A 55,850-nucleotide genomic window follows, 5' to 3' on the forward strand; every position below is an offset into this window, starting at 1 on the left:
GGGACTCGGCGAGTTTCTCCACTCGGCGGGTGGAGACACCAAGGAGGTAGGCGGTGGCGACCACCGAGATCAGGGCCTGCTCGGCCCGGCGTTGGCGTTCCAGCAGCCAGTGCGGGAAGGAGCTGCCCTGCCTCAGCTTGGGGACGGCCAGTTCGACACCAGCTACGAGATCTGCTCAGCGCCGTCTCCTGCGTGGGCGGCTACCGGCGGGCTCATGGCCGTTGGCTGGTCGGGACCTTCGTCGACCTGTACTACGTCGGCCTGCGCCCCGAGGAGGCGGCCGTAGCGGCGCTGCCGGACTGCCGCATGCCCAGCGCAGAGCGAGCCCCGGCCACGGCGGCCGGGGTGTCGCGCAGGCCGAGGCGCAGGTGCTCGACGTGATAGAGGGCCTGCTCCAGGAGTTCGGCGACGTGGTTGTCGTAGAGGGCGTAGATGACCGAGCGGCCCCGGCGCTCCCCGGTGACCAGGCCGAGGTTGCGCAGCAGGCGCAGTTGGTGGGAGCAGGCGGACTGTTCCATGCCGACGGCGTCGGCGAGTTCGGTGGCGGCGCAGGGGCCCTCCTGGAGGCGGGCCAGGATCCGCAGCCGGGAGGGCGTGGCCAGAGCCTGGAGTGTGGCGGCCACGTCGGCGGCGCCTACGGTCTCGAGGCGCTCGCGCGCGGTGGCGGTGGTTTCGGCGTCAGCTCCATGGCCCATGGTTGTCATCCTACGGAGAGGAACCCATGAACGCATGAATGACTCTTCATGTGGTCCTGTAAGGTGGAGGGAGCGGTGCCGGCATTCCGGCTGGCCGCTGTTTCGTCATGCCGTCGTGAAGGAGTTCCGCTCCGATGACCTCCACCGTCACCCCAGCCCCACCCGGCCGGGCCACGTCTCCGCGCGACGGCGGCGCGCCCCGGCGCCGTACCCGTGTCCTCGCCCTGCCTGAGGCGCGCTGGGCCGCCGCAGCTGCCGTCTTCTTCCTGCTCGCGCTGCCGCTGCAGCTGGCTGGTGCTCCGGCGTGGACATGGGGGCCGCTGTACGCGGTGACGTATGTGGCCGGCGGTTGGGAGCCGGGGTGGGCGGGCCTGCAGGCGCTGCGGGAGAAGACGCTCGATGTCGACCTGCTGATGGTCGTCGCCGCTCTCGGGGCGGCGTCGATCGGGCAGGTGATGGACGGCGCGCTGCTGATCGTCATCTTCGCCACGTCCGGTGCGCTGGAGGCGCTGGCCACGGCACGAACCGCTGACTCGGTGCGCGGCCTGCTCGATCTGGCACCGGCCACGGCCACCCGCGTTGACGCCGATGGCAGCGAGGCGACCGTCGCCGTGGAGAAACTGTCCGTCGGTGACACCGTCCTCGTGCGGCCCGGCGAGCGCATCGGTGCCGATGGCCGGGTGCTCGACGGGACGAGCGACGTCGACCAGGCGACCATCACGGGTGAGCCGTTGCCCGTTGCCAAGGGGCAGGGCGACGAGGTCTTCGCGGGCACCCTCAACGGCACCGGCGCCTTGCGCGTCCGTGTGGACCGTGATGCCTCCGACACGGTGGTCGCCCGGATCGTGCGGATGGTGGAGGAGGCGTCCGAGACCAAGGCGCCGACCCAGTTGTTCATCGAGAAGGTCGAACAGCGCTACTCGCTGGGCATGGTGGTGGCGACGCTGGCCGTGTTCCTCGTCCCGCTGGCCTTCGGCACGGACCTCGCCGATGCGTTGCTACGGGCGATGACGTTCATGATCGTGGCCTCACCGTGCGCGGTCGTCCTGGCGACGATGCCGCCCCTGCTGTCGGCCATCGCGAATGCCGGACGGCATGGTGTTCTGGTCAAGTCGGCGGTGGTGATGGAGAGGCTGGGGCAGGTCGACGCGGTGGCGCTCGACAAGACCGGCACGCTGACCGAGGGCACGCCGCGGGTCACCGACGTCCGACCGCTCGCCGCATCCCGGCTGGACGAGCGTGAGTTGCTGGTCCTCGCGGCCGCCGCGGAGCACCCGAGCGAGCATCCGCTGGCCCGTTCCGTTGTGGACGCGGCACGTGAACGCGGGCTCGCCCTGCCGGTGGCAGAGGACTTCGACTCCACGCCCGGCGTCGGGGTGACAGCCACCGTGGACGGGCGCGTGGTCGTGGTCGGCGCCCCGGCGCGGCTCCTTGGCGGGGCGACGGACGCGGACTCCGCCCTCGCGGCGGTGCTTGTCGGTGGACTGGAGGACGGCGGACGGACCGCGGTCCTGGTCACGGTGGACGGTACGCCGGTGGGCGTGCTCGGCATTGCGGACCGGCTGCGGCCCGACGCCACCGCCACCGTCACCTCGCTGAGGTCCCTCACCGGAACCGCACCCGTACTGCTGACCGGCGACAATCCGCGCGCTGCCGCCCGCCTGGCCGCCGAGGTCGGCATCGAGGACGTACGGGCAGGACTGCTGCCCCAGCACAAGGTGAGTGCGGTGCGAAAGCTGGAGGACTCCGGCCGCAAGGTGATGGTCGTGGGCGACGGCGTCAACGACGCCCCGGCGCTGGCAGCTGCCCACACCGGTGTCGCGATGGGCCGGGCGGGTTCCGACCTCGCCCTGGAGACCGCCGACGCCGTCATCGTCCGCGACGAACTCGCCACAGTCCCCGCCGTGATCGCCCTGTCCCGGCGCGCCCGCAAACTCGTCGTGCAGAACCTGGTCATCGCCGGAGTCTTCATCACCGGCCTGGTGATCTGGGACCTGGCCGGCAACCTGCCGCTGCCGCTCGGCGTCGCGGGCCACGAGGGCTCCACCGTCATCGTCGGCCTCAACGGACTGCGGCTGCTGCGCGAAGCGGCCTGGAAGCGGGCCGCCGAGTGAGCCGCCGCAAGGCTCCCGCACAGGCGGCGCCCCGGTGCACGGTGACCGTGTGCCGGGGGTGCTGCTGCGGCACGGCCAAGGTACCCGGCACCGACCATGCCGCCCAACTCGCCGTACTCAAGGCCGAACTGGGGGCGATCGCCCAGGTCCGGGCGGTGAACTGTCTCGACGCGTGCGAGCAGGCCAACGTCATCGTCGTACAGCCGTCTTCGCCCGGGCGGGCCGCAGGCGGGCGGCCGGTCTGGCTGGGCCTGGTCAACGACCCTGACGCGACGGGCGACATCGTGGCGTGGGTGCGCTCCGGCGGACCGGGCCTCGCCGAACCGCCGGACATCCTCGGCCTGTACGAGTTCGGCCCGTCCCGGCGCGTACGACGGGCCGTCGAGGGCTGAGAAGCACACGGCGGCCGTTGTCAGTTGCGGCCGCATCGGCAACCAGGCCGGCAGCGACACCTCACCGATCCTCCTGGGCGACTACAGGACCGACCCCGAGGCCGAGCTGGAGCGGCCCACCCGCGTCTCCCTCATCGACACGAGAAGAAGAAGCTGCGCCTGGTGGACCTGGGCACCAGCTACTCCTTCCGCTCACTGGCCCGCGGCCCGCACGGCGAGGCCCTGGTCCTCGGCACCGACGGCGTCATCCACGTCATCGACCGGAACACCGGCAAGATCGGGAAGAAGATCCCCGCCGTGGGCGAGTGGCAGGAGCCGCTGGACTGGCAGCAGGCCCGGCCCACCCTGTTCGTCCGCGACCACACCGCGTACGTCTCCGACCCCGGCAAGAAGGCCCTGCACGCCATCGACCTGGACACGGGGAAGAAGATCACCTCCGTCACCCTGCCGGAGAGCACCAACGAACCGTCGGGCGTCGTCGCCGGACACTGACCCCGCAACGTGCCCTCGCCCAAGTGGCCTCGATGCTGCGGTGGCGGGGGCACACCGCCTGTCCCGCCGCGGGACCGGACCCGGTCCTCGGCCACGACGGGAGAAGCGGCGTACGGACGCACGTGTGGCGGGGTCCCGGGTGTCGCTCGTGTGGGCGGGCGGCTGTCGGGGACGCCTGGAACGCGTCGGCCCACACGATCCGTCACCGACCCACGGGATCACCGTCGGCACCGTCGTTCCGGACGCGCAGTGTCAGGTGGCCGCCGTGATGCAGCGGTGTGCTCAGCCGCGGACGCGCCGCCTCGTGGCCGGTCTCCGCGTCGACGATGTGCACCTCGCTGTGGCCGCCCCGGGTGACGGCGATCCAGTCGGAGCCCGGTGAGGCGGCCACCGCGCGGCGTTGGACGCCCTCCCAGGGGGTGCCGCCGCGACGTGGGGCACCGTCCATACCGGGCAGGGGGAAGCGGCGGGCGGCGCCGTCGGCGCCGAGCAGGATCAGCTCGTCGCCGTCGGGATGGACACGGGTGAAGGCGGTGTGGCGCCGGGCTAGGGCCAGCCGGAAGACGAGCCCGGGACCGAGGTCCGTGAGCAGCGTGCGGCCGGTTCCCAGCTCATGGTGCCATGCCTGGTTGGTCCACTCCGGCCAGCGCAGCGGGTCCGGGTCGCCGCCGCGCAGCGTGGTCCACAGTGCCTGACGCCGGGTGTCGAGCCGGAGGTACCAGCCCCGGGCGGGCGATCCCCACGGAATGACCGCCTCGGCAGCGAGGATGTCGCCCTTTCTGCGGGCCCGGTGCACCCCCCGGCTCGTGGCCGCGAACACCTGCTCCGAGTCGGGTGCCTGCGCGTCCCCGTGTCCGTCGTCCGGCAGCGGCAGGAGCGCGTGAGGGGTGACCAGGGGGCAGCCGGGCGGAGCCGCGAGGAGGTCCGCGAACCGGTGGACGGCCAGCGCACCGGGTTCCCGGTGCCGCAGTACGACCAGTGGGTCGGTCCCGCCCAGTACGGTCACGCCCGGTTCGCCGATGCGCGTCCGCACCCGTGCGGCCTCTCCGGTGGCCAGGTCGAGGACCGTCATCAGGTCCGACCACGGTTCGCTGTTCTTGCCGAGGCCGGTGGTGACGGCCAGTCGGCGGCCGGACGGGTCGCAGGCGAGGTGCTCGGCCGGCACGGCGACCGGAACCGCGCGTTCCACGAGCTCCTCGGCGTAGGGGTTGAGCACCAGCAGTTCCCCGCGGCGGTCGTCGACGCAGGCCACCCGCCCGCCCGGCAGCGCCAGGAACCCGGCGTGCTCCGAAAGGTGACGGCCGGTGAGGCGCCCTGCTACGGCACCGTCGGGCACGGTCAGCAGGTGTACGGCTCCGGCCACATGGTCGGAGACGAGCAGGACGGGTGTGGCAGCAGGCATGAGTCCTCCAGAAACCGGTCTGGTGAAAACGATTATCATGTATCTTCAGTGCGTTCCCGGTACCTGAAAAGAAGCGAGGGCATCGATGCTGCGCTCACCGTCGAGATTCGTTCGCAGTTGGCTCACCGCAGCGGCGGTGGGTTCGCTCCTGGTCGGCTGCGGCTCGTCCTCCGAAGAACCCGCGAACGACAAGGCCGAGCCCGCGGCGAAGACGGAGGTGACCGTCGAACCCATCAAGGCGTCGACGGAGTTGACCGACACCAACGGCGGCAGGATCTCCTTGAAGAAGGAGCCCGAGCGGATCGTCTGCCTGTTCGCCCTGTGCGACGACATCCTGACGGAACTGGGCATCGTGCCGGCGGCCACCAACAGCGCGTTGCTCGCCCACCCGGACTTCCTGGGAGAGGAGAAGGCCAAGGAGGTGGACGTCATCCCCGGCGGATTCATCGCCCCGGAGGTGGAGGCGATCCTCTCCCACAAGCCCGATCTCGTGATCGGCCTCGGGGACACCCACGGCAAGCTCGCCCCGGCACTCAAGGGAGCGACCACGTTCTGGGCCATGCAGCCCGAGACGTGGCAGGACAGCGTGGGCTATTTGCGCGACACCGCCGCGCTCACCGGCCGCACCGCCCAGGGGGAGAAGGCGGAGAGGACCTTCCGGACGAAGCTCGCCGAGGCCGAGAAGACCCCGAGCGACAAGACCGCGCTCATCATCTACGGCAGTGACGAGAACTTCGGCGTCGCGACGCCCGAAGGTGACGTGGCTGCCAGCCTGTTCCCCAAGATCGCCGACTACCCGTGGAAGTCCCGTGGTGTGGAGGGCAGTTACAGTCTCGAAGAGATCCTTGCCAAGGACGTCGACGTGCTGTTCGTCGAGACGCTGAGCTTCGGCGACGCGGAGGGCGAACTGTCCGAGAAGCTCGCCGGGAACCCGCTCTGGGGCAGGATTCCGGCAGTGAGGAACGGTGACGTCCACGAGGTGAACTCAGAGGTGTGGGCCAAGGGGCGTGGCACCCGTTCGCTGGGCATCGTGCTCGACGAGGCCACGGCCGCGCTGCGGTGAGGACGTCCCTTCCAGCGCCCGCCGTAGCCGATCACGCCGCGGCGGGCGGAGAGCGGCCGTCGCGCGGTGTGCGGAGGTGGCAACCGCTTCTGGTGGTCGTGTTGCTGGCGGTCTCCTCGGTCTGCGCGCTCGGCCTCGGCACCCCCTACGTCCCCCCGCACCGGCTGGTCGCCGCGGTACTGGACGGGGAGACCACCCTCGCCGGGATCGTCGTGACCGAACTTCGCGTGCCCCGCCTGCTGCTGGCGCTCGTCGCCGGAGCATGTCTGGGGGCGGCCGGACTGGTGCTCCAGGAGGCGCTGCGCAACCCCCTGGCGGTGCCGGAGATGCTGGGCGTGTCGTCCGGGGCCGCGCTCGGGGTGGCCGCGCCGCTGGTGCTGACCCTCTCGCTGCCCGCCGCCGTCCAGCCGCTGCTGGCCATCGGCGGCGCCGCACTCGGCGGCGGACTGACGCTGCTCGTCGCGGGGCTGGGCCGCAGCCCGTCCGCCGTGCTGCTGACCGGCGCCGCGGTGGCGGCCGCGCTGCAGGCCGCGCTGCTCGTCCTGATGGTCATGGCCGACCAGCTCGACCTCCAGCTGATCTACCGCTACCTGCTCGGCTCCCTCTCCGCCCGGACGTGGGAGGACGTGACGGGCCTGTGGCCGTGGCTGCTCGTCGCGGTGCCCGCACTCGTGCTGTGCGCGCCGGTGCTGTCCGTGCTGCGGCTGGGCGACGAGGACGCGGAGGCGCTCGGTGTGCGAGCTCAGCGCGCCCGGCTGGCAGCGCTGGCCATCGCCGTGGTGCTGATCGCTCCGGTGACGGCCGTGTGCGGGCCCGTCGCGTGGGTGGGGTTCCTCGCCCCGCACCTGAGCCGCTGGTTCGATCCAGCGGCGGGAGCGGTGCGCTGGCTCCCCTGGTCCGCGGCCTGGGGCGCTGTCGTCGTGGTGGTCGCCGATGTCCCGGCCCGGCTGGCGCTGGCGCCCGTGGAGACGCCTGCCGGCGCGTGGACGGCCCTGCTGGGGGTGCCGGCCGGCGTCGCGCTGATGCGGTCGGGTGGCCGTCGCCGGGCGGTGGCCCGGCGCGGACCGGCCGCTTCGTCCGGGGTGCGCGAGCAGCTGTCCGGGCCGCGGAAGACGGCTTCGGGTGGGGCGGACGAAGTACCTCCCGCCGGGGCATCGCATCACGCTCACCGGGGCGAACCCGGGCCCGGCGGTCCGACCTCGCCGCCTCTCGGGACGATCGGAACGGAGGACGTACGGTGACCCGGCGTTTCACGGCCCTCGCAGCACTGGCCGTCGTGTGCGCCGCAGTGGAGGTGGTGGCCGGGCGCGGCATGTCCCCGGGGGCGGTCTGGGACGTCCTCAACGGTGGCGGTGACCCGACGGAGCGCCACATCTTGTTCCAACTGCGTCTGCCGAGGCTGCTGGTGGCCCTCGGCGCGGGTGCCTGTCTGGCCGTGGCGGGACTGGTCCTGCAGTCCGCCCTGCGTAATCCCCTGGCCGGACCGGAGGTGACGGGCGTGACCCCGGGGGCGGTCCTCGGCGCCGTCACCGCGACCGCCCTGGGGCTCGCCGGGTGGGATTCGCCCCTGGCCGTGGTCCTCGCCGCCTGCGCGGGAGGGTGCGCCGGAGCAGCGCTGCTGTGGCTGCTCGCCGGCCGCGGGCGCGGTGATCCCGCGCAGACCGCCGTGCACGGGGTGCTGGTGTCGGCGGTGCTCGGCGGGCTCACCGCCATGGTGCTGCTCGTGGAACCGGGTGAGCTCGGCAGCGTCGTGCAGTGGCTGGTGGGCACCACGGAGGGCCGGGTGTGGGAGCACTGGCACCTGCTGTGGCCGTGGGCGCTCGTCTGGGGGGTTGCCGCCTGGCTGCTGGCGGGGCCGTTGACCCTGCTGCGCTGCGGGGACGACATCGCCCTCGCCGCCGGTCTCTCCGCTCGCCGGGCCCGGACCCTGGCCCTGATGTGCGCGGTGGCCCTGACCGCCGGCGCCGTGGCTGCCGTCGGCGCGCTGGGCTTCATCGGGTTGCTCGTCCCGCATCTGGCCGTGGCCGTCTTCGGTGCGGACCTGCGCCGGAGCCTTCCCGGCGCCGCCCTGACAGGCGCGGTCGTGGTGTGCGGGGCCGACGCGGCGGCGCAGTTGTCCTCGCGGCTGCTGGCGACGGCGCTGGACTCCGGGCGGCTCACGCTGCCGGTCGGGGCGCTCACCGCCTGCCTCGGTGCCGCGCTGCTGCTGCTCGTCGTGCGCCGCACGCCGAGCCGTACGTTCTGACGTCGAATTGAGGACAGAGCATGATCGAGTCCGTGGGGATCCACGTCGAGGGGGTTCACTTCGGCTACCCCGGACGGCCCGTGCTGCGGGGCGTCGACCTGACCGTCCGGCCGGGCGAACTGACCGCCCTGATCGGCCTGAACGGCTGCGGCAAGTCGACCCTGCTGCGGCTGGCCGCCGGGCTGCTGCACCCCGACGAAGGGCGCGTGCTGCTCGGCGAGGACGACGTCACGCGGCTTTCGAGACGCGCCACGGCCCGGAGGGTGGCCTTGCTGCACCAGTCGGCTCCGGCCGTGCCGGGCATGACGGTGCGTCACCTCGTCCGTCAGGGGCGGTATGCGGCACGTGGCCCGCTGGGCATGCTGCGCGAGGGCGACGACCCCGTCGTGCGCCGGGCGCTGCGTGATGTCGGGGTGGAGGACTGGGCCGACCGTGACGTCGACGCGCTGTCCGGCGGCGAGCGGCAACGTGTCCGGCTCGCGATGGCGCTCGCGCAGGACACCCGGGTCCTGCTGCTCGACGAGCCGACCACGTACCTGGATCTGCACCACCAGCTCGACGTACTGCAGACCGTGGTGCGTCTGCGGGAGGAACGCGGGCTCACGGTGGTGATGGTGCTGCACGACCTGGCCCACGCAGCCCGGTTCGCCGAGCGGGTCGTCGCCCTGCGGGAGGGCCGTGTGGTGGCCGACGGAGCGCCGAAGCAGGTCGTCACGCCGGGGTTGCTGGCGGAGGTGCTGCAGGTGGCGGGCCGGGTCGGTGAGGATCCGGAAGGGGGGTGGCCTGTGTGTTACCCAGATCACCCCATCGCAGCTCTAGAATATGAAAATCAGATTCATTAGATTGGGGTCACGGCGCTCATCCGAACGCCGTATCTCCCTGCTGATGAAGGAGAGTTCATGGAAAACGAGCAGGTCTTCGCACCGATCGCCGACCCGGGTCAGCTGGCTCACGACTCGGCCTCTCACTCCAACGCGCTCGTCGAGAACCCCTTCGAGGACACCGAGGAGTAAGCGAGGGCCTAGCCACCCTCGACCGTGGGCCCGCCCGATGCCTTCCGGGCGGGCCCACGCCCGTCCCCGCTCCCGTCGACAGGAGGAACACCGTGTCCCGTAGCCGACTCGTCCCCGGTGTCGAGGTCGTCGCCGTGCCCGGGCGAGGGCTTGCCGTCCGCACCCCCGCAGGGGAGTTCTTCAGTGTCAGGACGGGAGACGTCGACGAGGACGTCTTGCTCTCCCTGCTCACCGGGGGGACCACAGCCCCGGTGGACGAGGGGATGGATCGCGTGATCCGGGCGTTCGAAGAAGCCGGTTATCTGGCGGAAGGGCCGTTGGGCCCGGAGTGGCCCGCCGCTCGCCAGGATGTCAGGATCCTCGGCGACCCGGTCCTGACCGAACCGCTCACCGTACAACTGGCCGCCCTGGGCGCTCGGCCCCGTACGACTCCGGCCGTGACCGCCTCCGGCGGCTCGCCGGTGGGCATCGAGGACCTGCTCGACGGAAACCCCTCCGCGGTCGTGTGGTGCCTGGACGGACCCGTGCCGGACGGCTTGTGGGACGCCGCCGACCGGCTGCCGGAGCACGGTGTCGCGTGGCTGCGCTGCCACCGCGAGGGCTGGCAGGCGTACGTCGAGCCGGTGGCCGCCGCTCCCGGGGACGTCACCTCGGCGCACGTCCGGTCCCGCCGGCTCGCCGCCACACCCGCTCACCGCGAACTGGCCGCGTACTGGAGCGGACCGCGTACCTCCGGCGCGCCGGTCCGGCTCGCCGCGCCCGCCGCCACGCTGCTCGCGGCGCTGCTCGCGGACGATCTCGGCCGGTGGGCCACCGGAGCCTTTGACCCGGGGGGACTCCCGGTGCGGCGCCGACTGCGACGGGTGGACCTGCGCACGCTGACCGTCACCGAGCACCCCGTGTTGCCGGTGCCCGACGTCGCGCCGATGCCGAAGAGGGACGGATGACGGCGTTCAGCACGGCTGTGGGGGAACTCGCCACCGACGTCCTGCTCCCGGCCGGTCACGGCCCCTTCCCGACCGTCCTGGTGCGCACCCCCTACGACCGGACCCGGCACGAGGCCGAGGCGCGTGGCTGGGCCCGCCGCGGGTTCGCCGCCGTCGTCCAGGACGTGCGGGGGCGGTTCGCGTCGCCGGGGGAGTGGCACCCGTACGCGTACGAGACCGCGGACGGAACAGCGGCCGTCCGCTGGATCCGGCGGCAGCCGTGGAGCGACGGGCGGCTGGTGGCCGCCGGCGCCTCCTACGCCGCCCACTGCGCCCTCGTCCTCGCCCTCGACGCGCCCGGGGACGCCCGGCCGGATGCCGTCATCGCGGCCGTGCCCGCCCTCGGCTCGGCGGAGACGGCCCGCGAGGCGTCCGGCGTGGAACGGCTGTTCTCCCGCGCCGGATGGTGGGCCGCCCACGGCGACCGGCGCGACTCCGACGAAAGTGCGCTGAACAAGGCCCTCGCCGAGGACCCCGGCCTGCTCGCCCACCTGCCGTTGACCGCCCTGCCCGAGCGGCTGGGACGCGCCCTGCCCTCGTGGGCGGGGCTGTGGAACCAGCCCGACCGCGGGCACCTCGTGGCGCGGGCGGCGCACGCCGGGCCGCCCCTGCTCGCGGTGGGCGGCCACCACGACCACTTCACCGAGGAGACCGTCGCTCTGTGGCGTGCCTGGGGCGGATCCTCGGCGCGTCTGCTGCTCGGCCCCTGGGGGCACCCGCTGACCGCTGCTCCGGGGCCGGACGCGGGACCCGCCCACCGGCTGAACCTCGGCGAGCTGTACGTGCGCTGGGCCCGCCGCGCCCTGACCGGCGACCTCGCCCCCGGCCACCACGGCGCACTGGCGCTCGGCGGCGCCGACCTGTGGCTGCCCGCCGACGCCGAGGGAGAACCGCGTGCCCACCGCACGCGCCTGCTGCACGGCTCCGCCTTCACCGCCGACCCCGTCCGGCCCGTTCGCTCCGACGACCTGACCGTCCCCGCCGATGGCCCGCCCGACCGCTGCCTGCTGGTCACACCGCCGTCGCCGCGTCCGCTCGACCTCGTCGGCCCCGTCAGTGTGCGGCTGCGGGCCACCGCCCACACACCGTCCGCCGACTGGGCCGCCAGGCTCGTCGTGCTCCCACCGGACGGGATCGCCGAGCGGCTCGCCGTCGGTATCGTCCGGCGTGCCGAACCGACCGGCCGGGAAGCCGCGTTCACCGTCGGACTCGGCCGGCTCGCACGTCGGCTCCGGGCCGGCACCCGGCTGCGCCTGGAGATCGCCGGACACCACTTCCCGGCCCACGCCCGCAACCCCCACACCGGGGACGACCCGATGACGGCCGCACAGCTGCTCGCCTCCCGGCGGGAGGTCGACCCGGACAGCGTGGTGCTGAACCTGCCCGTCCTCCCGTCCCGTCCCGCCCCCACCGACCCCGCCGAGGAGATCCTGCGATGACGGCTCTGCCGCTGGAAGCGCTCGTCGACCCCGTCTGCGGAATCATCCGCAAGGTCAAGCCCGTCGAGCACCCCGCGGGCGCCCCGCCCCGCTACACCGCGCTCACGGCCGAGGTGTCCGACGCCCGCAGACACGGCCTGTGGCCCGCCGACCGGGTCTCCCTCGGCACCACCTTCGGCGACCCCGAGCAGGCCCGCGTCGCCGCGATAGCCGAGGGCATGGAGCGCTACTGCGGCAACCGTGTGCCGCCGCCCGGCCACCCGGACGCACCCCTGCGCGCCACCGCCGCCGAACTGGCGGACAAGGGCCTGCGCCTGTACGGCCCGGCCGATCTGCCCGCCTACGCACCCTGGCAGTACGCCCGCGCGAAGTTCCCCTACCGCCCGCTCACCGCCGACACCCCCGCGCTGTGGACACGGGGAACCGAACGACTGCCCGACGGGACCGCCGCCGAGGTCTGGGCACCCGTCTCGCTCACCCACCTCAACTGGCGCCAGGGCGGCCTGCGCGAGCTGCCTCGCACCCACCACCTCAACTACGCCGGGATCGCCACCGGACAGGGCCTCGACGACGCTGTCGAGCGCGGCCTGCTGGAGATCGTCGAACGCGACGCCCTGGAACTGTGGTGGCACCTGGACGGCCCGGCCCGGGGCATCGACCCGGCGAGCGTGCCCGGCCTCGCCGACGACCTCGCCGGCTCCGCGCTCGACGTCCACATCGTCGAGATGCACTCGGAGTTCGCCCCCTGCATGGCCGCGCTCGTCCACGACCCGCGCCTCGGCCTGTACGCCGCCGGGTTCGCCTGCAAGTACGATCCGGCCGAGGCCGCCCGCAAGGCCGTCCTGGAAGCCGTCCACACCTGGGTCTTCACCCAGGGCCTGACCGACCCCGACGGCTGGGTGTTCCAGGCCGTCGAGGCCGGGCTGCTCGCCCGCGGGCTGTACCTGGAGCACCGGGCCGACGGCCGCTACCTCGACGTGTGCGGCGAGCAGTTCGAGCACGTGCGGGACCTGGGAGCACACGTGCAGGTATGGCTGGACGAGCGGATGGCGGTCGAGGCCCGGAGGTTCACCGAGCCCGCGCTCGGGACGGTATCCGTCGCAGAGGTCGAACCGGGCAGTCGGGAGCGGCTGGAGAGCACGCTGCGCGGGGGCGGTCACCGTGTCATGACCTTCGACCTCACCACCGAGGACGTGGCGGAGACCGCGCTGCGCGTCGCCCGGGTCCTCGTCTCCGGACTGCTGCCCAACGCGCCCGCCGCCTTCGGCTACTTCGGCTGCCCGCGCCTTGCCGAGGCCGCCGTCGCGCGCGGATGGCGCGCGACCGCGCCGAGCGCGCCGGAGGATTTCACGCTGGCACCTCCGCCGCACATGTGAGGGCCGCTGTGGAAGACCACCGCGAGGACCCGCCGACGGGCCTCGTCGCCGCCCTCGCCCGGGCCCGCTCTCCGGAGCGCCCCGGCCCCGACACGCCCGCCGGAGCACCCGTCCGGGCCTGGGCGGGCCCGCCGCGCCCGATCCCGGAGGCCGGCCCCGCGGACCTCGACCTGCGGACTCTGCTGCATCTTTCCCTGGCGGCCTCGGACACCTCCGGACGCCTCAGGCCCACCCCCTCCGCCGGTGCGCTGCACCCGGTGGACACCGAACTGGTCGTGGGCACCGGCTGCTCCCTGCCGCCCGGCCGCTACGGCTACGACCCGCTGCGCCACCGCGTCCATCACGTCGGCCCGCCCGTCGACGGCACGCCGCCGGGCGTGACCGCCGCACTTTCCGTCACCGCACAGCGCACGGTGTCCCACTACGGCCACCGGGCCTGGCCCCTCCTGTTGCTGGACACCGGGCACGCCGCCGCGGCGTTGCTCCTGGCGGCCCGCGTCCTGGGCGCGGGCGGAGCCGACGTACGGATGGACGGACGCACCGAGAACCCCCTGGCCGTCGTACGCATCCCACCGCCCGACGGGCGGAGCCCGAGGCGCCCCGCAGAGACCGAGGCCCCGCCCACCCCGGCCGACCTGCTGGCGCGCCGCAGTACCCCGCCACCGTTGCCGGGCCTTCCACCCCGCGACGCACTGCGGGCAGTCCTGGCCACCGCCGAACGAGCCGGGGGCGGTGGCCCGTTGCGCTGGTGCGCCGCGGTCGGCCCGCCTCGGCCCGGCCTCATGGAACTGGCCCCCGAGGGCACGACCCTGCGGCGCTACGCGTCCGGCGAGGCCCGTCCGACGCTCGCGGCCTGGGCGGCGAGCCAGGCGTGGCTCGCGGACGCCGGCGCCGTACTGCTCGCCCACGGCTGCCCCACGGACGCCGACACCGCGCACATCCGCCGCGCCCACCTGCGAGCCGGCTTCGCCGTCCACCTGGCCCATGTCACAGCTCTGCGCCACGGGCTGGCGGCCCGGCCCGTCGGCTCCTGGCAGCAGGCGGATCTCGGCGCCGCCCTCGGCGCCGCGCCGGGCCGTGACTGGGTCGTGCACGCCCTGGCCCTCGGCACCCGCCACGCCGACGAGGAGAACTCCACATGATCGTCCACCCCGAGCTGCGCCGCGCCGCACGGCGCGCACGGCGCCCCCTGCTCGCGGCCACCCTCTTGCAGGGAGCCGTCACCCTCACGCACCTGGCGCAGGCCGCGCTGCTGGCCCTCGCGCTCGCCGGCCTGGCCCGCGGTGACACCGGCCGACTCCCGTGGCTGCTGGCCGCGGTGCTCGCCGTCGTCACCGCCCGCGCCGGGCTCGCCCTGTGGCAGCGGCGCACCGCCACCCGCGCCGGGGCCCGGGTCAGGGTGGCACTGCGCGACGAACTCCTCGCTCACCTGGGCCGGCTGGGGCCCGCGTATCTGACCACAGCGCGGGCGGGAGCCGTCCGCACCACCCTGGTCGAGGGGGTGGAGGGCGTCGACGCCTACGTCTCCCGCTACCTGCCCCAGCTCCTGGTCACCCTCGCGGTACCACCCCTGGTCCTCGCCGTCCTCGCCGTGGTCGAACCCCGGGCCCTCCTCGGCCTCGTCCCCGCCCTGCTCCTGGCCCTGCTGGGCCCGCGCGCCTGGGACCGGCTCCTCGCCACCCGCGGAAAGGAGCACTGGGACACCTACGAAGGACTGGGCGCCGACTACCTGGAGGCCCTCCAGGGCATGCCCGCCCTGCGCGCCGCGGGTGCCGTCGGCCGCACCCGCGCACGCCTGGAGGAGCGGTCCGCGGCCCTGCACCGCGCGACCGTCGCCAAACTGCGCGTGTCCCTGGTCGACACCGGCATCACCGACCTCGCCATCCAGGGCGGCACCACCGCCGCAGCGCTCCTGGCGTGCTGGTCGGCCGTCACCGGATCCACCACCGCGGCCGGCACCTATCTGGTGCTGCTGCTGGCCTCCGAGTGCTTCCGCCCGGTCCGCGACCTCGCCCGGGAATGGCACGCCGGCTACCTGGGGGTGTCGGCCGCCGACGGGCTGGCGGCCCTGCGCACGGCCGAGCCGGCGGTCCCCGACACCGCAACGGCGCCCGCGCACTGGCACACTCCGCCCGAACTCCGTTTTCACGACGTCCGGTTCACCTACGACGGTGCTCCCGCACCTGCCCTGGACGGTGTCTCCTTCACCGCGCGAGCGGGACGGACCACCGCGATCGTCGGGCCGTCCGGCGCGGGCAAGTCGACCCTGCTGGCCCTGCTCCTGCGCTATCATGACCCGCAGGAAGGGCGGATCACCCTCGACGGGCGCCCCACGACCGAGTGCGCGCTCGACTCGCTGCGGCAGGGCATCGCCGTGGTCTCGCAGGAGACGTACCTGTTCCACGCCACCATCGCCGACAACCTGCGTCTGGCCCGGCCCGGCGCCACGGACGACGAGCTCACCCGGGCGGCGCGCGCCGCCGGGATCCACGACGAGATCGCCGTCCTCCCGGACGGCTACGCCACCGTCCTCGGCGAACGGGGCGCCACGCTCTCCGGCGGCCAGCGACAGCGGCTCGCCCTCGCCCGGGCCCTGCTGTCCGACGCCCCGGTCCTCGTTCTCGACGAGGCCACCAGCGCGGTCGACGAGCGACGCGAGGCGGACATCGTCCGGGAGTTGCTGAAGGCGGCCGGCGGACGGACCGTCCTGGTGGTCGCCCACCGGCTCGCGGCCGTCCGGCACGCCGACCGGATCGTCGTCCTCGACGCGGGACGGGTGGACGCCGTCGGCGACCACACCGGCCTGGTCGAGGCCGGCGGCGTCTACACCCGGCTCGTCGAGGCCGGCCGCGCCCACCGAGGAGACCTCGCCGCATGAGCATTGTCACCGGTCCCGCCGCCACCGGGGCGGACGGTCCCGCGCGGGGCGCGCTGCGCGCCCTGCTGCCCGCCCTCGCGGCACACCGCGCCATGACGGCCCGCACCTGTGCCGCCGCGCTCCTCGAACAGGGCTCCCTCGTCGCGCTGGTGACCCTGGCCGCGCACACCGTGGGCACCGCCGTCATCGAAGGGCGCGCCCCCACGGCCGGCACCGTCTCCGCGCTCGTCGCCCTCGTTCTCGTACGGGCCCTGACGACCTGGCGGGAGATGGACCTCTCGCACGACCTGGCCTACCGGGTGCTGGCCGCACTGCGGGTCCGCGTTTTCGACGGACTGGCCCGCAGCGCGCCCGCCCGGGTCGCCGGCCGGCGCAGCGGCGACCTCGCCGCCACCGCCATGGCCGACGTGGAGGCGCTGGAGTTCTTCTACGCCCACACCACCGCCCAGCTGCTCGCGGCGGGAACGGTCTTCACCGGCGGATCGGTACTTCTGGCCCTGGTGGAGCCGTGGCTGCTGGTGGCCGTGCTGCCGGTCGCGGCCCTGCTTGCCGCGGCGCCCTTCGCCGACGCAGGCGGGCGCACGGTACGCGGCGGCCGCACCCGCACGGCCGTGGCCGCGCTGTCGGCCGACACGGTGGAGACCGTCGACGGGCTGCGCGAACTGCTTGCCTTCGGCGCTCTGGCCGGACGTCGCCGCAAGTTGGCGGAGCGGGGGCGGCAGGTGGGTGACGCCCAGCGCGCCGAGGCCCTATGGGAGGCCGTCGCCGCCGCCGTCCGCGACCTCCTCATCGTGGTCGCGGTCCTCGGCGTGGTCGCCGCGGCGGCACAGTCCGTGACCTCCGGACGGCTGCACGGTGCCTGGGCGCCGGCCGCGATGGCGCTGGCCCTGTCCGTCCTCGGCCCGGTCGCGGAGTCGGCCCGCGCCCTGAGTCAGGCCGTGGCCCTGCGCGCCGCCGCCGCCCGCGTCGACGCGGCCGTCAAGGCCCCCGCCCTCGCACCGCCGCCCACCGCACCACGCCCCCTGCCTCCCGGACCACTGGGCGTCCGGCTGCACCGGGTGAGGTTCGACTACGGCGGCGGGCCCGTGCTGGACGGCGTCGACCTCACCGTCCACCCCGGCCGGACACTCGCCCTCGTCGGCGCTTCCGGCGCCGGCAAGTCCACCTGTGCCCACCTGCTGGCCCGCTTCTGGGACCCGTCCGCCGGTGAGGTCCAGTTGCTGCCCGTCGACGGCGATCCCGTGGACGTGAGGGAGGTGAACGACGAGGAACTGCGGCGGGCGGTGGTGCTGGTGGGACAGGACACCCCCCTCTTCCACGGCACCCTCGCCGAGAACCTGCGGCTCGCCGCGCCCGAGGCCGACGACCGGGCGCTGGCCGAGGCGGCACGACTGTGCGGCGTCGACCGGATCGTCCCCCTGGACACCCTCGTCGGCGAGCGGGGCGCCACGCTCTCCGGCGGTCAGCGGGCCCGCATCGCCCTGGCCCGCGCGCTGCTGGCCGGACCGCGCGTCCTCGTGCTCGACGAGTCCACCGCCCACTTGGACAACACCGGCGACGCCGAACTCGCCACCGCGCTGCAGGAGGAGAGCCGCACGACGGTTTTTATCGCCCACCGCCCGGCCACCATCCGCCGCGCCGACCGCATCGCAGTCCTGGAGGACGGCCTCATCACGGAAGAGGGAACCTGGGAGGAACTCACGAGCAGCCCCGGCAGCGCGCTCAACCGCATCCTCGGCAGCACCACCCCCTCCTGAGCAAGGGACTCCGCCCCGGGAACCGGACCAGTGACGCTTAGGGGCGGGTGTACCTGGAAACGACTACTCCCGAACGATCGTCGCGTCGGCGGTCGGCCGGCACGGGGAGGGGTCTCACGTGGACGCACCCTTGTATCTGAGGCCCAGGGTGGAGCCGCCGCTCGCCGCACTGCTGACGGACCGGCCCTTCCTGCACTCGCTCGTCGACGCGCTGGGGTCGCCGCTCAACGTGCTGCTCCCCGAGGCCGTGGCCGAGAACGCCGCCCGCTTCCGTGCCGTCTACCGCCGCCACCATCTCACCGGGCGGGTGTACTTCGCGCACAAGGCGAACCGGTCCAGCGCCCTGCTGCGGCGACTGGCGGCGGAGGACCCGGCCACCGTCGGCGTCGACGTCGCCTCCACGGAGGAGCTGAGGCACGCACTGGGTTGTGGGTTCACCGGCGACCGCATCATGGCCACCGGACCCAAGGACGCCGCGTTCCTCTGGCTGGCCGCGCGCGTCGGAGCCACGGTCAACCTGGACTCGCCCGGGGAACTGGAACGTCTCTCCGGACTGGTGCGCGCGCACGGGCTCGGCCGCGTCGCCGTGCTGGTACGCCTGTCGGGGTTCGAGCACGCCACCGGCCACGGGGGAGCGGGCACCCGGCTGCTCTCCCGGCGCAGCCGCTTCGGCACCCAGGTACGTGACACGGAGGAGCTGCTGTCGGCGCTCGAACGCAACGCCGACACCGTGGAGTTCGCCGGCGCCGCCTACCACCTCGACACCACCGGCGTGGAGGAGAAGGCGCGGGCGCTGGAGCAGTGCGTGCTGTTCATGGACGAATGCCGGGCGCGGGGACTCGCGCCGCGCGCCCTCGACATCGGGGGCGGATTCGGTGTCGGCTATGTCGCCGAGGCGGAGGAATGGGAGCGGTGGACCACCGCGCTGACCGAGGCGGTGCTCGGTGTCCGCCCCCCGTTGACCTGGCGCGGTCACGGATACGGGCTGCGCAACGAGGGCGGCACGGTGCGTGGCGCCGCCGCGCTGTACCCCGCGTACCGCCCCACCGCCGGCCCCGGTTACCTCGACGAGCTTCTCTCCCTGCCTGCGCCGGTGCTGGGCCGCCCGCCCGCCACCCTCCTGCTGGAGCACCTCCACGACCTGTACATCGAACCCGGTCGCTCCCTGGTCGACCAGTGCGGGCTGTCGCTCGCCCGCGTGCTGGACGTACGGCCCGCGGACATGGACGCCGGGCAGTACCTGGTGCATCTCGCCATGAACGCCGGTGACATGAGCCTGGAGGAGCACGGGGTCCTGGTGGACCCCGTCCTGCTGCCGCGTGGCGAAGCGGCGTCGGGTGACGGGGAGCCGGTCGGCGTCTACCTCACCGGCAATCTGTGCCTGGAAGGTGATCTCATCACCCGCCGCCTGGTCTTCCTGCCCCGGCTGCCGCGGGCGGGAGATCTGCTGGCCTTCGCCAACACCGCCGGATACGCCATGGACTTCCACGCCCACCACGCGCAGCGCCAGCCCGTCGCGCGGACGGTGGCGGTGGAGCGGCGGGGCGACTCCTGGCACTGGTGCCCGGACGAGGACTACTGGCCGATCACACCCATGGGGGGAACAGCCGGATGAGGTACGACAGCATCACCGAGGCCATAGGCAACACGCCTCTGGTGCGCATCGATCCCGCCGTACACGGTCTGCGCAACATCGACCTCTATGCCAAGCTGGAGATGCTCAATCCGTTCGGGTCCGTCAAGGACCGGCCCGCCTGGCACATGGTCCGGCCCCGCCTGGAGGCCGACACCGACCGTGACGGGACGGTCGTGGAGCTCTCCAGCGGCAACACGGCCAAGGCACTGGCCCTGCTGGCCGGTATGCACGGAGCGAGGTTCAAGAGCGTCACCAACCGCATGCGCGTACCCGAGATCAAGGAGCTGCTGCTGCTCATCGGTGCCGAGATCGAGGAACTTCCCGGGCGTAGCGAGTGCCTCGATCCGACCGACACGGACGACCCGCTGACGCACTTCCACCGGGCGCTCTCCGACCCGGGGAGTACGTACCTGCACACCGACCAGTACTTCAACCCGCGCAACGTCGAGGCCCACGCGGAGGGTACCGGTCCCGAGATAGTGAAGGACCTGGACGGCCGGGTGCCGGACTGGTTCATCGCCTGCGTGGGCACGGCGGGTTCGTCGACCGGTGTCGCCAGGGTCCTGCGCGAGCACGACCCGCGCGTGAGGGTCCTCGGCCTGGTCGCCCACAAGTCGGACTTCATACCGGGCATCCGCACCATTGACGAGGTCCACCAGGTCGGCCTGTTCGACCCGGCGACGTACGACACCATCGAGTCGGTGACCTCGGACGAGGCCATCGACGGGATGATCACCCTGATCCGCCGCTGCGGAATGCTGAGCGGACCGACCGGCGGCGCCGCCTATCAGGGGGCGGTGCGGCAGCTGCGGTACGCCGACGCCGAGCTGGACGGGACGGGGCAGCGCCGGACGGCGGTGTTCATCGTGTGCGACCGGGCCGAGAGCTACCTCAGCTACGTGCGTCAGCGACGCCCCCAGCTCCTGGGCCGGACCGATCGCGGGCACTCCGCGGCGGCCGTCACCGACGCCGAGGCCCGCGCGGAGGCCCGCGCCATCGATGTGGACGACGCCCGGCGCTGGTCTGCCGAGGGTGACCCCCGGCCCCTCGTCGTCGACCTGCGCAGCCCGCACGCCTACGCCGCCCTGCACATCGAGGGCTCGGTGAACATCGTCGACGAGGTGTTCGAGGACCTGCTCCGCGGCGGGCTCCCCTTCAGCAAACGCACACCCGTGCTGCTGGCCTGTCCCGTCGGCGAGAAGTCACTGCGCTACGCTGCCGCGCTGTCCCGGATGGGCCACCCGGACGTCCGCAGTCTGGCCGGCGGGATCGTCGCCTGGCGGGACGCGGGCGCACCGCTGGTACGCGAATGAGCCCGGCGCGCCCGCTTCCCGCCGTGGAGCCCGAAAACCCGCTCTGGCAGCAGGAGGTGAGGGAACAGTTCCCCATCGTCACCGCGCATCCGGAGCTGGCGTACCTCGACAGCGCGGCCACGTCACAGAAGCCACGTGCCGTACTGGAGGCCGTCCAGACGTACCTCACGACGTCGAACGCCAACGCCGGCCGCGGCACCTACCCCTGGGCCAACCGGACCACGGAACTCGTGGAATCGACTCGGGAGCGGGTCAAGGAGTTCCTCCACGACCCCGAACCGGGCCGCTCCGGCGTCCACTTCACCAGCGGCACCACCGAGGGTCTGCGTACCGTCGCCCGTGACTGGCTCGTGTCGTACCTCGGGGACGGGGACGAGATCCTCGTGCCGTACGCCGACCACCGGGCCAATCTCGACCCCTGGCTCGAGGCCCGGCGGCTGCTGGCCGAGCGCGGTGTCGAGGTCCGTGTACGGGCGCTGCCGTACCAGGCGGTCTCCGGCGACTACGACCACCGGGCCCTGGCCGAGGTCATCGGCCCGTGGACCCGCTTCGTGGCCGCCACCCACGTCCACCACGTCTACGGCGGCGACATGAACGTGCACCGCATCCGCGAAGCGGTCGGCCCGGACGTGCCGATCTGCCTGGACGCGGCACAGAGCGTCGGTCATCTGCCCGTGCACCTCGACGATCCGTCGCTGGACGTGGACTTCGTGGTCTTCTCCGGGCACAAGGCGATGGCCCTGCCCGGCTCGGGCGCGGTGTGGGCGCGCAACGCGCGGGGGCCCGTGTTCCGGCCGGGCGGCTGGCAGGGCACGCCCAACACGGTGGGCATCGTGTCGCTGCGGGCCGCGCTCGACTGGCTCGACGCGGCCGGAGTCGAGCGGATCGCGCGCTGGACGACCGCGCTCACCACCCGGCTGACGGACCGGCTCGGACAACTCGGCCCGTACGAGGTCCTCGGCTGCCCGGCGAGCCTGGCCGCCGACTCCCCACTGCCCGCGGCCCAGCGCCGCCACGGCATCGTCACCTTCCGCCACCGCGACATCCCGTCCGACGACCTCGGGTTCATCCTCTTCAGCCACGGTTTCATGGTGCGCGCCGACAGCCTCTGCCAGGCCGGCACCGACGAGCGGGACGGATCCGTACGGGTGAGCCTGCATGCCTACAACACGACAGAGGAGATCGACCGCCTGCTGACCGTCCTCGCGTCGTTGACGTGAACGGCAACTGATAACCGTTTCCACCTGTAGATTCGTCTGTGCCCACGGACGGACGAGAGACGGATGAGGTGGCGCGAGCGATGGGCGTGAGCATGGGGACGGCCAGGGCATGGGTGGAGCGCTGGGAAAGGCAGCAGGAACGGTACGCGGTGGACCGCGAGGAGCGGTTCACCGTGATCGCGGACGTCGTCGAGCACATCACCGCCGGCCGTGCCCACCCTCTCCTGCTCGACCTGGGATGCGGTCCCGGCTCCCTGGCCGCCAGGCTCGCCGCCCGTTTCCCGCACGCGGAGATCGTCGCCGCCGACATGGACCCCCTGCTGCTGGAGCTGGGGCGCACCCACCACGCCGACGCCGCCCGCTACGTCGACACCGTCATCGGTGAGGAGGGCTGGACCCGGGCCCTCGGACTACGACGTCCCCTGGACGCCGCCCTCTCGACGACCGCGCTGCACTACCTGCCCGAGCCGGCACTGCTGCGCACGTACCGCTCCCTCGCGTCCCTGCTCCGCCCCGGCGGCGTCCTCGTCAACGGAGACCACTTCCCGCCGGGTGCGGCACCGTGCGCGGACCTCACCGCCCATGTGGGCCGGCGCAGGGCGGAGCGTACGGGCGGCCGCGTACAGGAGGACTGGCGGTCCTGGTGGGACGCCGCGGCCCGGGACCCCGAACTGGCCGACCTGTTCGACGAACGCAGTCGGCGCCAGGCGGCCCGGGCCGGGAGCGGGGGCGACGAGCAGGTCACGGTGAGCCGCCACGCCGCACTGCTGCGCCGGGCCGGCTTCGCCCACGTCGCGCCGGTCTGGCAGTTCGGCGACAGCACCGTCCTGGTGGCGATCATGGGCGACACGCGCGGACTCCCCGCTCCCGCCGGGACCTGAAGTCAGCAGCGGGAGAAAGCCGCTTGAGAGCGTTGCGGAGAACGGTGAAGCCAAAGCACTTCACAGAGCCGGAACGCCGCAGTGCGCCACGAGGGGATGTGGCTCGCGGCGAAGCAGCAGCCGGCCCGCGAGCGCGCCGTCCATGGTCGCCAGGAGGAGCCTGCTGTGCTCAGGGGACAGTCCACGGGTGATTCTCCCGACCGCCGGGCGGAGCGCCGCCTCGGTCACCGGCGGGAGCGGGCAGTCCATGGGGACGACGGCCCCTCCGGCGTTGACGACTGCCGTCCGGCACGCGGTGAGGTCCCGTCGGACGGCTGCGGTGGAGTCATGGGGCCGGCTGAGTTGTGCGGTCACGGGAGTAGGTGACACCTCAGGCGCTGTCGTACCCGGCAGCTTGCCGGGCGCGCGCGATTCCGAGTGCGCCGTCCGCTGCCCCTGTCAGCGTTCCTCGTACGGGTCCGACGGCTCCGCGACCCGTTCGACGGTCGTGGCGTCCAGCACCGGGGGCCAGGCCGAGGGGTAACCCAGTTCGCCCTCGGGACGCCACGTGCCCGTCACGGTCACCCATGTGTCGGTCTCCGGGGCGTCCGGCCCGCGGATCTCCACCTTGGCCGTCGTGGCGTCGGCCGCGCAGCACGCGACCCGCAGCCGGGTCACGTACCAGGCGCCGCCGTCCCCGGGTGTGACGAACCCGGTCAGCCGGACCGTGCGGCCCCTGAGCGAGTACCCGCTGTCGTAGACGGCCCGGGAACCGAACTGGCTCACACTCAGGTCCACCGGGTCCCCCGCAGGCAGAGCGGGGAAGGTGCCGACGCTCTCCGCGGCCCGTCTGGCCTCGTCGCGGGCGGCGCTGTACGAACCGAGTGCGGGTGGCGGGAAGAGAAGCAGCGCGGCGGCGGGCAGCACGAGCAGCCACGCCACCCGAGGGCTGCCCTCGTGGGAGTGGAGGTGGTCGTGCCCCTCCGCGACCAGGTGCGCGCCGCGGTCGGCGGCGTCGGTGCCGTACCGTGCCGCTCGCGCGGTCAGCACCGCACGCACCAGACCGAGCAGCCCCAGCAGCGCGCCGGAGGCCACCAGGTAGGGCCGCAGGCCGCCCCGCACGTACCGCAGGTACAGGTCGCTGAACAAGGCGATCCGCAGCGCCGCGGCACCGACCAGCATCAGCAGGACGGCGGGACCGTACCGCCTCACAGCACCCACCACCCCATGAGGACACTGCCGACCACGGCGACCACCCAGGTCGCGGACGAGAACCGGACGGCGAACGAACGCCCGAAGGTGCCCGCCTGCAGCGCGAACAGCTTGAGGTCGACCATCGGGCCGACCACCATGAACGCCAGTTGCGCGACAGGCCCGAACTGGCTCAGCGACGCCGCCACGAACGCGTCCGCCTCGCTGCACACGCACAGCACGACGGCGAGGACGGCCAGCAGGAGCACCGAGACCCAGACGGACACCGTGAAGACGTCCAGCAGGGACCGCGGCACCGTGATGTTGAAGGTGGCCGCTGCCGCCGAACCCAGCACCAGGAAACCCCCGGCGTGCAGGAAGTCGTGCTGGATCCCCGCCATGAACGATCCCGCGCGGGAAGTCCCCGGTCCGGCCGGCGGCGCTTTGGGTAGCCGTAGCCACCCACTGCGGCCGAAGCGCGCCCACAGCCAGCCCATCGCGACGGCGGTACCGAGCGAGGCGGCGAACCGGGCCACCACCATCTGCGGGTGACCGGGGAACGCCAGGGAGGTGGCGACGAGAACGACGGGGTTGATTGCGGGGGCGGAGAGCAGGAACGCGAGTGCGGCGGCCGGGGCGACGCCGCGCCGCATCAAGCTGCCGGCCACCGGCACCGACGCACACTCGCATCCGGGCAGCACCACGCCCGCGGCGCCCGCGACGGGTACGGCGAGGGCTTGGCTGCGCGGCAACAGCCGGGTGAAGACGCGCTCGGGCACGAAGGCACCGATGGCCGCTGAGACCAGCGCGCCGAGCAGGAGGAACGGGATGCCCTGGACGACGACGGCGGTGAACACCGTCCACCAGGCAGCGACGGGCGGAGTGTAGAGGTCGAGCGCGAGTGCGGGGCCGAGGAGACCGGCGACCGTGACGACGGTGACGAGTGCGGATCCGCCGAGGACGACATACACGACCGTCCGCGCGACGAGGCGTACGGCATCGGCGAGCCCGCCTCGCACCAAAGCGTGATTCCTGGTGCTCACACCACTCGGCCTCACCGCACCATCACCCGAACGCACCGCCCACAGGAAGTTGCGGGCGGCTACCACGCGGCGCCCGCCCGGAGCAGCTTAGCGAGACACGGGCGTGGTGCCGGAGCGGCCTTCGCACGGTGGGGGGTGGGCGAGCGTGATGGACGGGAATCCACGCCGCAGGCCGGGCGTGAAACGCCGCTCAGGCGTCCTGTCCGGCCGGGTTCTGCGCGGTCGGGCCGACGTGGCAGCGGTCGCAGACGCCGGTCGGTTCAATGGTGTGTTCCACCTCGGTGAATCCCATGGTCTCGGCCAGGTTGTCCGCCCAGCGTTCCACGGGTCCGCGTCGACCGCCGTGCTGGAGCCGCAATCGCGGCAGACGAGGTAGTGACGGTGCCCGTCGGCGGGCCGCGGGCGATGGAGGCGTTCCGCGGTTCGACGGCGTCGTTTCCCTCACCCCCGACCACCCCGACGGTGTCCGGCTGCCGGACTGGACGCCCGGGGCACACATCGATCTCGCGCTGCCGAACGGGATCACGCGGCAGTACTCCCTGTGCGGCGACCGATGGGACCCGTACACCTACCGCATCGCCGTCCTGCGCGAGCTCGCCGGGCGTGGAGGGTCGGCCTACGGGCACGACCGGCTGATGCCGGAGGACCGGGTGGGTGTGGGCGGGGCGCACAACCACTTTCCCCTGGTGCCGGCCGACCGCTACCTGTTCATCGCGGGCGGCATCGGGATCACCCCGCTGCTGCCGATGATCCGGCAAGCCGAAATGACGGGCTCTGAGTGGCAGTTGCTGTACGGCGGCCGTACCCGCGCCTCGATGGCGTTCCGCGCGGACCTCACGCACGCCTACGGCGGCCGCGTGCACCTCGACCCCCAGGAGGAGTGCGGCCCGCTGGACCTGGCCGCGTGGCTGAACGAACCGCTGTCCGCGACCAAGGTGTACTGCTGCGGGCCGGCCCCTCTCCTGGCCGCAGTCCGGGAGGCGTGTGCCCACTGGCCCGGCCGCAGCCTGCGTACTGTCCCGTTACGACGTACACGTCCTGGCCCGTCACCAGGAAGTGCACGCCGCCCTCGTCGACTGGCAGACCTTCCAGTCCGGTGCCGGAGTCGGACTGGCCAGTTTCCGCCACGATCACGGGCTCACCTCCCGGCAGATCGAAGAACTCAAGGTGCGGGCGCCGGAGTGGGCGGAGGATCCGGGCGCGCGGATCCATGACGAGAACGCCTGGGGCGAGGGCGCGGAAACAGGAACGGTCCGGGTCAGCGGGCGTTGCTCCAGCCGCCTGTGCCGGCGGAGTAGGAGTCGAGCAGGTCCACCACGAAGACCAGGGTCGAGCCCGCCGGGATCAACGGCGAGGGCGACTGGTTGCCGTAGCCGAGACGCGGGGGAACGACGATCTCACGCCGACCGCCGACCCTCATCCCCCTCAACCCCCGGTCCCAGCCCTTGATGACCCTGCCGCCGCCCAGAGCGAACTTGAACGGCTGGTCACGGTCCCAGGAGGAGTCGAACTCCCTCCCGGTCTCGAAGGTCACCCCGACGTAGTGCACCCTGACCACCGTGCCCGGCTTCACCTCGGCCCCGTCCCCGACGACCAGGTCCCGGACGGTCAGCTCGGCAGGCGCAGCACCCTCCGGGACGTCGACCTCGGGCTTCGTCAGTTCACTCATCGCAGTTCCGTCACTCTCCGTCGCAGGCCCATGTGCGGGCCGACCCGGCCCATGGACACTCCATGCGGCAGAGGATCACGCTAACGCGCATGCCGGTTTCCGGAGCGCACCGGATCCAGTGGCCGCGCGCGGCGGTCCGTCGCACGGCCGGCGCACGAGCCCCCGCACACTCGGGCGGGACGCGGTGGCTCGGGTCGCACGGCAGCCGCCCGAACGGGAAGCGGCGCAGAGGGTCAGGGCCGACGCGCGCCGTTCAGTCGACTGCGTCGAGCCGCGCCGCCGCCCGCAGGTCCCTGAACGACGAGACGACCTCGGCCAAGCCGTACCGCAGGGGCACCGCCGGCTGCCCGCCGAGCCAGGGTCTTTGAGGAGTGATCGGGCCTTGTCCCGTCAGCATCTGACCGGCATCGGTCCCCGAACTGTCCGAGACGGCTACCCGGACAAGCGCCTGGTCTGCGGCGTCACCACAGCCTGCCTCGCACAGAAGCCCAGGCGGGAAGCCTGCTCGGTACGGTGCACGATGTTCTGCGAGGTCTTCGACCGGGAGGCGTGCCCGTGTACGGTGAAGACCGCCCTTGACCTGCAGAAAGCTGGCGGGGAGCCGTCTTCCGGGAGTCCAAAGCGCTGCGTGCTCTGTTCAGGTCCAAGATCTAGCATCTGGGTGTTTGTGCAGCTCAGCGGCGTATCAGGGCCGCTCGGGTCAGCAAATGGTCAGCATCGGGCGCGGCTGTGTCCTGGCGTTGCTGGCCTCCGGGCCGAGGGCGGTGACCCGGCCGGCGCCGCCAGGGCCTCTGCTCAGGATGCGGCTGCGTCTCGGCGGACCAAGCCCGACGATCAAGGCGGTCGCCCGGTGAGGACCGCGTGGCGGCCAGGAACGGGACCCGTGGGCCCGGGGTGAGGGACGACACGGTGACGGTCTTGCCCGGCGTCGTTCCGCCGTGCCCGGCCGTAGGCCGAACGACGCACCGCTCCACTCGAAGACCCTCCGACGGCCTAGGCGCGGTGGTGGTCTGCGGCAGGGGAGGCACATGGTCGACAGGGCGGCATCTTCCCGAGAACGGAGCGATCCCTTGCAGCGCACCGCACAGATCTCACCCCGGACCATGGAGTCGATCTCGACGCCCGAGCGGGTCGAGACGCACCTGGGCACCCTGGAGTTCCCGCTGGGCGCGCCCACCGAGGAGACCGCGAACCGCCTCTACGACCATGTGGACCACGTGCGCGCGGTCAGCGCGTTCCTCGACGCGTATTCCGGCGTCAGCCTCTGGGCGGCCCGCCGGGGATTCCGGGAGGCCGGAATCCAGGACCACGACGTCCTGCTCTTCTCGGAGTTCATGGATCCCAAGACGCTCGTGCTGACCGGGAACGCGGACACCGTCTACTTCCTGACCTTCCTCGACCTGACCGAGGGTCCGCTGGTGGTGGAGGTGCCGCCCCTCGCCCTCTGTTTCCTCAATGACATGTGGTTCCGCTGGGTCGCGGACCCCGGCATGGCCGGTCCGGACCGCGGAGCAGGCGGCAAGTACCTCTTCGTGCCACCCGGTCATGAGGGCCCTGTTCCCGAGGGCGGGTACTTCACGCTCCGGACCCGCACCACGCGGCTCATCCTGGGCGGGCGGGCCTTCCTGGAGGACGATGACCCGAAGCCGGCGGTCGAGCGGATCAAGGAAGGCCTGCGCATCTACCGCTACGTACCCGGCTTCTACGGGACCAGCATCGGGGAGATCGTCACCGGCGGCACGGCCCCGCCGCTGCCGTGGACCGCCCAGACCTGGACGGCCGCGCTGCACCGGCCCGACCCACCGCGCTTCGTCGAGGGCTCCGGACTGCCCGTGAACACGATCCCGCCCGCGGACGCGACGTACTTCGACTTCGCGAGTGAGCTCGTGCACGACCAGCCTGCCGAGGCGCTCGATCCCGAGATCGCCGGTGCCCTGGCCGCGGTCGGCATTGTCAAGGGCAGGCCCTTCGAACCGGACGCGCGGATGCGGAAGATCCTCACCGAGGCAGCCGCGGTCGGCAACGCCACGGCCCGCACCCTCGCCTGCCGCCCGCGCCCGGCCGAGGGGGCGCACTACTACGGTGCCTCCTCCCAGTGGCTCAACGGCCTGCTCGTGTCCGGCCACGAGTTCCTGGCGCCGCCCGCGGACATCACCGACAGCGGCGTCGAGCCCCGTCCGAACGACGGCGCCCGGAAACTCAACCTGCGGTCCTGGTGGTGGTACCTGGGCGTGGGCATCAGCCCGGCATTCACGGCGCCGCTGGCCGGCGTCGGCTCGCAGTACGTGTTCTCGCTCGCGGACCAGGAGGGCCGGGCCCTCGACGGCGGCAGGAACTACCGTCTGGTGCTTCCGCCGGACATTCCCGCCGCCCGGTTCTGGTCGGTGACCGCCTACGACAACCAGACGCGGTCGATGCTCGACACCCCGCAACGGTTCCCACGGGCCGGCAGCCAGGCCTATCCCACCCCGGCAGCGGTTTCCGACCCCGAGGGCACGACCACGGTGCGCTTCGGGCCCGAGCGGCCCGACGGCGTGCCGGAGGGCAACTGGATCCAGACCACGCCGAGCCGGGGATGGTTCGCGGTCCTGCGGTTCTACAGCCCGCTGCGGCCGTTCTTCGACAAGACCTGGCGGCCGGGCGAGATCGAGGCGGTGGGCTGACCTCGCCCCACGGCGCTCCGAAGGCAGACGGTCCGGACGGTGAGGTGCGTGGACACGACCCCGCTGGGGAGTTGGAACGACGGTGCCGCGAAACGGGCGATCGTCGGGTTCGTGACGTCCGCGGCGGCGGAAGGCTCGCCGGGCTTCGTTCCGCCGGAGGAGCGGGTCGCCGTGTTCGACAACGACGGAACCCTGTGGGTCGAGAAGCCCGCGCCGGTGCAGATGGCGTTCGTCCTCGGGAAACTGGCCGCGCGGCTGGAGGAGGACCCGTCGCTGGCCCGCGAGCGGCCCTACCGGGAGATCGCCGACCGGGACGAGTCGTACTTCCGCGCGCTGAACGAACAGGATCCCGACGCGGTGGCGTCGATGGTGGAGGCCATCGGAGCGGCCTGGGAAGGCACCACCCTCGCGGAGTACGAGGCCGAGGCCGCCCGGTACCTGGCCTCCTGGCGCCACGAGCGCTTCGGAGCGCCGTACTCCGGCCTCGTCTACCAGCCGATGCTGGAGCTGTTCGACTACCTCAGGGCGTACGGCTGGCGGCTGTTCGTCTGCTCGGGCGGCGGGCGTGATTTCATGCGGGTGATCTGCGAGGACACCTGGGGCCTGCCCAGGGAGAACGTGATCGGCTCGGCACCGGAGTTCGCCTACCGGGACGGCGTGCTGGTCCGTCGGGCAACCCCGCACGGCCCCCTCGCCCTCGGACCCGGCAAACCGGAGTACGTCCTCGCCCGCACCGGCCGGCTGCCGGGCTTCGCGGCCGGCAACGACGACGTGGACGTCGAGATGCTGCGGTCCGCGCGGTTCGCCCTGCTCGTCGTCCACGACGACGACGTCCGGGAGTACGCCTACACCGACTGTGCGGAGCGGGCACGCGCGGCGGCCGAGAGGTCCGGGTGGACGACGGTCAGCGTGAAGGACGACTGGAACGTGGTTTTCACAGGACGATTCACTCAGGAGAAACCCAGTGCCTCACATCACTGACGCCCCCAGCCCGGGTACGTCACCCGAGACCCTCGCGTCGATCATCTGCCCGGACCGGCTGGAGACGGTCTTCGGAGCGTTGGAATTCTTCGACGGTCTGCCCTTGCCCGACGCGGTCACCCGCAGCTACGACACGCTGGACCTGCTGCGCGGGATCGAGGCGTTCCTCAACTGCGTACCCGGCGCCTCCATGGTGGCGATGCGACGCGGACTGCGGAGCATCGGCGTCGACTCCCGCACCATCGGCTACACGGCCCCGCGATGCACCTCGGCACCGGTGCTGCTCACGGGCAACACGGAAACCACCTACGGGATGACCTTCCTGGCGCTCGACGAGGACGGCCCCACCGTCATCGAGGCGCCGGGGAACTCGCTGTGCATCGTCGACGACATGTGGCAGCGCTACGTCACCGACATGGGCGTCGCCGGCCCCGACAGGGGAGAAGGAGGCAAGTACCTCTTCCTGCCTCCGGGCTACGAAGGCGACGTTCCCGACGGCTACTTCATCGTGCGGCCGGCGACGTACGGCTCCTGGGTGCTGCTGCGCGCACTGGGGGGCACGGAGAGCCTGCTCACGACACGGATCTACCCGCTCTCGGCCGCGGCGGACCGGCCCGAGCCGCGCTTCGTCAACTGGGCGGAAACGGACTTCAACACGATCCACGCGAACGACTTCTCCTTCTTCGAGGAGATCGACACCATCGTCCAGGCCGAGCCGGCCGAGTCGCTCGACCCCGAACGCGCCGGTCAGCTCGCCGCGCTCGGCATCGTGCGCGGCAAGCCATTCCAGCCGGACGACCGTATGCGCTCGATCCTCGACACCGCCGCCAGGATCGCCTCGGGCATCGTACGGACACTGGCCTTCAAGCCACGTGACCCGGGCTTCTACTACTACCCCGACAGGTCGTGGAAGACCCCTTTCCCCACCCGTAGTTACGAGTTCCTGTCGGAGCAGGGCGCCCGCCTGCTGGACTCCCGGGCGGTGTTCTACTACTTCGCGACCGCCTCCTCGCCGGCGATGGTGACGGCGCCCGTCGGCACCGGATCGCAGTACGCCTACACGGCGGAGGACTCCACGGGCGAGTGGCTCGACGGCGGACGGCACTACACACTCACGCTGCCGAGCGGCATCCCGGTGAAGAACTTCTGGGCCGTCACCGCCTACGACCCCCAGACCCGGTCGCTGCTGCGCACGGACGACCCCTACCCGAGCGTCAACAGCCAGTCGGAGGGCGTCCGGCCCGAGAGCAACGGCGACACCGTCATCCACTTCGGCCCCACCGCGCCGGAGGGCCTGGAGGCGAACTGGGTCCAGACCGTGCCCGGCAAGGGATTCTTCGTGCTGCTGCGGCTCTACGGCCCGCTCGAAACCTGGTTCGACAAGAGCTGGCGGCCGGGCGAGATCGAACCGGCGTAGGCAGGCGGCCGTGGGTGAGGCGATCGGTCAGATTCTGTCCTACGGCGTCGCCGTGGCGCTGAGCGCGTTCCCGATCATCGGTGTGGTGCTGATGCTCGCCACCCCCAGGGCGCGCTCCAACGGACCGGCGCTGCTCCTGGGCTGGGCTTTTGGCCTGGCCCTGGTCGGCACGATCGTGCTGCTGGTCTCCGGCGGCGCCGACACGAGCGACCAGGGGCAGCCGGCCGATTGGGTCAGCGCGCTCGACCTGGCGCTCGGCGTGCTGCTGCTGTGGGTGGCGGTGAAGGAATGGCGTGGCCGGCCGCGCGGCGACGAGGAGGTGACGTTGCCGAAGTGGATGAAGACGGTCGACTCGTTCACCCCTGTCAAGGCGCTGACACTCGGGATGGCGCTGTCCGCCCTCAACCCGAAGAACCTGCTGCTCTCGATCGCCGCTGCGTCGGCGATCGCACGCACGGACACCTCCGCCGGCGCACAGGCAGTGGCACTGGCCGTCTACGTGGTGCTCGGATCGCTCGGGCCCGGCACGCCGGTCGTGCTCTACCTCGCCCTCAAGGAGCGCTCGAAGCGCATCCTCGACGGTCTCAAGCTCTGGATGGAGCGGAACAACACGGCGATCATGGCCGTGATCTGCCTGCTCTTCGCCGCGAAACTGATGGGCGACGCCATCAGTGATCTCTCCTCCTGATGAGGGCAAGCATGCCCGTGCTGTTCCCCTCCCTGCGGGGATACCGGTGGCAGTGGCTGGGCCGGGACGCCCTGGCCGGGGCGACCGTGTGGGCGGTTCTCGTGCCCGAGGCGCTCGCCTACGCGACGATCGCCGGCGTCTCGCCCGTGGTCGGCCTCTACGCGGCACCCGCCGCCCTGATCCTCTACGCCGTCTTCGGCAGCTCCAGGCACCTGGTGGTCGGGCCGATGGCGGCCACGGCGGCGCTCTCGGCGGCGGTCGTCGGTGACGTCGCGGGCGGTTCCGGCGCGCACTTCGCCGCGCTGACGGCGGCCCTGGCCGTCACGGTGGGCATCGCGGCGCTCCTCGCCGGACTGCTGCGCCTCGGCTTCCTCGCGAGTTTCATCTCCGAGCCGGTGCTGAAGGGCTTCATCGTGGGCCTGGCCCTGACGGTCATCGCGGGTCAGCTGCCGAAGCTCTTCGGTGTCGAGGGCGCTTCGGGGGACTTCTTCGAGAAGGTCTGGGCCCTGATCGGCGACCTCGGCGCAACCGGCGGCCTCACGGTCCTGGTCGGTGCCGGCAGCCTCCTGCTGATCCTCGCCCTCAAGCGGATCGCCCCGATCGTGCCGGGCTCGCTGATCGCGGTGGCGCTGGGCATCGCGGTGGCAGCGGCCTTCGATCTCGAGGACCACGGTGTCGCTGTCGTCGGCGACATCGACACCGGGCTGCCCTCGTTCGGCGTCCCCGACGTCTCGCTCGCCGACCTCGGCGCTCTCGCCGCCGGAAGCGTCGGCGTGCTGCTCGTCGCCTTCGCCGAGGGACTCGGGGCCGCGAAGAACTACGCCGTCCGCGGCCACTACGAGGTCGACGCCAACCGGGAGCTGATCGGGCTCGGCGCCGCGGGCCTGGGCGCCGGCCTGTCCAGCGGCATGGTCGTCAACGGCAGCCTCTCGAAGACCGCCGTCAACTGGTCGGCGGGCGCACGCACCCAGCTGTCCGGCGTCTTCGTCGCCCCCCTGACCGTGATCACGCTCCTCTTCCTCACCGGCCTCTTCGAGAAGCTTCCCGAGGCGGTGCTCGCGGGAGTGGTGATCGCGGCGGTGGTCGAACTGGTCGACCTCGCCTCGCTGGCTGCCCTCTACCGCGTCTTCACCCGCAGGCTCGGCCAGGACTACGGCGTTGCCGCGCGGCCTGACTTCCTCGCTGCCGTCGCCGCGATGCTCGGAGTGATGGTCTTCGACACGCTGCCCGGCCTGTTCATCGGGATCGGCGCCTCGCTGCTGCTGCTCCTCTACCGCTCCTCGCGCCCGGTCGTCAGCCAACTGGGGCAGCTGCCGGGGAACGGGCACTTCACCGCGCTCGACCGGCACCGGGAAAGCCGCAGGATCCCGGGGGTGGTCGTGCTGCGCGTCGAGGGGGGCATCTACTTCGCCAACGCCGAGCGGATCCGGTCCACGGTGGCGAAGGCCGCTGGCAGGGACGGAGCCACGGCGGTCGTGATCGACGCCGAGACCGTCCCCTTCATCGACGTCAGCGCCGTACGCATGCTCGACCAGCTGGCCGGGGAGCTGGAGGGCCGAGGAGTCCGGCTGCTGCTCGCCCGCGACGTGGGCCAGGTGCGGGACGTGCTGCGCACCGCCGAGGCCCGAGCGGAACTGAGACGCGTGTACCCCACCGTCCGGGCGGCGGTCGAGGCCGCCAGGACCGGCACGTGACCCGACGAGACACGGTGTCCCGTCGCCCCGCGGTCAGCCCTTGACGGCGGAACGGAACTGGCGACCCCTCCGACGACAGCGCGCCCTCCGGCACGCACGGCGACGAGGAAGACGGCGGCGAGGCGGGTGGCCCGGAAAGGGAGCCGTTCGCCGCACCGCCGTGTCGTCGACGACAGGTCCGTCACGCTGCGATCGTCGCGCCCCAGGGATACGGCCGGCCCGGCACGCGTTCACCGTGTTCGGGGCCGACGAAGCGGCGGACGCCCATCTCGCGGCGCCGGAAGACTGGGACGGGCGCAGCGGTTCATCCCGGTGCTCCGGCACGAACCGCTGCTTTGCTCTCCTCGACCGTTCGTGAAACGTCACTTGGTGGTGCGGTCCGCTCCCCGGCGCTGCCACGGGCGGACGAGCAGGACAAGCATGGCGGCAGAGCAGACGAACCCGATGCACATGATGACAGCCATGGGTGTGGGACTGCTTTCGCCGAAGGCGCCGACGAGAGGGGACACCAGACCGCCGAGGAGGAACTGTCCGCCGCCGAGCATGGCGGAGGCGCCGCCTGCGGCACGCGCGGCCGCGGTCTGGCCCAGCGTGTAGGTCGTGGTGATCGTGAGACCGGTCCCGAACATGGTGAGGAAGAGGCAGCCCCACGTGGTGATGAGACTGCCACCAGTGGTGAGGACGATGGCGGCCTGGGCGAGGGTACCGACGACGGCCAGACCCACCCCCACGCTGAGCAACGTGGTCAGGGGCAGACGGCGGGACAGCGCGCCGACCAGTCCGGAGGCGACGAGCATGCCCAGGGCGTTGACCGCGAAGATGAGGCTGTAGCCCGTGGCTGAGGCGCCGTGGATGTCCTGGAAGACGAGGGGCGAGCCGGCGATGTAGGCGAACAGCGCTGCTGAGGCGCAGGACAGGACGAGAACGTGTCCCATGAAGGCGCGCTGCCGGGTCAGTCGCCCCATGGCGCGAAACGCGGCAGGAAGGCCGCCGCGTTGTCGCCGCTCGGCCGGCAGCGACTCGGGCACCCAGCGCCACACGGCCAGCACCAGCATCAGGCCGAAGCCGGCGAGGACCAAGAAGACGGCGCGCCAGGAGGCGCCGGTGGCGATCAGGCCGCCGATCACCGGTGCGGCGACCGGCGCGACGCCGAGGATCATCGACAGAACGGAGAAGTGCCGGGCGACGTCGGCGCCGCGGTACAAGTCGGTGAGGACGGCGCGGGAGATCACCATGCCGGCTGCACCGGCCGTGCCCTCCAGGAGACGAGCGGCGGTCAGTACCTCGACGTTCGGGGCGGCGGCGCAGGCCAGCGAGAAGACGGTGAACAGCGCGCTGCCGCCCAGCAGCAGGCGGCGCCGGCCGTGGCCAGCGGGGCGACCGCGGTCAGTGAGGCCAACACGGTGATCAGCAGTCCGGTGCGACGGGGCGCCGCGGAAGGCGCCTGCGCGGTCGATGGCTTGGCGATGGATGTGGAGGAAGGCGAAGTCAAGGGGTGTGACCTGGCTCTTTCGACAGAAAGCGTACCGCCGACGGGCAACCGGCCTCCTCGCCGGAGCGGACGGCAGTGGCGTATGCCATGAGTCGCCCGAGAGGGGACTAGGATGGATGTGCAATGAATAGTCTACACGTTGACGAGTTGCCGGAGCCGCCCTCACTGTCCACGTACGACAGCGGCATTGCCGACGCCTGGCAGCGGGCCCGGCCCGAGCTGGACACCAGCCCCATGGACGTCTTCGGGCGGCTGAGACACCTGCACGCCCTGCATGACCTCGCCATGGAGAGGGCCTACGAAGGAGCTCCGCTCAGCCCGGCCGAAACCGAGGTGCTGGTCCTTCTTCGGCACGCCGGGCAGCCGCGCGTCGCCGGGCAGCTCGCCCGTCAGCGCGGTTGCTCCCGGGCCGCGATCAGCAGGATCGTGATCAAGCTCGACCAGCGCGGCCTCATCACCCGGGATCCGAACCCTGCGGACCGCCGTGCCGCCCTCATCCGCATCACCCCGGACGGTGCCGCCCTGGTGGACGCGGTCTTCCCGGGCCAGCTCTCGCTCGAAGCCGAAATGCTGGCCGGGCTGGACCCCCGGCGTCGACAGGCCGTCGTGGAAGCCCTGGACCTCCTGATCCGTACCCTCACTGCAGGACGGTGACGGTGCTCGCTCCTGACGCGGCGGACCGACCAGTTGCGCGAGGACCCGCGTCGCGCTCAACGGCCGCCCACGCAACACGCTCGGCTGGGAAATCCCAGCCGAGCGTGTTGCGTGAACCGCTCGCGGCCTGATCAACACGACCGTATGGTGCGCGACCCCCGGTGAGCCCGTCGACGCCGGAAGGTCTTTTCCGTCTTCCTGAGGTCAGACCTTCGTGGTCGTGCGCGTCTTGAGGGTGAGGGCGGCCAGGCTCATCATGAGCGCGCCGAAGAGCGCGGCGCAGGCGTACATCGTGAAGCCGATGTCGGCGTTGCCGGCCGCGATCAGCGCACCGCCGATCCAGGGGCCGAAGATGGCGCCGAAGCGGCCCATGCCGGAGACCCAGCCGAGGGCGGTGGGGCGGTCCTCGTCGTTGTGGTGGGTGCCGACCGTCGCGTAAACCATGGTCTGGCCGGAGAAGAGCAGCAGTCCGGCGAAGAAGACCACCGCGTACAGGGCGCCGACCGACATCTCGACGCCCATGAGGTAGACGAAGACGGCGGTCAGGACGAACCAGGCGATGACGACCTTGCGAGGGCCGATGCGGTCTGCGGTGCGGCCGGCGATGAGCATGCCGCAGATGCCGCCGACGTTCAGGAACGTCGAGAAGAGCAGCGAGTCGCCGGTGTCGTAACCGAGCTCGATCATGATCTTCGGCAGCCACTGGCCGACTCCGTAGACCAGGAGCAGACCCGCGAAGGAGGTCAGCCAGAAGCACAGAGTGGTGGACCACTGGCCGTGCCGGAAGAGGTTCTTCAGCGCGTCCAGCTTGTCCCCGCGGTTGGCCTTCGGTTCGGCCAGTTCGGTGCCGTAGGCGGCGGCGAGCAGCTCGGCGTCGGCGCGGCGGCCGCGGGTGAGCAGGTTGGTGGGCGACTCGGGCAGCAGCTTGAAGGCGACCGGGAGCAGGATCAGGGCGGGCAGCGCGGAGGCGATGAAGGCCGTTCGCCAGCCGTGGTCGTCGACCAGCCAGAGGGCGATCAGCGGGGCCAGGGCGCCGCCGGTCTGGTGGGCGGTCATGATGATGCCGGTGGCGAGGGCGCGGCGGCCGCGCGAGGTGAACTCCATGCCGTACGAGATCGCGATCGGCAGCAGCGCCCCGAGGCCGAAGCCGCACACGAAGCGGAAGAAGCCGAACTGGCCCGAGGACTGGGACCAGCCGGTGCCCAGCGTGGCGAGGGTGAAGATCACGACGCTGGCGAAGACGGTGACGCGGCGGCCGATCCAGTTCGAGGCCGTGCCGGACAGGATCGTGCCGAGCAGCATGCCGAAGTTGGCGTAACTGCCGATCGTGCCGGCGAGGTCGGGGGTGAGGCCGAGGCTGTGGCCGCCGAGCATCTTCGGGAGCACGGAGCCGTAGATGAACGTGTCGATGCCGTCGAGGAGGACGAGTGCCCAGCACAGGGCGATGACGGCGGTGCGGCTGCGGCGGGCCGTCGTCCCGGTCGCCGGGGCGAGCGGGGAGGTGGCGGAGGAGGACATCGTTGTTTCCTCTCGTGCGGGACGTCAGGACGGGGTCCTGGTCCCTGGCTGCAAGGGCGGTGGGGCCGGTGCGGCTCGCGCGGCCGGTGGGGAGGGCGGGCGGAGCGCGCCCCTGAGCTGCGGACTCCGCGCGGGGAGCCGCGAGCTCGCTGTGGCGTAGACGTTAAGAAGCCGCAGGCGATACGTCAACACTTTTGTTAACAATCCAGGCGACGATTCGGCCCCAGGATTCGGCGGGCCGTCCCCCGGGGCCTGCTAGGAGAGATCACATCAGGGCTGAACGGGCGGTGTGCCGTGGGTGTGGAAGGACTCGATGGTCTTCAGACCCCAGGCCTGGCCCTTCTTTCGTTCCTCCTCCGTCCAGGTGATGAGCGGCCAGTCGGGGGCAAGGACGAGGCGAGTGAGCGGGTTGCAGAGTTCGATGCGGTTGCCGCCGGGTTCGTAGACGTAGAGGAAGAACGTCTGCTGGATGGCGTGCTTGTGCGGTCCCGTCTCGATGAAGACGCCGGTGTCGATGGCGAGGTCGGCGGCGCGCAGGATGTCCTCGCGGGTGTCGGTGGCGAAGGCGATGTGGTGGAGACGGCCCTCGCCGCCGGTCCAGTCGGACGTGTAGACGACGTCGTACGACTTGTTGGTGTACGTCAGCCAGCGTGCCGCGATCTTCCCGGAGTCGAGCCGGATCTGCTCGGTGGGACGGGCGCCGAGGAGCTGTTCCTGCCACTCGGCGTTGGCGAGGACATCGGCTGCGAGGAAGTTGATGTGGTCCAGGCGGCGGACGCCGACGCCGCGGTTGGGTTTGGCCTGTGGCTGGTTCTTCAGGGACGGCTTGAGCGTGTCGGGGGCCGTGTAGTGCTCGCTCTCCCAGTACAGGGCGTGCTCGTGGCCGTCCGGGTCGGTGGTGACGTACAGCCGGCCGAGACCGGGCTCGTCCTCGGTCCACTTTCCCGTGCCGCCCGCCGCCTCGATGGCCTGGACCCGGCGCCGGAGCGCCTCCTCGCTGGAGGTGCGCAGGGCGAGGCGGCCGAGGCCGGGCTGGTCGCGGACGGTGAGGACGAGGCTGTGGTGCTCGTAGTCGTCGAAGGTGCGCAGGTAGACGGTGTCGCCGTCCTGCCCGTTGACGGTCAGACCCATGAAGTCGGTGAAGAAGGCGACGGAGGCGTCCAGGTCCGGGGTGAACAGCTGGGTGTGGCCGATGTGGGCGATGTCGCCGAGAGGCGGGGTCATGAGTGACCTCCTGTGGGTGGTACGGGGAAGACGGTGCCGTCGAAGATCTTGCGGGCGGTGCGGACGACGGCGGTGCGACGTGCTCTCAGGCCGCCCTCGGGGGTGTGATCGATGCTGCTCTCGATGTCTGTGAATCCGCTGGGATGCTCGATGCGGAGCCGGTCGCCCTTTTCCGGGAGGGCCGCGATGCCGTGTGCGACGCTTCCCTCGATCCGCAGTCCGGCCGCCACGCTCGCGGCGCCGAGGACGCCGATGGAGGTGTGGACGCGGGTCGGGATGAAGGTGCGGGTGGTGACAGCGCCGCCGTGGCGGGGCGCAGAGAGCAGGGTGAGCTTGGGGACGGTGGTGCCGGTGACGTCGCCGAGTCCCATCGGATGCCCGGCCGCCAGCCGTATGTCGTGGAGTCGGGCGGTCAGTTCCCGGTTGCTCTCCAGATCCTTCGGGTCCTCCTGACCGGTGACCTCGAGGGCCTCGGCCGGGATCAGGACGGTCGGCATGCCGTTGTCGACGCACGTGACCTCGATGCCGGCGACCGTGTCGCGCACGTTCCCCGTGGGCAGCAACTCGCCTCGGCCCGGCGGGAACTCGATGACGACGGCGGCGGCACTCCCGGGGACCCCGGAGATTTGCGTGTCGCCGCTGTAGTCGACGCGGCCGCCCGGGGTCGGGAATGTCACCGTGGCGAAGTCAGCGGAGTTCACCATCCGGATGCGCACGGACGTCTCGTTGCTCCCCGCTCGTACGAGTCCGCGCTCGACGGCGAACGGGCCGACCCCGGCGAGCAGGTTGCCGCAGTTCTGGCGGTCCGAGACCTCTGCTCCGTCCACGGCGACCTGGAGGAAGAGGTAGTCGACGTCGGCCTCGGGGTCGGCCGACGGAGACACCACGGCGACCTTGCTGGTGAGCGGGTGGGCGCCGCCGAGGCCGTCGATCTGGCGCGGGTCGGGGCTGCCCATGACCCGCAGCAGCAACTCGTCGCGGACGCTCTCTTCGGCGGGCAGGTCGTCGGCCAGGAAGTAGGCGCCCTTGGAGGTACCGCCGCGCATCAGCATGCAGCGGACCTCCGCGGGGCTGGTCACGACTCGACCTCCTCATACGCGCGGTAGGTCACCTCGAGCCGTGTGAGCGTCTCGCGCAGCCCGTAGCGGTCCAGGCCGAGCCGGCCCTCGAGGAAGGCGGCGCGGGCACCGGCCTCTTTCTGCTCGCGGGCCTCGGACGCCTCGGCGGTCTCGCGGGCGCGCTCGCGCGGCACGACCACCACGCCGTCGTCGTCGGCGACGATCACATCACCGGGCCGGATCACCTGGCCGCCGATCACGATCGGTACGTTCACGCTGCCGCCGGTCGCCTTGACCGTGCCCTGCGGGCTGACGGCGGCGGACCAGGCGGGGAAGCCCATCGCGCGCAGTTCGGCGGTGTCGCGGATACCGGTGTTCAGGACGACGCCACGCACCCCGCGATGGGCGAGGGCTGTAGCGAACAGCTCGCCGAACAGGCCGTCCGCGCACGGCGAGGTGGTGGTGACGACGAGGATGTCGCCCTCGCCGCACTGCTCGACCGCCGCGTGGATCATGAGGTTGTCGCCGGGCCAGCACAGCACCGTGACAGCGGTGCCCGCGACACGGACACCTTGCTGGATCGGGCGCAGATGCGTGCCGAGGAAGCCGGTGCGGCCCATGGCCTCGCCGACGGTGGCTGTCCCGTATCCGGCGAGCGCCTCGACGTCCTTCGGGTCGGCCTTGGGCGGGTTGGTGACGATCATGCCGGGCATCAGGCGAGCTCCTTCGCGATCTGCGGGTAGGGCCGCATGTACGCCTCGGCCATGGTCTTGTGGGCGAGGCCGAGGTTGGGGCCGGCGTTGCGCTTGAGCTGGACGCCGCGGCGGACGGCGAGGTCGGTGTAGTAGTCCCACAGGTGCTGCTGGGCGCCGAGGCACTCCATGGCCTCGCGCTTGGTCTCCCAGACCTCGGTGATGTCGAGCAGGACCTCCGGCCTGAAGCCGCTCATCTCGGGCTGGTGCGGCTCGAAGTAGAAGACGGGCGGGGCGCCGATGATCCCGCCCTCGCCCGGGTAGCCGATGGCCTGGGCGAGGACGCGGGCCTCCAGGGCCATGCGGTTGGCGGCCGGGTGGTCGCCGTTGTACGGGTCCTCGACGGGGTGGGTGAGCACGACGTCGGGCTGGGTGGCGCGGTAGACCTCGACGAGCCGGTCGGTCAGCTCGGGGGTCGCGATCAGCGGGTAGTCGCCGGCGTCGAAGAAGCGGACCTCGGCGCCGAGGGCGGCGGCGGCCTTCTCCGCCTCCTCCCGGCGTATCGCCTTGATCTCCTCCAGCTTCTTCCCCTCGCGCCAGGCCTTGGCCGACTCGCCGCGCTCGCCGAAGGTCAGGCACGCGATGGTGACCTTCTCCCCGCGCGAGGCGGCCAGGGCGATGGCGCCGCCCGCCCGCCACACGAAGTCCCCCGCGTGCGCGGTGACGACGAGGGTCGAACGGGGCGGAGTGGCGGCGGGTGCGCCGTTGCCGTGGGTCATGCTGTATCTCCTTGGTGACAGGTGCCGCACCCGCTCCAGGAGCGCGTGTCAGCCGGCGCGCAAGGCGTCGATCACGCTGCTGAGGTGGGCGCGCACGGCCGTCTCGGCCGCTTGCGGGTCCCTGGCCCCGATCGCTTCGATCAGGGCCAGGTGCTCACTCAGGGACTGCTGCGGACGTCCCGGACGCAGCGCCAGCTGGAAGCGGTGGCGCACCAGCTGGGCGTTGAGCCGCTCCAGGAGCCCGACGGCCGTGTGCTGGCCGGAGGCGTCCCGGATCAGGGCGTGGAGGTCATGGTTGAGCTCGGAGTAGGTGACCGGATCGCCGTCGGCGACCGCCTTGGACATGGCCTTGCCCAGGCCGGTCAGCTCGTCGAGCTGCGCGTCGGTGGCCTCGGTCGCCGCCTTGGCCGCACACAGCCCTTCGAGCACCATCCGGCACTCCGTGATCTCTACGGCCTCCTCGACCGTCACCACCCGCACCCGCGAACCGCGGTTGCGGATCCGCTCGACCAGCCCCTCGGAGGTCAGATCGAGCAGTGCGGCGCGCATGCTGGCACGCGTGACGCCGTAGCTCTCGGCGAGCTCGTTCTCCACCAGCCGCTGGGCCGGCGCCATCTCGCCCCGCAGGATCGCCTTCCTGAGGCGCTCCAGCGCGTACTGCTTGGCCTGCTCTCCGGAGCCTGGACGGGCTTCCTTCGGCATCTGCCCTCCCTGAGTGAGTGCCTGTCGACGCTAAATCTAGGCCAACAGAATTGTCAACGATTCTGTTCTCACTTTTGGGTGAGGCGAGTCACGGCGGGACTCACGGGCGGCGCCGGACAGCGGCCCTGGTTGTGCATGCGGTGCTGCGCCTGATGCGGATCACCGGCGGCCACCGGCGCCGATTTTCGGCGCAGGGCGCCAGGGCTGGTGGCTGCCCTCGTCGAGGGTCAGGCCGCCGGCGGGGAGGGCGGAGCGGCCGTTGCCGGCGTCACCTCGGCCGGAGGTGTTCTACGACCTCGGGGTCATCGACAAAGTGCTGGCGTCCGGTACGCAGCGGCTGCCGTTCCGGCGCTACCGCCGTGACCGGCTGATCAACGAGACCATCTCGTACCTGGGCAACGCGCCCACGCGGGGCGGGCCGTTTCGCCGGCTGCACTTCATGCCGCAGCCGCGGGTCGAGGAGATCCTCCGGGAGCGGCTGGCCGAGTACGGCGTCGCGGTCGAACTGGGCACCGGGCTGGTGGAGTTCGACCAGCCGGGCCCGGACCGGGTGACGGCCACCCTGGCGACCGCGCAGGGCACCGAGCAGGTGTCGGCCGCCTACCTCGTCGGTTGCGACGGGGGTCGCAGCCTGGTGCGCAAGCGACTCGGCATCTCCTTCGAGGGGTTCACCGAGGCGGAGAAGCAACTGATCGTCGGGGACGTCGAGATCGACGGACTCGCGCCCGACGCCTGACCTCATCGAGGAGTACCCGCTGGGCCTGATGGCGCTGTCGGTGGAGGGCCGGCCCGCCGCCGTCCACATCCCGTTCGTGCTCGACCGGCACGCCTAGCCCTACGGCAAGCTGCGCGGGGATCTCTCGTGGGGCAACCCGCGATCTGTGAGGTGCTGGCCTGCAACGTCGAGGTGGTGGCGTTCCTGGGCCCCAGCGCCTACATCTCGCCCGACCACTACGCCTCCCAGCCGCACTTCCCGACCTGGGCGTACGCGGCCGTGCACGTCACGGGCCGGCCGCGGCTGCTGGACGAGGTGCGCACCATGCGCCAGCTGGACGACCTGATCGAGGACCAGGAGAGCCGGCTCGCACCGAAGCAGCCCTGGTCGCTGCCGCGCCGGGCGAGCGCGCTGTTCGACGAGTACCTGCGGCTCATCCAAGGGTTCGAGATCCCGATCGGGCGCATCGACGGCGTGTACAAGCTCGGCCAGAACAAGTCCCCGGCCGACATGGCCTCCCAGGCAAGGGCCTTCCGGGAGCGCGGCACGGACATCATGGACCGGCTGGCCGACTACATCGAGCGGCACAGCAACCTGCCCAGGCAGGAGCCCGGCCATGGCCCGGATCGGCCGGCGGACGCGGCCGGCTGATCCGGCGTACGTCGTCGTCGCGGTTTCACTTCTGGGCGGCTGCCCCCACCAGTCCCTGGCGCAGCAGGGTGTAGGCGTGGTCGGCGTCGGCCACTGCCTCGGGGTAGACCTCGTCAGCGGACCGGCCGGCGACGATGCGCTGCCAGTTCACCGACGCCAGGATGCGCTCGGTGGCGATGACCTGGCCGGCCAGCAGGGCGGCCGTGATCTCGCGGTCGGAGTCCAGCGCGTCGACCAGGGCCTGGGCGAGCGCCTCCTCGGCCTGGGCCAGGTACTGGCTGACGCGTGCCACCAGGCTGGGCGTGGAGTACACGAGGTGGTGGAAGGCGAGGACGTCCTCGTCGTCGTTGAGCCCCGTGATGGGGTCCCGGGCCGCCAGCCCGTCCAGGAAGTGCTGGTGCAGGGCGTCGATCGCGGACACCCCGGGCGGCCGCTCCGCGACGACGGTGCTGCTCACCGTCTGGTGGTCGGCGAAGCGGTGGACCACCAGGTCTTCCTTGGTGGGGAAGTACTTGAACAGCGTGGGTTTGGAGACCTCGGCGACGGCCGCGATGTCGACGACCGAGACCTGGTCGAACCCGTGTTCAAGGAAGAGCGTGATCGCCGTGTCGGAGATCGTCTCTCGCGTTCGCTGTTTCTTGCGCTCCCGCAAGCCCATCGGCGCATTCACCAGGCCATCCTAACACATCCCCTTACCCGGGCAATCAGGTGACCGAGTCCGTGAATTGACTTGGTTAAGAAATCTGCTCTAGTGTCCGCCAGCGGAAGACGGACGGGCCGGACCGAGCGCCGCCCGCGGTGAGGGAAGGACATCAGGACATGGCACAGGCAACAGCGGCCTCCACCGAGAGGTCGGTGCGCTACCGGTGGTCGGGGCTGGGGGTGATTGCCCTGGCTCAACTGATGGTCATGCTGGACATGACCATCGTGAACATCGCCCTCCCGTGGGCCCAGCAGGACACCGGGATGTCGGACGCGAGCCGGCAGTGGGTGGTCACCGCCTACACCCTCGCCTTCGGTGCCCTGCTGCTGCTCGGCGGACGGGTCGGCGATCTCGTGGGCCGCAGGCGCGCCTTCGTGGCCGGCGCCGTCGGCTTCGCCGTCGCCTCGGTGGCGGGCGGCGCCGCGCCGAACGCCGAGGTGCTCGTCGGCGCCCGCGCGGCGCAGGGCGTGTTCGCCGCGCTGCTCGTGCCCTCGACCCTGGCCATGCTCGCCACCACCTTCACCGAACCGCGCGAACGCGCCAAGGCGTTCGGTGTCTTCAGCTCGGTCGCCAGCGCCGGTGGCGCCATCGGCCTGCTGGGCGGCGGCGTGATCACCGAGTACCTCGACTGGCGCTGGTGCTTCTACGTCAACGTGCCGATCGGCGTGGCCGTGGTGGCCGGGGCCTTGCTGCTGCTGCCGGCGATGCCTGCCAACCGCCAGCGCGTGGACGTCCCCGGCGCGGTGCTCTCCGCCTGCGGCATGCTCGCCCTCGTCTACGCCTTCGACCAGGCGGCGACCCACAGCTGGACCTCGCTCCGCGTTCTCGGCTGCCTCGCGGCCGCCGTGGTCCTGCTCGCCGCGTTCGGCCTCACCCAGGCCAGGGGGCCGGCTCCGCTGCTCCCGCTGCGGCTGGTCGCCGACCGCAACCGGGCGGGAGCGAGCCTGACCATCGCCCTGGCCATGGTCAGCCTGTTCGGCCTGTTCCTGATCCTCACCTACCAGTTGCAGGTGGTGATGGACTTCTCGCCGCTGCGCACGGGCCTGGCGATCCTGCCGGCGACCGTGGCGACGGTGCTCACCTCCACCCAGATCGCCGCCCGGCTGGTGCCCCGCGTCCCGCTGCGCCTGCTGGTCGTGCCGGGCCTGTTCATCGCCATGCTGGGCCTGCTCAACCTCGGCCGGCTCACCCCCGACAGCTCCTACGCCTCGACGCTGATGCCCACCCAGGTCCTGCTCGGCATCGGTGTCGGACTGGTGATCTCGCCGTGCATCAGCGCCGCCACCTACCGCGTGCCGCCGCAGGAGGTGGGCGTGGTGTCGGCCTTCGTCTCCACCTCCCAGCAGTTGGGCGGCTCCATCGGCACGGCCCTGCTCAACGCCATCGCCACCAGCGTGACCGCCGACCGGATCGCGGGCGGCGGCCGCGGTGAACGGGCCGTGACCGAGGCGACCGTCCACGGCTACGCCGTCGCGAGCCTGTGGGCCGCGGGCATCACCGCCCTCGCCGCCGTACTCGCCGGCCTGCTGATCACCATCGACCTGCGCGAGCCCGCCCAGGCTCCCCCGGAGCAGGCACGGGCCACGGAAGGCGACCTGGCGCCCAGCAACTGACCGCGCCCCCACCGGACCAGCAGCTGCCGGGTGATTTCCCCCGGCCCGGTGGCTGCGCCCGACCAGCAGTCGCCGGGTGACCTCCCCCGGCCCGGAGGCTGCTCCGGCCGCCCGCCGGAACCCACTGAACGGACCCGGCGGGCGGCCCCTATCAGGCCCCTGCACCCGCTCATCCCGCCGCAGATCAGGCCCGGCCACCAGAGGCGTACATAGGCTCAGCGCCACCCGCGAACGGCCCGGAGCCGTCACTTTCGAGGATGTGCCCATGCTTCAGGATTCAGCCCCTCTGGAACTCGACGACGCGTTCATGCAGGGCCCGCACTCCGTGTACGCACGGCTCAACGCCGAAGGCTCGGCGCACCGGGTGATGATGCCTCCCGGGGTCCCCGTGTGCGGCGGACTACCGGTCTGGCTGATCACCGGCTACGAGGAGGTGCGGTCGGCGCTGGCGGACCCCCGGCTGAGCACCGACCTCAACCGGACGGATCGGCTGTTCGCGCAGAACGAGCCGGACCGCAACAAGCGTGGCGCCTTCTCCTCCGCCCTCGCCACCCACATGCTGCACTCCGACCCGCCGGACCACACCCGGCTGCGTAAGCTGGTGAACAAGGCCTTCACCAGCCGCGCCATCGAGAAGCTGCGGCCGGAGATCGAGCAGATCACCGGCGAACTGCTCGCCTCCCTCCCGGACGACGATCCGGTGGATCTGCTGGACTCGTTCGCGTTCCCGCTGCCGATCCGGGTGATCTGCCTACTCCTGGGTGTGCCGCTGGAAGAGCAGGAGAACTTCAAGTCCTGGTCCAAGGCGCTCGTCTCCGGTGACTCGCCGGCCGCGACCGCCGCCGCCTCGACCGCGATGATTGAGTACCTCGGTGAGCTGATCGAGCGCAAGCGCCGTACGCCCACCGACGATGTGCTCGCCGCGCTGGTCTCGGCCCGTGACGTCGACGACCGGCTCACCGAGACCGAACTGGTCTCGATGGCCTTCCTGCTGTTCATCGGGGGCCACGAGACCACCGTCAACACCCTCGGCAACGGCACGCTGCACCTGATGCGGAACCTGGACCAGTGGGAGGCGCTGCGCCAGGATCGCTCCCTCCTGCCCGGCGCGGTCGAGGAGTTCCTGCGGTTGGAGAGCCCGCTGAAGCACGCCACCTTCCGCTGCGCCACCGAGGACCTGCGCATCGGTGACACCGAGATCCCGGCTGGCGACTTCGTACTGCTGGCACTGGCCTCCGCCAACCGGGACCCCGAGCGCTTCGGGGATCCGCACACACTGGACGTCCGCAGGCCCACCGGCGGCCATGTCGCCTTCGGGCACGGCATCCACTACTGCCTCGGGGCGCCGCTGGCCAGGATGGAGGCGCAGGTGGCGTTCGGCGTGCTGCTCGACACCTTCCCCGCCATGCGGCTCGCGGTCGATCCCGAGGACATGCGGTGGCGCACCAGCACCCTCATCCGCGGGCTGCACTCACTGCCGGTGCGGCTGAACCGCCCATAGTGTCCAGGCCCTGCGGCAGTTCGTCACGGCGGGACAGGTTGAGCTTGCGCAGGACACGTGTCATGTGCTGCTCGACCGTGCTGACCGTGATGAACAGCCGGCGGGCGATCTCCCGGTTGGTGTGGCCCTCCGCCGCGAGGGCGGCCACCCGCAGCTCGGCCTCGGACAACACGTCATGCACCTGCTCCGAGACCTCATGCCCGGCAGCGCAGCGCCGTCCCTCGGCCGCCCGCTCCGCGTCCGGCAGCAGGTTCTGGCTGAGCGGCTCGGCATGGCATTTCTTCGCCATCCGGTAGGCACGCCGGACGATCACCCGGGCCCGGTTGGACTGCCCGAGCAGATGGTAGACACGGCCCAGATCACCCAGGGCATGCGCCAGCAGCCAGTCGCTGCCGGAGGCCTGGAGTTCGTCCACGGCCTCCTGCAGCGCCTGCAGCCGCTGCCGGGGCTTCATCGTCGAGGCCAGCAGGCGCAGGGCGTTGCCGTGCACCCGGGGACTGCTCCTGTGCCGGGCCAGTTCCTCCTGCAGGTAAGTGACGGCCTGGTCCGGCTCGCCCAGGCGCAGCCGGGCTTCAGCCACCCCGGTGCGCCACGGGATAAGCGTGGTGTCGCCTGCTCCCCAGCTCTCCAGGGCCTTGCCGCATGCCAGGAAATCTCCGAGGGCGGCCTGAAGACGCCCGGTAGCCAGATGGAACTGGCCTCGGGAGTACAGGTAGTGCTGGCCGAAAACGGTCTGGAAGACCGCCTTGGGCACCGGGCGGCAGAGCCGGGCCCGCGCCTCGTCATACCGGCCCATGGCGGTCAGCGCGTACACCGAACTCGCCAGCGGTAGGGCGGTGCTCAGCCCCCAGCCCTGCGACGACATCCGCGACAGGGCCAGGTCGCTGTGGGTCTCCGCCTCCAGCAGCCGGCCCTGCCGGATGAGGTTCGCAGCCCGTAGGGGGGACAGCAGTGCGATGTTCCGCTCGCGGGCCGCGTCCAGCAGCGTGGTGCACCACGCGTCGACCTGTTCCGTGCGGTCGGCATGGAACAGGGTCATCAGCGCCAGCGGGATGGTTTCCAGGGTCGGCGTCAGACCGGACATCTCCAATACGTGGGCGGCGCCGACCACTGCCTCCTCCGCCTCACCGTCCCGTAGTACGACGGACAGAGCGGTGGCTGCTTGAAGGCGCGGCTGCGCTGCGATGGCCGCAGGAGTGAGCTCCTCGGTGACGTCGGGGGTCACCTCACCGAACATGCGCCGGTGGAACGGCGGGCACAGCACGGACAGCCACTGCTGCAGCGCGCGGGCCTCGGCAAGGCCCTGCTCGTCCGGCTCGTCGGCCAGTTGCCGGTCGACCAGGTGCAGCATCTCCGCCGCCTCGTCCACATAGCCGTGCCAGACCAGGTTCTTGATCAGGGACATCGCGCCCGACGTGGCCGTGAGATGCCCGGCCTGGAGCGCCTCCTTCAGTTCCGGGAGCCGCCGCATCGCCTTGGCCGGGTCGACCTGCCAGGCGGACAGCGTGCGCTGGAACAGGATGGACGCCCGCAGCGGCCCGTCCGGGCAGATGGCGTGGGCCAGGTCGAACAGCCGCATCGCCTTGGGGAACTCGTCCTGAGCGAGTGCCTCGATCGCGGCTTCCCGGAGCAGTGGGGGAGCCCAGGATTCCGCGATACCTCCCGCCGCCACGATGTGTTCGGCCACCGTGGCCGGATGCGCGCCGTTGTCGTGCAGCAGTACGGCGGCCCGCCCGTGCAGCCGCGCCCGCTCCTCGGCGGAGACCTCACCTCCCAGCACGGTGTGCATCCTCGGGTGGCGGAAGTCCGGTCCCGCCAGCAGGCCGGCCTGGGTCAGCTCCTGAAGGTGCCGGGTGGGCGGGTTCGTGCTGTCGCGGTCGAGCAGCACCGACAGCGCGTCCGGCCCCAGCACCGCCAGGTGCAGGGCGAGATCGGCCGCGGGCGCGCTGACCCGGTGGACGCAGTCGACCACCGTGGAGTCGAACATCTCCCCGGCGACCGGCCGTAGCGCGGCCGCGCCCGTGTACGTGCCCTGCAGGGCGTTGCAGGTGTCCTCGACCAGCGCCCGCGTCAACAGCGGGCTGCCCCCGCTCGCCGCGTGGAACTCCGCGGCGCCGGCCTCGTCGGCGGGCACGCCCAGCCGCTCGGTGAGCAGCAGCCGGATGTCGCCGGCGGTCAGCGGTCCGACCCGCAGCTGATGGAATCCGGCCTGCCGGGCGAACTCGGCCCGCGCCGCGGCGTACGGGGGCAGGGCCTGTGGCCGGTCGGTGAACACCGCCAGGACCCGGGAGGCGACCATGCGGCGGGCGAGGTGCCCGAGGCAGCTCAGCGACTCGGGGTCGGCCTCGTGGATGTCGTCGACGGCGAGGACGAGGGGATGGTCGTCGGCCAATTCCATGACGACCGCGCAGAATTCACCCAGGGCCTTGTCGCGTTCACCTTCCGGTGCCCGGGTGACCGCCGCAAGGCTGCGGCCGACGGCTGCGAGCGTGTCACTCGTACGCTGTGAAGCTCCTTTGGATCGCCTTGTGTGCTACAGGAGTTGATGGACCACGCCCCAGGAGTTGGCGCGCTCCCTCGGGGAGCAGGCCGCTCTCAGGACGAGGGAACCGGACTTCGCCGCGCTCTGGGTGAATTCGTGGAGGAGGGCGGTCTTGCCGATCCCCGCAGGGCCACTGAACAGGGCGATCGGACCCGCTCCGCGGTCGCGTGCGGTCAGCAGGTCATGCAATTGGGTGAGTTGTACGTCCCGTCCGATGATGGGCATCCGCAGGTGCTCCTATGGTGCCGAGGCTTCGGTATGTATTCAGCTATCCTGCAACTTCAGACAGTCCGCGGGATCTTCAGTGATCATCGCCACAGGGATTTGGTGCAAGTGTGACCGTCGACAACGGCAATTCGGCCAACTTCGAAAGCCAGGGCAATTTTCCGCCTTGGGGTTCTTCAAACAGGCGTAAAGAAAATGCGGCCCGGGGGAGTCCCCGGGCCGCACCTCTCGGACAGGTCTCGACCGTTCTCGGACGGTCCGCGCCTCAGACGGCGAGCGGCTCCGGCAGCGGCCGGGCGTGCAGGACGTCGAGACGGGACACCGCACGCGTCACCACGACGTACAGCCGGTGCAGTCCGCGCGGCTCGGACTCGACGATCGCGGCCGGCTCCACCACGACGACATGGTCGTACTCCAGGCCCTTGACGACCGTCGCGGGCAGCACGGTCACCCGGGCGGCCGTGCCGACCTCCTCGGCCGTCGCCGTCTCGATGCCCGCCCGGCGCAGCGCCGCCGAGGTGGCGGCGACCGCGTCGTCGGCGGCGATGACCGCGACCGACCCCTCGCGGTCGAGGGCCGCGCGGACGGCGGACACGGTGGCGGACGCCAGGTCGTCGACGGGGCTGACCGTCAACTCGCCGTCATGGCGCAGCGAGCGGGCCGGCGGCACGTCCACGCCCAGGGCGCCCACGAGCCGGTTGGCCAGCTCCATCACCGCGGCGGGCACACGGAAGCCGGTGGTCAGCGGGACGACCGTGGCCTGCGCCTTGCCCAGGTGCGTCAGCTGCTCCTGCCAGGTCCGCGCCGACCACGGCGCCGTCGCCTGGGCCAGGTCGCCCAGCACCGTGATGGAGCCGAACGCGCTGCGCCGGGCGATCGCCCGGCACTGCATCGGCGACAGGTCCTGGGCCTCGTCCACGACCACATGGCCGTAGCCCTCGGGGCGTTCGATGAGCCCCGCGACCTCGTCGAGCAGCAGCATGTCCTCGACCGACCAGGTGGCGCTCTTCTCCGACCGCGGAGGCTTCGCCCACAGCAGGGCCCGCTGCTCGGCGGCGTCGAACACCCCGTCCGCCGCAGCCTCCATCACCGCCGGATCGCTCAGCAGCGTGGCCACGACCTCCTCCGGCCGCGCCACCGGCCACGCTGCCTCCAGCAGCGCGGCGACCGGCTTCGAACGGCCGATCTTGCGCGCCCAGGTCACGCTCTTCGGGCCGGCCCGCCGCTCGGCCTGCTGCTGGATCAGCGTGACCACCCGCGAACGCACATGCTCGCGGCCGATCCCGTACGGCACCCCCATGCCCCGCACCTCGTCGATGACCCGGGCCAGGTCGTACGAGTCCACCCGCCAGCGGTACGAGCCGTCGGTGACCGCGATGGACTCCTCCGGGTGCCTCACCCGGGCGTACAGTGCGCGCTCAAGGACGGTGGCCATACGGTCGCTGTGCTTCAGGACGCTGACGTCCTCGGAGTCCGCCCGCCGCACTGGGTGCCGTGCGACGACGTCCTCCACCGTCAGCTGGGCGATGTCGATCTCGCCCAGCGACGGCAGCACCTCGGAGATGTAGCGCAGGAAGGTGCGGTTCGGGCCGATGATCAGCAGACCGCTGCGCTGCAGCCGCTCGGGGAACGTGTAGAGGAGATACGCGGCGCGGTGCAGGCCGACGGCGGTCTTGCCGCTGCCCGGGGCGCCCTGCACACAGACCGACTCGTTCAGCTCGCTGCGGACCAGGTTGTCCTGTTCCGGCTGGATGGTGGCGACGATGTCGCGCATCGGGCCGAGGCGGGGCCGCTCGATCTCGGCGGCGACGATCGTGCTCGCCGCGTCGCCGCCGTCGTCGCCGCGGGCGTGGTCGAGGTGCTCGTCCTCAAGTCCGGTGAGGTCCTCGGGAGCGCCGTGGCTCCACGGCGCCCACCCGAAGCGCCGCCGCACCGCGACGCCGCGCGGCTCCAGGGCGCTCGCCTGGTAGTAGGTGCGGGAGACCGGCGCACGCCAGTCGATCACCAGGGGCGGTGCGGCCGGGTGTTCCGAGACCCGCCTGCGGCCGATGTAGTACCGCTGCCGCCGGTGGTCCCCCGCCTCCTCGGAGTCCTCGAAGTCGAGCCGGCCGAAGAACAGCGGGCTGTCGGGCTCCTCCGCCATCTGCCGTGCGCGGGTGCGCAGGTAGCGGCCGAGCGCCTCGGCACTCGCGCCGTCGCCCGACACGTCCTCGCCCGCGACGACCTGGTACTGGGCATCGTCCACCTGCCGGGTCATCGCCTCGCGGCACACCGCGACGTACGCACGCTCCAGGGCCAGCTCGTCGTCGAGTCCGACGGCCTCCTGGGTGCCGTACGTGTCCTGGACGTGTGACGTCATCGATCGACCTTTCCGAAGTGACGGCCTTGCGCGCCGCCCGACGAGGCCGGACGGCGAATTCCGGGTCCCAGCATAACTGAACCCGGTTAATAGACTGGCTGAGTTGTGTTATTGCTGGCCGGATACCGACGGCCTACGCGCAGTGCTCCGAGCGGGCGCGTACGGCTGGGCGCGACCAGGGCTCCGCGCGGCCGGTGTCGACCGGGCCGCGGCCGGATTCGCGCGGACACCGTTGCTGGCGGGCTGCCCGCCACGGCCTGGCATCGTCAGAGTGCCGGCACCGGCGCGAAAGGTCCTCGGTACTACGACTGGGCCTGGATCCACATCGGCATCGGCGCGAACCGACACCTGCTGATCCGACGCAACCTCTCCACCGGTGAACTCGCCTTCTATCTGTGCTGGTCGCCCGCCACGGTCTCCCTGGCCGAGCCGGTCCGCGTCGCTGGTGTCCGTTGGAGCGTGGAAGAGTGCTTCCAGGCCGCGAAGAGCCAGGTCGGCCTGGACCACTATCAGGTGAGGCACTGGACCTCCTGGCACCGGCACATCACGCTCGCCATGCTCGCATTGGCTTTCCTGACCGCCGTCGCCGCCGACGCGGCACCACAGCGGCCAGCCGGTCCGCACTACTTCGACCACAGCCTCGATCCGATCACGCTGACCGTGCCCGAGATCCGCCGTCTCTTCGGTGCCATCTTCAACCCGCCTGCCGTGTCGACGGCCAGGCTGCTGCATTGGTCCATCTGGCGCCGACACCACCGGGCAACAGCCCGACGCAGTCACTACCGACGACGAACCCCCGACGAATCCGCCGGGTAGATCACGAAACCAGACTGGAGTACTAATACTCCAGTCGGACTTCTGTATTTGTCCTGGTCAACGGTCTGGCGGTGGGGGGGCTTCCACCTTGATCGTGGACACCGGTTGTCATGCAGCGATGGCCAGCGTAGTGGATCTCTGTTCGAAGGCGGCCGGTGCGAGGTAGCCGATCGTGGAGTGCCTGCGCTGGTGGTGGTAGAAGCCGAGCCGGCGGAAGACGGCGAGCCGGGCGGCTCGTGCGGTCGGCCGGCCGTGCCGGCCGGGCAGGATCTCCCGCTTGAGCGAGGCGAAGAACGACTCCGCGGCGGCGTTGTCCGCGGAGGTGCCGACCGCTCCCATGGACCGGCGGATCCCGGCGCGGTGGCAGGCGTCGGCGAACGTCCTCGACTCGTGTTGGGCCCCGTGATCGCTGTGGAAGATGACGCCGTCCACCCTGCCGCCGCGCGTGCGGACGGCCGCGCTGAGCGCGTCGGTGACGAGCTCGGCCCGCATGTGATCGGCCATCGACCAGCCCAGCAGGCGGCGGGAGAACACGTCGATGACGGTGGCCAGATACAGGAATCTCCCGCCGGCGATGGGCAGGTAGGTGATGTCACCGACCCAGACCCGGTCGGGGGCCGGTGCGGTGAAGTTCCGCCGCAGCGGATCGGGCACCGCCTGGGCGTCGGGGTCCGGGACCGTGGTGCGGTGCCGCCGTTTCAACCTCCTTCCCTGAATGCCGTGCCGGCGCATGAGCCGCTCGATGCGCTTGCGGTTCACCATCACACCGCCGGCGCGGAGTTCGGCGGTGATCCGCTTGGCTCCGTACGTCTTCCCGGACTCTGTGTGGATCTTGCGTATCCACCGGGTGAGCGCGGCGTCCGCGGCCTTCTTCGAGGCCCGGGCCCGGGCGGTCTTCAGCCACCGGTAGAACCCGGACCTCGACAGGTTCAGCACGGTGCACAGTCGCTTCACGCCGAAGGCGCCGCGGTGGTCGGCAACGAACTCGAAGCGGCTCACCAGTTCGTCTCGCCCGCAAAATATGTGGCCGCCCGGCGCAGGATGTCGCGTTCCATCTCCAACTCGCGGACCTGCTTGCGCAAGGCGGCGATCTCCGCGTCCTTCGTGGACTGCGCGAGCGCCTCGGGCCGCTCGGTATGCTCCGCGGTCTTGATCCACTGTCGCAGCGTCTCGTGGTTCACGCCCAGCTCGGCGGCTACGCGTGAGACGGGCCGGCCCGACGAACGGGCCAGTGCCACCGCATCGGCCCGGAACTCCGCCGAGTACTTATAGATCCCCACCGGGGACTCCTCTCCCTGGACTCAAGATCCAGTGTCGAGGTGTCCACGATCAAGATGGAAGTCCCGTTTGAGGGAGAGCCTGTACGTCGTCCGCGCGGGCCAGCATCCGGTCACGGTCGCGAAGGACGGCATCGAGTGCCGATCCGTGCTGGGCGATCAGATCGTGCTGGATGGTGGTTTCGGTGGTGCTCCAGATGTCGACCAGAGCGGTTTCACGCTTGCAGGCGACATCGGCGAGCGCAGTCTTCTTCTCCGATTCCGTCGGGCTGGGTGCGGTGAATGTCGGCTCGATGGGTGTGGCGTGGCGATGGCCGCGACCCTTCATACAGTCGGACCATCGCTGCATTGCCTGTCGGACGCGCGGCTCGGTTAGGGAACGTTCGTAGGATTCGACATTGAGCCGGCGCACCAGTTCGGGATCGGTGGGGTAGCTGCTGGTACCGGTGATCTGTCGGGCAGCGGTCGCCGTGCAGCCCTCCGGCGGGCTGCCGCCGGGACCTGGTTGGCCGGTTCCGGTGCCCTTCAGCGCCTTCATCTGGTCAGGGGTAAGCCGAGGCTCAGGTGGGTGAGGGAGGTTGGGCGGGTGGTAGCCGAGGATGCCAGCGGCCTCTTTGTCGGTCACTCCGTACCGGCGTTGGTGGCGCAGCGGAGCCGAGGACTGTCCGGGCGGATCCGGCGGGGGCTTCAGCCCGGCACGGCGCATGCAGTCGGCGACCAGGAGGCTGAGAGCCTTGTGGAGCCGAACGGTGTCGTCAGGCGCCAGGAAGTAGGGGTCCAGGGGCAGCGTGATGGTCTCCTCGCCTCGCCCTGTGGGGAGGAGCGGGTGAGTCTCGACGCTTTCAGGACCGGTGCAGGAGACCGTCATGGAGCCGAGGACGGTGATGATGAGGAATCGGAGAGCGACCCACGGTCGGGTCCGGGGCATGGGGCACCTCGTGTGCACTCGGTGAGGGGACGGGACGCGCGGCAACGGGTCGGGGGGGGCCCCCCCCCCCCCGGGGGGGCGCCCCCGGGGGGGGGGGGGGGGGGGGGGGGGGGGGGGGGGGGGGGGTTTTTTTAAGAGAAACACGGGTTTTTTGAGCCGCAGGCAACCAAGAGG

Annotated in this window: 49 protein-coding genes and 2 pseudogenes (1 of these 51 only partly in view); 30 read left to right on the top strand and 21 right to left on the bottom strand. The window is 71.7% G+C overall.

What is annotated here, in order from left to right; translation table 11 throughout:
* Nucleotides 1-166, bottom strand: a pseudogene (locus tag ACFY3N_RS18495) (transposase); its annotated part reaches 662 nt to the left of the window's first position; the annotation flags it as partial.
* A gap of 85 nt (nt 167-251) precedes the next feature.
* Nucleotides 252-695, bottom strand: coding sequence for an ArsR/SmtB family transcription factor (locus tag ACFY3N_RS18500; protein WP_390817741.1), 444 nt, complete (start codon nt 693-695; stop codon nt 252-254).
* Between the two features lie 134 nt (nt 696-829).
* Between ACFY3N_RS18500 and ACFY3N_RS18505 the strand changes: the two genes are divergently transcribed.
* The 3 genes and pseudogenes from ACFY3N_RS18505 to ACFY3N_RS18515 all read left to right on the top strand — a co-directional run.
* The gene (locus tag ACFY3N_RS18505) at nt 830-2,809 is read left to right on the top strand and encodes a heavy metal translocating P-type ATPase (protein ID WP_390817742.1); all 1,980 of its coding nucleotides are present in this window, start codon (nt 830-832) and stop codon (nt 2,807-2,809) included.
* The gene (locus ACFY3N_RS18510; protein ID WP_390817743.1) at nt 2,806-3,201 is read left to right on the top strand and encodes a (2Fe-2S) ferredoxin domain-containing protein; all 396 of its coding nucleotides are present in this window, start codon (nt 2,806-2,808) and stop codon (nt 3,199-3,201) included. The genes ACFY3N_RS18505 and ACFY3N_RS18510 overlap by 4 nt, the downstream gene beginning before the upstream one ends.
* Nucleotides 3,202-3,229: 28 nt before the next feature.
* Nucleotides 3,230-3,693 (top strand): annotated as a pseudogene (locus tag ACFY3N_RS18515) (hypothetical protein); the annotation flags it as partial.
* A gap of 202 nt (nt 3,694-3,895) precedes the next feature.
* Here the strand turns inward: ACFY3N_RS18515 and ACFY3N_RS18520 are convergent.
* Entirely contained in the window at nt 3,896-5,095 is a 1,200-nt protein-coding gene (locus ACFY3N_RS18520; protein WP_390817744.1) for a hypothetical protein, read from the bottom strand.
* An 85-nt stretch (nt 5,096-5,180) separates the two neighbouring features.
* Between ACFY3N_RS18520 and ACFY3N_RS18525 the strand changes: the two genes are divergently transcribed.
* The 15 genes from ACFY3N_RS18525 to ACFY3N_RS18595 all read left to right on the top strand — a co-directional run bounded on the left by ACFY3N_RS18525 (nt 5,181) and on the right by ACFY3N_RS18595 (nt 22,902).
* Nucleotides 5,181-6,158, top strand: a complete 978-nt coding sequence (locus ACFY3N_RS18525; RefSeq protein WP_390817745.1) for an ABC transporter substrate-binding protein — start codon at nt 5,181-5,183, stop codon at nt 6,156-6,158.
* A 92-nt stretch (nt 6,159-6,250) separates the two neighbouring features.
* Complete coding sequence (locus ACFY3N_RS18530) at nt 6,251-7,399, top strand: FecCD family ABC transporter permease (RefSeq protein ID WP_390817746.1); 1,149 nt, start codon at nt 6,251-6,253, stop codon at nt 7,397-7,399.
* On the top strand, nt 7,396-8,403 hold the full coding sequence (locus ACFY3N_RS18535) for a FecCD family ABC transporter permease (RefSeq protein WP_390817747.1): 1,008 nt from the start codon (nt 7,396-7,398) through the stop codon (nt 8,401-8,403). The genes ACFY3N_RS18530 and ACFY3N_RS18535 overlap by 4 nt, the downstream gene beginning before the upstream one ends.
* 20 nt (nt 8,404-8,423) lie before the next feature.
* Nucleotides 8,424-9,245: an ABC transporter ATP-binding protein gene (locus ACFY3N_RS18540; RefSeq protein WP_352167754.1), complete on the top strand. Its 822-nt coding sequence runs from the start codon at nt 8,424-8,426 to the stop codon at nt 9,243-9,245.
* Between the two features lie 57 nt (nt 9,246-9,302).
* Nucleotides 9,303-9,416, top strand: a complete 114-nt coding sequence (amiA, locus tag ACFY3N_RS18545) for a streptamidine family RiPP (protein WP_240449383.1) — start codon at nt 9,303-9,305, stop codon at nt 9,414-9,416.
* Nucleotides 9,417-9,508: 92 nt separating this feature from the next.
* On the top strand, nt 9,509-10,363 hold the full coding sequence (locus ACFY3N_RS18550) for a hypothetical protein (RefSeq protein ID WP_390817748.1): 855 nt from the start codon (nt 9,509-9,511) through the stop codon (nt 10,361-10,363).
* Nucleotides 10,360-11,841 carry a CocE/NonD family hydrolase gene (locus tag ACFY3N_RS18555; protein ID WP_390817749.1) on the top strand — a complete coding sequence of 494 codons (1,482 nt, stop codon included), beginning with the start codon at nt 10,360-10,362 and terminating at the stop codon, nt 11,839-11,841. The genes ACFY3N_RS18550 and ACFY3N_RS18555 overlap by 4 nt, the downstream gene beginning before the upstream one ends.
* Nucleotides 11,838-13,217 carry a YcaO-like family protein gene (locus tag ACFY3N_RS18560; protein WP_390817750.1) on the top strand — a complete coding sequence of 460 codons (1,380 nt, stop codon included), beginning with the start codon at nt 11,838-11,840 and terminating at the stop codon, nt 13,215-13,217. The genes ACFY3N_RS18555 and ACFY3N_RS18560 overlap by 4 nt, the downstream gene beginning before the upstream one ends.
* 8 nt (nt 13,218-13,225) lie before the next feature.
* Nucleotides 13,226-14,359 carry a SagB/ThcOx family dehydrogenase gene (locus ACFY3N_RS18565; RefSeq protein ID WP_390817751.1) on the top strand — a complete coding sequence of 378 codons (1,134 nt, stop codon included), beginning with the start codon at nt 13,226-13,228 and terminating at the stop codon, nt 14,357-14,359.
* The gene (locus ACFY3N_RS18570; protein ID WP_390817752.1) at nt 14,356-16,095 is read left to right on the top strand and encodes an ABC transporter ATP-binding protein/permease; all 1,740 of its coding nucleotides are present in this window, start codon (nt 14,356-14,358) and stop codon (nt 16,093-16,095) included. Before ACFY3N_RS18565 ends, ACFY3N_RS18570 begins: the two co-directional genes overlap by 4 nt.
* On the top strand, nt 16,092-17,852 hold the full coding sequence (locus ACFY3N_RS18575) for an ABC transporter ATP-binding protein (protein WP_390817753.1): 1,761 nt from the start codon (nt 16,092-16,094) through the stop codon (nt 17,850-17,852). Before ACFY3N_RS18570 ends, ACFY3N_RS18575 begins: the two co-directional genes overlap by 4 nt.
* Before the next feature lie 118 nt (nt 17,853-17,970).
* Nucleotides 17,971-19,467 carry a Y4yA family PLP-dependent enzyme gene (locus ACFY3N_RS18580; RefSeq protein ID WP_390817754.1) on the top strand — a complete coding sequence of 499 codons (1,497 nt, stop codon included), beginning with the start codon at nt 17,971-17,973 and terminating at the stop codon, nt 19,465-19,467.
* Entirely contained in the window at nt 19,464-20,801 is a 1,338-nt protein-coding gene (locus ACFY3N_RS18585; protein WP_390817755.1) for a pyridoxal-phosphate dependent enzyme, read from the top strand. Before ACFY3N_RS18580 ends, ACFY3N_RS18585 begins: the two co-directional genes overlap by 4 nt.
* The gene (locus ACFY3N_RS18590; RefSeq protein WP_390817756.1) at nt 20,798-22,021 is read left to right on the top strand and encodes an aminotransferase class V-fold PLP-dependent enzyme; all 1,224 of its coding nucleotides are present in this window, start codon (nt 20,798-20,800) and stop codon (nt 22,019-22,021) included. Before ACFY3N_RS18585 ends, ACFY3N_RS18590 begins: the two co-directional genes overlap by 4 nt.
* A gap of 80 nt (nt 22,022-22,101) precedes the next feature.
* The gene (locus tag ACFY3N_RS18595) at nt 22,102-22,902 is read left to right on the top strand and encodes a class I SAM-dependent methyltransferase (RefSeq protein WP_390817757.1); all 801 of its coding nucleotides are present in this window, start codon (nt 22,102-22,104) and stop codon (nt 22,900-22,902) included.
* 438 nt (nt 22,903-23,340) lie between these two features.
* Here ACFY3N_RS18595 and ACFY3N_RS18600 read toward each other — a convergent pair whose 3' ends face one another.
* The 3 genes from ACFY3N_RS18600 to ACFY3N_RS18610 form a co-directional block, all read right to left on the bottom strand.
* A complete protein-coding gene (locus tag ACFY3N_RS18600; protein ID WP_390817758.1) occupies nt 23,341-24,093 on the bottom strand; it encodes a TIGR03943 family putative permease subunit in 753 nt (250 codons plus the stop codon).
* The gene (locus tag ACFY3N_RS18605) at nt 24,090-25,091 is read right to left on the bottom strand and encodes a permease (protein WP_390817759.1); all 1,002 of its coding nucleotides are present in this window, start codon (nt 25,089-25,091) and stop codon (nt 24,090-24,092) included. Before ACFY3N_RS18605 ends, ACFY3N_RS18600 begins: the two co-directional genes overlap by 4 nt.
* A gap of 214 nt (nt 25,092-25,305) precedes the next feature.
* The gene (locus ACFY3N_RS18610) at nt 25,306-25,440 is read right to left on the bottom strand and encodes a hypothetical protein (RefSeq protein ID WP_390817761.1); all 135 of its coding nucleotides are present in this window, start codon (nt 25,438-25,440) and stop codon (nt 25,306-25,308) included.
* 310 nt (nt 25,441-25,750) lie between these two features.
* Between ACFY3N_RS18610 and ACFY3N_RS18615 the strand changes: the two genes are divergently transcribed.
* The gene (locus tag ACFY3N_RS18615; protein WP_390817762.1) at nt 25,751-26,329 is read left to right on the top strand and encodes a hypothetical protein; all 579 of its coding nucleotides are present in this window, start codon (nt 25,751-25,753) and stop codon (nt 26,327-26,329) included.
* Nucleotides 26,330-26,373: 44 nt separating this feature from the next.
* On the opposite strand, the gene ACFY3N_RS18620 is transcribed toward ACFY3N_RS18615, so the two are convergent.
* Both ACFY3N_RS18620 and ACFY3N_RS18625 read right to left on the bottom strand, forming a co-directional pair.
* Nucleotides 26,374-26,784, bottom strand: a complete 411-nt coding sequence (locus ACFY3N_RS18620; RefSeq protein WP_390817763.1) for an FKBP-type peptidyl-prolyl cis-trans isomerase — start codon at nt 26,782-26,784, stop codon at nt 26,374-26,376.
* A gap of 253 nt (nt 26,785-27,037) precedes the next feature.
* Nucleotides 27,038-27,181: a hypothetical protein gene (locus ACFY3N_RS18625; RefSeq protein WP_390817764.1), complete on the bottom strand. Its 144-nt coding sequence runs from the start codon at nt 27,179-27,181 to the stop codon at nt 27,038-27,040.
* Nucleotides 27,182-27,854: 673 nt separating this feature from the next.
* On the opposite strand from ACFY3N_RS18625, the gene ACFY3N_RS18630 reads away from it, so the two are divergent.
* The 5 genes from ACFY3N_RS18630 to ACFY3N_RS18650 are packed head-to-tail and all read left to right on the top strand — an operon-like array spanning nt 27,855 to nt 34,227.
* Nucleotides 27,855-29,447, top strand: a complete 1,593-nt coding sequence (locus ACFY3N_RS18630; protein WP_390817765.1) for a DUF1254 domain-containing protein — start codon at nt 27,855-27,857, stop codon at nt 29,445-29,447.
* Nucleotides 29,448-29,495: 48 nt separating this feature from the next.
* Nucleotides 29,496-30,428, top strand: a complete 933-nt coding sequence (locus tag ACFY3N_RS18635; protein WP_390817766.1) for an HAD family hydrolase — start codon at nt 29,496-29,498, stop codon at nt 30,426-30,428.
* The gene (locus tag ACFY3N_RS18640) at nt 30,412-31,845 is read left to right on the top strand and encodes a DUF1254 domain-containing protein (protein ID WP_390817767.1); all 1,434 of its coding nucleotides are present in this window, start codon (nt 30,412-30,414) and stop codon (nt 31,843-31,845) included. Before ACFY3N_RS18635 ends, ACFY3N_RS18640 begins: the two co-directional genes overlap by 17 nt.
* Before the next feature lie 10 nt (nt 31,846-31,855).
* Nucleotides 31,856-32,533: a GAP family protein gene (locus ACFY3N_RS18645; protein WP_390817768.1), complete on the top strand. Its 678-nt coding sequence runs from the start codon at nt 31,856-31,858 to the stop codon at nt 32,531-32,533.
* 11 nt (nt 32,534-32,544) lie between these two features.
* Complete coding sequence (locus tag ACFY3N_RS18650) at nt 32,545-34,227, top strand: SulP family inorganic anion transporter (protein WP_390817769.1); 1,683 nt, start codon at nt 32,545-32,547, stop codon at nt 34,225-34,227.
* Nucleotides 34,228-34,589: 362 nt separating this feature from the next.
* On the opposite strand, the gene ACFY3N_RS18655 is transcribed toward ACFY3N_RS18650, so the two are convergent.
* Nucleotides 34,590-35,885: a Bcr/CflA family efflux MFS transporter gene (locus tag ACFY3N_RS18655; protein ID WP_390817770.1), complete on the bottom strand. Its 1,296-nt coding sequence runs from the start codon at nt 35,883-35,885 to the stop codon at nt 34,590-34,592.
* Between ACFY3N_RS18655 and ACFY3N_RS18660 the strand changes: the two genes are divergently transcribed.
* Nucleotides 35,843-36,373: a MarR family winged helix-turn-helix transcriptional regulator gene (locus ACFY3N_RS18660; protein WP_390817771.1), complete on the top strand. Its 531-nt coding sequence runs from the start codon at nt 35,843-35,845 to the stop codon at nt 36,371-36,373. The two genes, ACFY3N_RS18655 and ACFY3N_RS18660, sit on opposite strands and share 43 nt — an antisense overlap.
* A gap of 204 nt (nt 36,374-36,577) precedes the next feature.
* On the opposite strand, the gene ACFY3N_RS18665 is transcribed toward ACFY3N_RS18660, so the two are convergent.
* The 6 genes from ACFY3N_RS18665 to ACFY3N_RS18690 form a co-directional block, all read right to left on the bottom strand.
* The gene (locus ACFY3N_RS18665) at nt 36,578-37,891 is read right to left on the bottom strand and encodes an MFS transporter (protein ID WP_390817773.1); all 1,314 of its coding nucleotides are present in this window, start codon (nt 37,889-37,891) and stop codon (nt 36,578-36,580) included.
* A gap of 270 nt (nt 37,892-38,161) precedes the next feature.
* Entirely contained in the window at nt 38,162-39,115 is a 954-nt protein-coding gene (locus ACFY3N_RS18670; RefSeq protein WP_390817775.1) for a catechol 2,3-dioxygenase, read from the bottom strand.
* Nucleotides 39,112-40,194 (bottom strand): 4-oxalomesaconate tautomerase, encoded by a 1,083-nt coding sequence (locus tag ACFY3N_RS18675; RefSeq protein ID WP_390817777.1) that lies wholly within the window; start codon nt 40,192-40,194, stop codon nt 39,112-39,114. Before ACFY3N_RS18675 ends, ACFY3N_RS18670 begins: the two co-directional genes overlap by 4 nt.
* Nucleotides 40,191-40,886 (bottom strand): 4-carboxy-4-hydroxy-2-oxoadipate aldolase/oxaloacetate decarboxylase, encoded by a 696-nt coding sequence (locus tag ACFY3N_RS18680; protein ID WP_390817778.1) that lies wholly within the window; start codon nt 40,884-40,886, stop codon nt 40,191-40,193. Before ACFY3N_RS18680 ends, ACFY3N_RS18675 begins: the two co-directional genes overlap by 4 nt.
* Nucleotides 40,886-41,644 (bottom strand): PIG-L deacetylase family protein, encoded by a 759-nt coding sequence (locus ACFY3N_RS18685; protein WP_390817779.1) that lies wholly within the window; start codon nt 41,642-41,644, stop codon nt 40,886-40,888. Before ACFY3N_RS18685 ends, ACFY3N_RS18680 begins: the two co-directional genes overlap by 1 nt.
* A gap of 48 nt (nt 41,645-41,692) precedes the next feature.
* Entirely contained in the window at nt 41,693-42,346 is a 654-nt protein-coding gene (locus tag ACFY3N_RS18690; RefSeq protein WP_390817780.1) for a GntR family transcriptional regulator, read from the bottom strand.
* A gap of 259 nt (nt 42,347-42,605) precedes the next feature.
* Here ACFY3N_RS18690 and ACFY3N_RS18695 point away from each other — a divergent pair, with 259 nt between their 5' ends.
* Nucleotides 42,606-43,082 (top strand): FAD-dependent monooxygenase, encoded by a 477-nt coding sequence (locus ACFY3N_RS18695; RefSeq protein ID WP_390817781.1) that lies wholly within the window; start codon nt 42,606-42,608, stop codon nt 43,080-43,082.
* 126 nt (nt 43,083-43,208) lie between these two features.
* Nucleotides 43,209-43,712, top strand: a complete 504-nt coding sequence (locus ACFY3N_RS18700) for an FMN-binding negative transcriptional regulator (protein ID WP_390817782.1) — start codon at nt 43,209-43,211, stop codon at nt 43,710-43,712.
* Nucleotides 43,713-43,737: 25 nt separating this feature from the next.
* Here the strand turns inward: ACFY3N_RS18700 and ACFY3N_RS18705 are convergent, their stop codons facing one another.
* Nucleotides 43,738-44,382, bottom strand: coding sequence for a TetR family transcriptional regulator (locus ACFY3N_RS18705; protein WP_390817783.1), 645 nt, complete (start codon nt 44,380-44,382; stop codon nt 43,738-43,740).
* A gap of 149 nt (nt 44,383-44,531) precedes the next feature.
* Between ACFY3N_RS18705 and ACFY3N_RS18710 the strand changes: the two genes are divergently transcribed.
* Together ACFY3N_RS18710 and ACFY3N_RS18715 are read left to right on the top strand one after the other, a co-directional pair.
* Complete coding sequence (locus ACFY3N_RS18710; protein WP_390817784.1) at nt 44,532-46,028, top strand: MFS transporter; 1,497 nt, start codon at nt 44,532-44,534, stop codon at nt 46,026-46,028.
* 265 nt (nt 46,029-46,293) lie between these two features.
* Nucleotides 46,294-47,529 carry a cytochrome P450 gene (locus ACFY3N_RS18715; RefSeq protein WP_390817785.1) on the top strand — a complete coding sequence of 412 codons (1,236 nt, stop codon included), beginning with the start codon at nt 46,294-46,296 and terminating at the stop codon, nt 47,527-47,529.
* Here ACFY3N_RS18715 and ACFY3N_RS18720 read toward each other — a convergent pair.
* From ACFY3N_RS18720 to ACFY3N_RS18730, 3 genes are all read right to left on the bottom strand, one after another.
* Complete coding sequence (locus ACFY3N_RS18720) at nt 47,483-49,927, bottom strand: LuxR C-terminal-related transcriptional regulator (protein ID WP_390817786.1); 2,445 nt, start codon at nt 49,925-49,927, stop codon at nt 47,483-47,485. The two genes, ACFY3N_RS18715 and ACFY3N_RS18720, sit on opposite strands and share 47 nt — an antisense overlap.
* 135 nt (nt 49,928-50,062) lie before the next feature.
* Nucleotides 50,063-50,296, bottom strand: a complete 234-nt coding sequence (locus ACFY3N_RS18725) for an ATP-binding protein (protein WP_390817787.1) — start codon at nt 50,294-50,296, stop codon at nt 50,063-50,065.
* 265 nt (nt 50,297-50,561) lie between these two features.
* Nucleotides 50,562-52,655: a HelD family protein gene (locus tag ACFY3N_RS18730; RefSeq protein ID WP_390817788.1), complete on the bottom strand. Its 2,094-nt coding sequence runs from the start codon at nt 52,653-52,655 to the stop codon at nt 50,562-50,564.
* Between the two features lie 105 nt (nt 52,656-52,760).
* Here ACFY3N_RS18730 and ACFY3N_RS18735 point away from each other — a divergent pair, with 105 nt between their 5' ends.
* Nucleotides 52,761-53,471 carry a hypothetical protein gene (locus tag ACFY3N_RS18735; protein ID WP_390817789.1) on the top strand — a complete coding sequence of 237 codons (711 nt, stop codon included), beginning with the start codon at nt 52,761-52,763 and terminating at the stop codon, nt 53,469-53,471.
* 108 nt (nt 53,472-53,579) lie between these two features.
* Here the strand turns inward: ACFY3N_RS18735 and ACFY3N_RS18740 are convergent.
* Nucleotides 53,580-54,751 (bottom strand): IS3 family transposase gene (locus ACFY3N_RS18740; protein WP_390817790.1). Its coding sequence is split into 2 segments (ribosomal slippage): nt 53,580-54,487 and nt 54,487-54,751, totalling 1,173 coding nucleotides; the frame shifts between segments, so codons are not numbered across the junction.
* Between the two features lie 49 nt (nt 54,752-54,800).
* A complete protein-coding gene (locus ACFY3N_RS18745) occupies nt 54,801-55,286 on the bottom strand; it encodes a hypothetical protein (RefSeq protein WP_390817791.1) in 486 nt (161 codons plus the stop codon).
* Between the last annotated feature and the right edge of the window lie 564 nt (nt 55,287-55,850).

Origin of the sequence: Streptomyces sp. NPDC000348 (assembly GCF_042898795.1) — a bacterium.
GTDB lineage: Bacteria > Actinomycetota > Actinomycetes > Streptomycetales > Streptomycetaceae > Streptomyces.

Bases quoted from the DNA above. Each gene is read 5' to 3' on its own strand.
- ACFY3N_RS18500 (WP_390817741.1), bottom strand. From the start codon at position 695: ATGGGCCATGGAGCTGACGCCGAAACCACCGCCACCGCGCGCGAGCGC.
- ACFY3N_RS18505 (WP_390817742.1), top strand. From the start codon at position 830: ATGACCTCCACCGTCACCCCAGCCCCACCCGGCCGGGCCACGTCTCCG.
- ACFY3N_RS18520 (WP_390817744.1), bottom strand. From the start codon at position 5,095: ATGCCTGCTGCCACACCCGTCCTGCTCGTCTCCGACCATGTGGCCGGA.
- ACFY3N_RS18525 (WP_390817745.1), top strand. From the start codon at position 5,181: ATGCTGCGCTCACCGTCGAGATTCGTTCGCAGTTGGCTCACCGCAGCG.
- ACFY3N_RS18540 (WP_352167754.1), top strand. From the start codon at position 8,424: ATGATCGAGTCCGTGGGGATCCACGTCGAGGGGGTTCACTTCGGCTAC.
- amiA (WP_240449383.1), top strand. From the start codon at position 9,303: ATGGAAAACGAGCAGGTCTTCGCACCGATCGCCGACCCGGGTCAGCTG.
- ACFY3N_RS18555 (WP_390817749.1), top strand. From the start codon at position 10,360: ATGACGGCGTTCAGCACGGCTGTGGGGGAACTCGCCACCGACGTCCTG.
- ACFY3N_RS18560 (WP_390817750.1), top strand. From the start codon at position 11,838: ATGACGGCTCTGCCGCTGGAAGCGCTCGTCGACCCCGTCTGCGGAATC.
- ACFY3N_RS18570 (WP_390817752.1), top strand. From the start codon at position 14,356: ATGATCGTCCACCCCGAGCTGCGCCGCGCCGCACGGCGCGCACGGCGC.
- ACFY3N_RS18575 (WP_390817753.1), top strand. From the start codon at position 16,092: ATGAGCATTGTCACCGGTCCCGCCGCCACCGGGGCGGACGGTCCCGCG.
- ACFY3N_RS18585 (WP_390817755.1), top strand. From the start codon at position 19,464: ATGAGGTACGACAGCATCACCGAGGCCATAGGCAACACGCCTCTGGTG.
- ACFY3N_RS18590 (WP_390817756.1), top strand. From the start codon at position 20,798: ATGAGCCCGGCGCGCCCGCTTCCCGCCGTGGAGCCCGAAAACCCGCTC.
- ACFY3N_RS18595 (WP_390817757.1), top strand. From the start codon at position 22,102: ATGGGCGTGAGCATGGGGACGGCCAGGGCATGGGTGGAGCGCTGGGAA.
- ACFY3N_RS18615 (WP_390817762.1), top strand. From the start codon at position 25,751: ATGCCGGAGGACCGGGTGGGTGTGGGCGGGGCGCACAACCACTTTCCC.
- ACFY3N_RS18620 (WP_390817763.1), bottom strand. From the start codon at position 26,784: ATGAGTGAACTGACGAAGCCCGAGGTCGACGTCCCGGAGGGTGCTGCG.
- ACFY3N_RS18625 (WP_390817764.1), bottom strand. From the start codon at position 27,181: ATGCTGACGGGACAAGGCCCGATCACTCCTCAAAGACCCTGGCTCGGC.
- ACFY3N_RS18650 (WP_390817769.1), top strand. From the start codon at position 32,545: ATGCCCGTGCTGTTCCCCTCCCTGCGGGGATACCGGTGGCAGTGGCTG.
- ACFY3N_RS18660 (WP_390817771.1), top strand. From the start codon at position 35,843: ATGAATAGTCTACACGTTGACGAGTTGCCGGAGCCGCCCTCACTGTCC.
- ACFY3N_RS18665 (WP_390817773.1), bottom strand. From the start codon at position 37,891: ATGTCCTCCTCCGCCACCTCCCCGCTCGCCCCGGCGACCGGGACGACG.
- ACFY3N_RS18670 (WP_390817775.1), bottom strand. From the start codon at position 39,115: ATGACCCCGCCTCTCGGCGACATCGCCCACATCGGCCACACCCAGCTG.
- ACFY3N_RS18680 (WP_390817778.1), bottom strand. From the start codon at position 40,886: ATGCCCGGCATGATCGTCACCAACCCGCCCAAGGCCGACCCGAAGGAC.
- ACFY3N_RS18685 (WP_390817779.1), bottom strand. From the start codon at position 41,644: ATGACCCACGGCAACGGCGCACCCGCCGCCACTCCGCCCCGTTCGACC.
- ACFY3N_RS18690 (WP_390817780.1), bottom strand. From the start codon at position 42,346: ATGCCGAAGGAAGCCCGTCCAGGCTCCGGAGAGCAGGCCAAGCAGTAC.
- ACFY3N_RS18710 (WP_390817784.1), top strand. From the start codon at position 44,532: ATGGCACAGGCAACAGCGGCCTCCACCGAGAGGTCGGTGCGCTACCGG.
- ACFY3N_RS18715 (WP_390817785.1), top strand. From the start codon at position 46,294: ATGCTTCAGGATTCAGCCCCTCTGGAACTCGACGACGCGTTCATGCAG.
- ACFY3N_RS18720 (WP_390817786.1), bottom strand. From the start codon at position 49,927: ATGGAATTGGCCGACGACCATCCCCTCGTCCTCGCCGTCGACGACATC.
- ACFY3N_RS18725 (WP_390817787.1), bottom strand. From the start codon at position 50,296: ATGCCCATCATCGGACGGGACGTACAACTCACCCAATTGCATGACCTG.
- ACFY3N_RS18730 (WP_390817788.1), bottom strand. From the start codon at position 52,655: ATGACGTCACACGTCCAGGACACGTACGGCACCCAGGAGGCCGTCGGA.
- ACFY3N_RS18745 (WP_390817791.1), bottom strand. From the start codon at position 55,286: ATGAAGGCGCTGAAGGGCACCGGAACCGGCCAACCAGGTCCCGGCGGC.